This window comes from Legionella qingyii, assembly GCF_003184185.1.
Genome location: NZ_QHJG01000007.1, coordinates 3,708 through 61,378, shown reverse-complemented (window position 1 = coordinate 61,378; position 57,671 = coordinate 3,708). Strand labels below are relative to the sequence as shown.

Below are 57,671 nucleotides of genomic sequence, written 5' to 3'. Positions count from 1 at the left end.
TTCCTGTACGAGATAACTCATCAATAAACACTTCCATATCTTTCTTATAGATAGAATCACCTTTGTTATAGTTAAGCCAAGATGCGCCGACAATAATAGTGTCATATTGCGAGATTATACCCTGGATTACTTTATGATAATTTTCACAAGATGCTTGTAAAGCGGGATTAACGTATCTTCTCGTATTTACAAAAAATGGGATGCAGGAAGAACGAGTAAAGTTTCTAATCCCTACTCTATAATGTTCAGCAAGAATTTTTAAGTAGCCAACATAATGAGCAGCATGTGAATCACCCCATAATAATATGCGAGGTTCTACGTTTGTAGGTCCTAAAATACAATTTACATCTTTTAGTTTTTCTGGTTTATCCTGACAATTATAAGGGTATGTATATGCAGGAGCCTTGAGAGCATTTATTGCCCTTGCTTTCAATATAAACTTATTAGCTGCACTTTGACTTATAAAACCACCAGTTGAATTGAAATAACATCCGGGGACAATAATAAGAATAAGTAATGCAGCACTAAATCCTGCTGCAGGTAAAATAAATCCTCTTTGATTATATCGAAATTTTGTTTCAATAAAATAGTATGAAAATATACTAAATATAGTTATTAAACCCAAACATATAAAGTATCCAAGCAAATCTAACTCTACGTAGGCGTATCGATAAAATGCCAAGATCGGCCAATGCCATAGATATAAGGAAAAGGAGAGTAACCCTATTGCAACTATTGGCTTGAGAGATAACAATTTGGTAAGCAGATTACTTCCATTTCCAGATATAATTAATAGCATAGAACCTAAAGTTGGTACTATTGAAATAAGACCTGGGAATCCTGTTTTTTCATTTAAGAAACAAAGAGACCAGACTATTAGTAAAAGACCGGAAATTGCAGTGATTTGATATACCCAAGAAGGAATTTTTTTATTTTCTAGTAAAATAGAGGCGGTACACAGACTTCCTCCAGCTAAAAATTCCCCCATTCTTGAGGGAAGCATGTAAAAAGCAAAAACAGAATCATTCTTAAGAGCAATCGCACTAATTACAAATGAAATACTGGCTAAAATTAAAGTTCCAATTCCAAGTAATTTTCCCCCTGTTCTATGCAATAGTACTAAAGTCAAAGGCCATATTAAATAAAACTGCTCCTCTACCCCCAAAGACCATAGATGGAGTAAAGGCAAAAGTTCTGATGAAGGGGCAAAATAACTGGTATCAAGAAATTTCCAATAATAAATATTCGTACTTGATAAAGAAGCAGCTATTGCGGCTTGACACAACTTCTTTATATCAGAAGGTAATAAGAAAATTATACCTACAAACAAAGTAAATAAAACAAGAAATAATGTTGCAGGAAAAATTCGTCGGGCTCTACGTGCATAAAAAGACGCAAACGAAAATCTTCCGTCTATCATTTGATTCTGTATTATTTTAGTAATTAAAAATCCTGAGATTACAAAAAAAATATCTACTCCAACAAATCCTCCTGGCAACCAAGTCTTATTAAAATGAAAAACAACTATAGATATAATAGCCAATGCTCTTAGACCATCTATATCAGGACGATAGCTGTTAGATAATTGAGGTTTGTATGAGTTTTGCACGGATTCCTCTTGGAACTCACTAGGTCTATGAATGTTTTAGGATTCTTTGCAGGAAGGTACGAAATTTCCCAAGATACCCTTATAACCTTATCTGCCTATTCGCTGGCTAATAAATCGATTTTTTTATTATCTATGAATTTATTATAATTTCATATATTAATATTTTTTTCCGTTATAAAATTCAGATTCAATCATATCATTCGCTTACAACTTTAATAAGGTATAGAGCTTAACAATGCTTTTTAAAAGCTATACCAAATGAGCAAATAGAAAAGCGACAAAATCGCTTCTTAATCTGCTCCATTTCATAGAATAGCTAAAGCACTTAGCTTCAGTATCATATCGCCAATCTTTAGCATGGGAAATCAATGGATAATTCATATGGCATATGAAGGAAATAATATGTGCAAAACAAATTATCTTAGATATTTAATATTCCGGGCAAAATAAAAATTTAAAGCATAAAAGTGAAGTAACATATTGAAATATAATGCCAGTCTGCATATTATCTGTTTTAAGTGAGTAGATATTAAAAAATCGCGCTGTTCTCTTCAAAAAACAAGTTACCCGTATTGGAATTGGATAATAACAAGCAGAGAGATTTATTATAGTAATGGAGTATAGTGGGTAATATGAGGATCTTATATTTTCATCAGCATTTTTCTACACCCAAAGGAACAACTGGCATTCGTTCCTATGAAATGGCGAGGCAACTTATTAAGCGTGGACATCAGGTAACTATGGTATGTGGTAGTTATGGTGCCGCCCAAACAGGACTTTCACAACCTTTTGTTCGAGGTTGCCGCAAAGGAACCGTTGATGGAATTAAAATTATTGAGTTTGATTTAGCCTACTCAAACAAGGATCGTTTTCTTACTCGTACGGGAATATTCTTTAAATTTGCATTCAGAAGTACGAGTTTGGTTTTCACTGAAAAATATGATTTGCTTTTTGCCACAACTACGCCTTTAACAGTAGGTATCCCTGGTATTTTTGCACGCTGGTTTCGTCGTAAGCCATTTGTATTTGAAGTGCGTGACTTATGGCCAGAATTGCCTAGAGCAATGGGAGTTATTCGTAATCGTTTTGTTTTGGGAGCTATGTCTGTACTGGAGTGGGCCTCTTACCGCTCAGCACATCGATTAATTGGTTTATCACCAGGTATTGTACAAGGCATTACAAAACATCGAGTTTCCAATGACACGGTTAAATTGATACCGAATGGCTGTGACCTCCATATTTTTTCAGAGCCAGTCTTAGAATGGCAACCACCTGGGGTAAATTCAGAAGACTTTCTTGCGGTGTATTCTGGAACTCATGGCATAGCTAATGGGCTTGATGCGGTGTTGGATGCTGCCATGGAGCTTAAACAACGAGGGCGAAATGATATTAAATTGCTCTTAATTGGCGATGGGAAATTAAAAGCCGAATTACAAAAACGAGCCATTAGAGAAGCGCTTGATAATATAATTTTCCATGCGCCAGTGGACAAGATAAAACTAGCCGGCCTGATGAAACGTGCTGATTTGGGCTTGCAAATTCTTGCGAATGTACCTGCTTTTTATTATGGCACCTCACCTAACAAATTTTTTGATTATATTGCAGCAGGTCTGCCTGTATTAAATAATTATCCTGGCTGGCTTGCTGAGTTGATTTATGAAAAAGATTGCGGTTTTGTTGTACCCCCTGAAAACCCAGTTGCTTTTGCTGATGCTTTAGAGACTGCGGCAACGAATCGAGTCCAACTAAAAGAAAAGGGCGAACGAGCTCGCCTCTTGGGAGAAAGCAATTTTGATCGCTCGATTTTAGCAGAAGATTTTGTTTCTTGGATTGAAAAAGCTTATGGGGGTTAATCGTATCTTTAATCTAGTGCTTTCTGCTTCCTTTATTAAAGGACCTACTTCCAGAGACATGTTATCCAATATTAGTTTCGGATATGAGATAATGGAATATTATCCTTGGAGGTTTTGGATAAACGCCTCGTAGTACAATAATTAAACATACTAATGGCCCCAGCAACCGCTAAAAGCATCGGAATGAAAAAGCTAAAATTGATCCCTGTAAACTCAATGACCAGGACAATTGCAGTGATTGGCATCTTTTGAGCCGCAGCAAGAAATGCTGCGCCACCAACAACGGCAAAAGCAGATATTGAGATACCTGGCCACAAATGGCTCCAAAGAATGCCTAGAATGACGGCCATTAACGCACCATTTGCAAGGGAGGGAGTTAATATTCCACCTGCGGCACCCGCTTGTATACTGGTACAAACAATTAAAAGCCTAAGTATTAATACAACTGCTGCAATACCTAGTCCTAACATATTCCCATCAAATCCTAACTGGGCTGCAGAGCGACCATTCCCTAATATCTCCGGAAAATAAATAGCTAATAAGCCGATAATAAAGAAATTGAATAGGCACGAGATGATGATTTTCCAATTTCTTGGTGCTCGACTTTGAGCTCTATTTGTAATCTCTTTAAACCAATAAGCAGAAAAACCAAAAATGGGACCAGCGAGAATAGCCCAAATAACTATTGAAGAATCAAGTATCAAAACAGGTATATGATACAGCGACTGATTACCAAGACCAATCCAGGATATAACCACTGCAATCGCAGAAGTAGTTATTGCGGGAATCACTGCAAACCATCGAAAAGTACCAAGTAGGACTTCTAAAGTAAACAGCGCCCCACCAAAAGGAACATTATAGACGGCAGCTAGCCCTGCTCCCGCGGCACAGGCCACCAGTACTTGACTCTCTTTAGGGCGCAACTTCATTTTATTGGTCAACCAACACGCAAATGTTGCCCCTAATTCCCGTGGAGCCACTTCGCGTCCCATAGGAGACCCCAAAGCAACTGTAATTATTTGCAGTAATACGTGCGCTATAGTGGTTTTTATAGGCATATAGGGTCTGGGTGATTTAATTGCATTAGCAATACTCACCAAAGGCCTGCCATAACGAAAAACAGCCCACCACCCCCAACCTGCAATGAGACCACACAGTAGAAGCGTAATCACCCTTCTTGAGGAAGATGAACCACTAACAACATCAAGAAAACGCTCATTTTCAATAATAGGAAATACAGTATGTTCATAGGCTAAGTGCTGGAGAAAATGCAATAACAAGGCTAAAAACATCCCACCAAAACCAGCAACAATTCCGATAACGATTGTGGCAAAAAAAAGACGATGCCATCGGGATGTTAATTGTTTGGTCATGAACTACTCCTTAATTCATAACGGGATCTGATTGTTTAACGTTCCTGCAACCTGCAATTGATGAGCAACAATACGTGCCAGGTAGTCAAATTCTATATTAACTTCTTGGCCATTTTTTAAGAAGCCCAGTGTTGTATGAAGTAATGTGTGTGGAACAAGCATTAATTTAATGCGTTGATTTGTCACCTCATTTATCGTTAAGCTTACCCCTTCAACAGTGATACTACCTTTAGGGATTAAATACAACATTGCATTTGCATCAAATCCACTTAACTCCACCTCAATAAATTCATTAAGATGTTTAACGGAATGAATTTGAGCAATGGCATCTACATGCCCGCTTACGTAATGACCACCAAAACGTGTCGATGCAAGCATGGCTCGTTCTAAATTGACTTCATCACCTATTCTGAGTCCCCCTAAAGTCGTTCTATGCAAAGTTTCTGGGGAAACATCAAAACTCAAGTTGCTGTGTTCCATTGGCAATAAAGTTAGGCAGACCCCATTTACAGCAATGCTTTCACCTGTTTGCAATTGTTTGAAGACCGATGAAATAATCAATCGATTTGCACCATCATGCTCGGTATTGCTAATCACGGTACCTTTACTTTCAATAATTCCGGTAAACATAGATTTCTCTCATTCCTGACTCAAATGTGTTCGCCGCTCTTGCATGGTTTCTGCACTATTAATCACCGTTTGCCGACAAATTTCCTGCATCACGGGAATCTCTTTCAGAGGTTTTCCTTCATGAATGGTATAGGCAATCAAAAAACTATCGCGCCATAGTTTTTCATTTCGTTTTTCCTTGGATTTCATCCATAAAGCAATCCATAAAAAGTGAAACTGCCATTTGTCGCGATGCAATTCCATTTCTTCAGAAAATACAGCCTCCATAGCTTCTTCCATGCGACACACCCTAATCCCCTCAACAAAACTACTGTTATGGTTAACGATTTTATCAACCAAAGGATTTTCCAAATACCAGGATTCAGTAAATGATTTGGTTTTGAGCCATGACTTTGAACGTCGCAAAGATTCGGAAATAGCCTCTTGAGTAAAAGGTGTAATTTGGATACTCAATTGTTCAAACAGATAATCTAAATCCAACTTCACAGGACGTAAGCGTATCCCCAATTGCTCTTGGATTTCTAAAAATTGGACATTCGGAATCTCGCCTTTTTCGATTGTTATCGCTAAAAAATGTTCTACCATCATTGTGAAATAAGCTAAATCCACTTCCCGCAAAGTTATATTTTCATCAAAAGCCTGATGGTAGTAATCCTTTACATCCTTTGATGAAAGCGAAGGCGTTATCCATGCATCTTTTAGACCTAACTCATACTTTAATAACAAACCACAAAGTCGGTTTTTCCTATTTTTACGAACATGTAGAAAAACACCCTGCGAGCCAGAACCATCTACTTCAGTAGCTCTAACGGTCATCTTGGCCACCTCAGGTTCTGGTGCGAATACCACTCCTTTTTTGCGTTGAATTTTTATCCAGGAATCAAAGAGGGCATAATAACTCTCAGGATACCAATATTTGATCGTCTTTAAGCGTGAAAGAGATATTGATGATAGAGTAACCATCTCCATAATTTGACTCAGCGTGTTCACAGCAACTTCGCGAACATCCGCTTTAGGATGTAATAAAATAAGTAAGGCAATATCTGCGCCTTCTTCAATGTTATATAAGTCAACCATGAGGTCGACAAAAAAATCAGCCGGCATTGCATAGCTTTGGGCGAAAAAATTTTCGGCGATTTCAAAAACATTAAGATCCGCTAATTCATGAATCAAGTCACGAATTGCATCGAGATGCGATATGGGTTCACCTTCTTGAATAGATTCTTCCTCATCACTGGCAAGTTCATAATAGGCATCTTTTAAAGCCTCCGTCAATTCGACGTGTGACTCATAAAAAGAATTTAATACAGGCAACCAAAAACTCAGTGTATGTTTGCGTAAATTGATCATTTCGGCTAAGTGATCCATCAACTGAACCAAGGTTTTTGCAGTGATCTTATTGTTGGATTCTGCCGCACCTTGCAACTGAGCAACACAAATATCCAAAGCAAAAACACAGGCAGAATATACTGAAAGTCCTTCATCCAGTTTTTCTTCTAAATTACCAATGATATCTATTATCTTAAATGCAAGTTCGGGTTGTTGGAAAAATAAAATATATAATTGGGGATCTGGCTCCGCATTTTGTTCAATTAGGGTAGCCATTTCAGTAAGTAAATGATACAACTCTGTCGAATTATTGGTCATATTTTTTTAGGTACCTGTCTTGCTTTGCCCTTTTCATCTATGGCAACAAAAACAAAAACACCTTCGGTGACTTGATAGGTTTCATTTTGAGTGGCAGGATGTGCCCATACCTCAACCCGGAACGTCATAGAGGTATTACCTTGTTTTACCAAAGTTACGTAACAACTCACAAGATCCCCCACATGGACTGGTTTTAAAAAACTCATAGAATGAATGGCAACGGTAACAACACGCCCCAATGCTAATCGTTTTGCCAATATTCCTGCAGCCAAATCCATTTGTGACACAATCCAACCACCAAAGATATCGCCATTGGCATTAGTATCTGCTGGCATTGCCAAAGTCTGGATAGCAAGCTCTCCTTGTGGAGTATAAGTCATGATTCACCTATGTTATACATGATGTAACGCAGCAGTATTATCATTAAATTAGCTTCTCCCTAGGGGTACTGCGATGAAGCTAAGAGAAAAACTGTCGTTCCCGCGAAACCGGGAACCCATTTCTAACAAGATACAGTGCTACTTAAAGAATAGATTCCCGCCTTCGCGGGAATGACAAAAATCCTTAACTTAATGGTAGTAATCCTTAGGGGAAGAAGGTACCTACGCACGGATGAGGACATTGGTTTCGGCCAATGAAACCTTCACCCTTGTCCCCACTGCCATGAAGCCAAGAAAAAAACTGTCGTTCCCGCGAAGGCGGGAACCCATTTCTAACAAAATGCAGTGCTACTTAAAGAATAGATCCCAGCTGCTTGGTAATGACAAAAATCCATAATTTAATGGTAGTGTCCCCTGCCCCTCGCCCATTCTAGGGAGGGGCTATGAACTTAATTCATCCCATACTTTTTAATTACGTTTTAATTTTGCCAATGCATCTGCCATTGCTGTATTAAACACAGTTTTTTTGGCTGGCTCAACTTTTTTAACCTCGGATTTTTTCTTATGCTCAGCTTTTTTTACTTGAGGTGGTCTTTTCACTTCAGATGCTTTTGCAACTTTTTTAACGGGCTGATTTGCAGGCTCGTCTTCCAATTTCATACTTAAACCAATACGTTTTCTTTCTTTATCCACTTCAATAACCTTGACCGTCACAATATCACCGGCCTTCACTACAGTACGTGGATCAGAAATAAATTTGTTGGTCATCGCTGAAATATGTACCAATCCATCCTGGTGTACACCAATATCCACAAAGGCACCAAAATTAGTCACATTACTCACAACTCCTTCCAGGATCATTCCTTCATGTAAATGTTCGATGTCTTCGACACCTTCCTTGAATTGTGCCGTTTTAAATTCAGGTCTTGGATCGCGACCTGGTTTTTCCAGTTCACGCAACACATCTCTGATTGTAGGTAAACCAAATTGTTCATCAACAAACTGTTCAGCATTCACACTGTGTAATAGTTCTTTATTACCGATCAGCTTCTTAATATCAATGTTCCTATTCTCAATGATTTTTTCTACCAGAGGGTAAGCTTCCGGGTGCACACAAGAGGCATCGAGTGGATTATCACCATTCATGATGCGTAAAAAACCTGCTGCTTGTTGGAACGCTTTTTCGCCCATGCGATGTACACTTTTTAATTCCATGCGGTTTTTAAATGCACCATGTTCATCACGATAAAGCACAATATTTTTAGCCAAAGCCTCATTAAGACCTGAAACATGAGATAACAGCGCAGCTGAAGCCGTGTTTACATCAACACCTATGGCATTCACGCAATCCTCTACAACACCATCAAGACTCCGAGCCAGGCGAGTTTGATTCACATCATGTTGATATTGTCCCACTCCAATAGATTTAGCTTCGATTTTGACCAATTCCGCAAGCGGATCCTGGAGACGTCGCGCAATAGAAACAGCCCCTCTTAACGTAACATCCAAATCTGGGAATTCTTGTGAAGCAATTTCTGAAGCTGAATAAACAGACGCGCCCGCTTCACTTACAATAACTTTGGTCAGTTTTAAATCAGGGTACATTTTTATTAATTCAGTGACCAAGCGTTCTGTTTCACGAGATCCTGTACCATTACCGATACTTATCAGATTAACCTGATATTTTGCTGCCAATTTAGCTAAATCAGTAATTGCCTGATGCCATTCATTTTGTGGCGCTAATGGGAAAATAACGGTGTAATCCAGCAATTTACCAGTTGCATCAACCACAACCACTTTAACTCCGGTTCTGATTCCAGGGTCAAGTCCAATAGTAATTTGTGGACCTGCAGGTGCGGCGAGTAATAAGTCACGTAAATTTCTGGAAAATACTTTTATTGCTTCTTCATCTGCAATTTCTCGTAAGCGAGTCAGCAACTCCAACTCTAACTTGGTAAATAATTTTACCTTCCAGGTCAGACGGACTGTTTCAAGCAACCAACTGTCAGCTTTTCTTTGTTGATCAACAATATTGAAATGAGCTGCTAATTTATTTTCACCATACGATAAATCATGTTCAGGTAAAATAAGGCTCACTTGCAAAACACTTTCTCGTCGGCCGCGGAATAACGCCAAAGCACGATGTGACGGGATTTTTTTAATTGCTTCAGAATAATCAAAGTAATCTGAAAACTTATTGACGGTTTCTTTTTTCTTAGAGCTTCCTGTTGATTTGACGATGCCGTGCTGCCACAAGTATTCACGTAGCTCATTAATCAAATCAGCATCTTCAGCAAAATGCTCCATTAATATGTGGCGTGCACCTTCTAATGCTGCTTTTGCATCCTCAACGCCTGCCTCAGGATTGATAAATTGAACAGCTTCTTCTTCGGGATCCAACATAGGATTTTTCCAAAGTGCCTGCGCAAGAGGCTCCAAGCCTGCTTCGATGGCAATTTGCGCTTTTGTACGACGCTTTGGTCTGAATGGCAAATATAAATCTTCAAGACGAGTTTTAGTGTCTGCTGCCAAAATGCTTTTTTCAAGTTCAGGAGTGAGTTTCTCTTGTTCGCGGATAGACTGTAAAACTACGGCTCGACGCTCATCCAATTCACGCAGATAAAGTACACGTTCATCAATAAAGCGTAATTGCACATCATCTAGTCCTTCGGTAGCTTCCTTGCGATAACGAGCAATGAAAGGAACTGTTGCCCCTTCATTAAGCAGACGAATGGCTGCTTCTGCCTGCGCTGGTTTAACTTTGAGTTCTTGCGCAATAATCGCAGCTAATCTCAACATCTCTTGAGTCATTTACATCCCCGTAAAACATAAAAAATATAACAATTGATTACTTCACCTTAGAAATATAAGGAAAATGTAACCTGGGTGTCGCAAAGCGCAACCCAGATTCGGTAATCCTATTCTTGAGTTACGCGCTGCTTTTGCCTACTATAAACTATAAGTTCTTATCTTAAGTTCTCTCTATATACATAGAGAAGAATGTCAAGGGTGATTAGTTAAAAAAACGCCACATTATTACTCAACAGTCACAGATTTGGCAAGATTACGTGGCTGATCCACATCAGTCCCTTTTACAACAGCAACATGATAAGCCAACAGTTGTAAAGGAATTGTATAAATAATGGGAGCCACCCATAAACCACAGCAAGGGACCTTAATCAAACGAGCCCCATTTGCTCGCCAACTTTGGGAGTCATCAACAAAAACAAACAACTGGCCACCCCGAGCACTCACTTCATGTAAATTGGATTTTAATTTGTCCAACAACTCATCGTTAGGGGCAACCGCAACAACAGGCATGTTTTCATCAACCAAAGCCAAAGGACCGTGTTTCAACTCTCCGGAGGGGTATGCCTCAGCATGAATATAAGAAATTTCCTTTAATTTCAACGCACCCTCTAGGGCTACTGGGTATTGAACACCGCGACCTAAAAATAAAGCATGTGCTTTATGTACAAACAGTGATGCCAGGTCTTCAACCTCTTCATTCATCTTTAATACACGTTCGCAACATGCAGGCAGCTCCTGCAATTGTTTTAATACTTCGTTTGCGCGATTATCATGACACAACGCTGCCGCTAACATCAAAAAAGCAGCCAACTGAGTTGTAAATGCCTTAGTAGATGCCACACCAATCTCAATTCCGGCGCGTGTTAGAAAAACACAATCAGCTTCTCTGACTAAGGTGCTTGTTGCAACATTACAAATCGCCAAGCTGGCCAAATATCCCTTCTCTTTTGCTTTTTGTAGTGCAGCAAGAGTATCTGCAGTCTCGCCTGACTGGGAAACGGTAATGAATAAAGTATCTTTAGGAACTACCACGTCACGATAACGATATTCACTGGCAATTTCAACTTGGGTTGGCAACCCAGCCAATGACTCTAACCAATATTTGGCAACTAGCCCGGCGTGGTAACTGGTGCCACAAGCAACAATATGGATTTGTTTCACCATAGGAAATATATGAGAGGCGCGTTCCCCAAAACTGGATCTAAGTACCTCCACACTATTAACACGACCTTCTAAAGTATCATTCAGTACCTTAGATTGTTCGAAGATTTCCTTGAGCATAAAATGCCGATAAGGACCTTTACTTACTGTCTCGGAATCACTCGTTAAGGGATGAAGGGGGCGCTCGACAAATGATTTGGAGGCGTCATAAATCGCGATACTTTTTGAGGTAATAACAGCGCTGTCGCCTTCCTCCAAATAAATTACTGATTGTGCGAAAGATTTTAACGCCAATCCATCAGAAGCAATAAAATTCTCACCGATTCCTATGCCGACAACGAGAGGGCTACCTTTACGAATAGCAATAAGTTCTTTGGGATTTTGTTGGTGGATAACACCTAAAGCGAAAGCCCCTTCCATTTCTGCGGCGGCGGTTTGTACTGCCTGGAGCAAATTTTCACTCTGAAGGTAATAGTAATGAATTAAATGAGCCGCCACTTCGGTATCAGTTTCGGAAGTAAACTGATACCCTTTCATTGCTAATTCACGACGCAATTGTTCATGATTTTCAATAATCCCATTGTGTACCAATGCAAGTTGTCCGTGGGATATATGGGGATGTGCATTTTGTTCTGAAGGCTTACCGTGGGTGGCCCATCGTGTATGGGCAATACCTGTATTACCAGCAATAGCTGTTTCTTGCATCGCATCAGCTAAATTTTGTACCTTACCCTGGATCCTTACACGATTTAAACGTTTGTCATTATCAATTACTGCAATACCAGCAGAATCATAACCTCTATACTCTAGACGACGTAACCCTTCCAGTAAAATTTTACTGATGTCCCTTTCAGATACAGCTCCAATAATCCCACACATAACCTGCTCCTCGCTTCAACAACCGCACATGAACGACTTATCAATAAAAAAAGGGCAATTATGCCATAAACATTTATAAATCACTAACATGTTCCGTACAGAAAACTCACTCCAGAGGACGATGTTTCATAGTTAATCCTCTAAAGATTTAAAGATTAAAATTATAGGCTCAGTGAAATCACAGTCGCATCCGGGAATTCTACAAAAAGAAAACCCGGGTTAATGGCTGCGCCTTCACCCAGGCCACGCTAGAAAAAACGCTTAACGACTCACAACTTTTTTACTCTATAGGATTTTTACACGCTACATCATATCCGTGGTCCTTCATGGCCTTGCACACTTCAAAAGCAAGCAACCCATGAGCACGAGTACTTGGATGAATTTCATCCCAGAATAAATAACTTTCAGGAGTATCACATACTTGATAGTTTTTGTCTCCTGCAGCAAAGCTTGCGTCCCTATATTGGAGTACTTGCGCATAGCGTAATACGTAGTTATTAGCAAATGGCGAGCTGCGGAATGCATCATACATAGGAAGCTTCACATCAATACACGCTTCCGTAGTATTAGTAAATCCATAATTTTCCGGATTTTTTAAAGCACGTCCCAGGTAGTCGCCCATGTCGATGTAGAGGAAATTTGAATCGGGATAAATTTTTGCCCATTCTTGCATGCGATTTCGAAGTCGCTCATTGTGCATATCAATGGCGTTATTCAAAACTTCTCTATCGGTGGTTTGCACCATGCGGGGGGTATCGCCTATATGAGGCAGTCCCATAATAACAAAACGACGCGCACCGGCTTGCATTAATTTCATAACAGCAGAGCCCGCACCAGATAAGACGTTATCAACATAGGTACTCATTACTTCGGTGTTGTAATTGTCTTCAAAGAACAAGACATTGATGTAATCATTACTGCCTGAGAAAATAAAAAATACCGTTTCATCGCTTAAGGCTGGATGCTCCAGCAAATAAGCTTGGACAGTTAACCCAAGACTGGGTGGAACCAACTTGCCTACAATCAGATTTTTGATTGTTCCTAATGGATGACGTATCAAATTCCATACCGTTAACTGATAATCATAAGTTGCAGTCCAGCTCCCCCCAAATGCACGATTTAAGTAAACTTCTTCATCATCTGGAGAAATGGATATCATTTTTGCTAAATATTCATTCCATACTTGGCCATTGGAGAAGCGTGCATTCCAATAAGGTTTACCGGGTAATACAGGTACCAATTTGATTTTACTTACCAAATTAGCAACATAAGGTCCTAATTGATTATCAAAAAAATCAGTAACAATGGCGATCCCTGAATCCAAAACCATTTGTGGCACATAATATTCTTCAGCAAACTCAACCATCTTGTTGAGCACGAATGTTTTAAAAGGTGCTACTAAAAAAGCAGGATCTTCTTCCTGACGCAAACTTTTAAGTAAATGAGTAGTATTCCCTGTATCAGACAAACTGTCGCCAAAAACAACCATCGATTTTACTGGAGTAGCAGCGAAACTCATAAATGGAACAAATAAACAAGCGATTAGGAACCACCGCAACTTCCGAATGTAATAGGCCATATTATCTCCTTATAAAAAGCCAGCGGAATCAAAGCACAGATAGCTTTAGTATATAACAGTATGATCGCTGGTTAGTTTTTGTCAACGCATTTAGTTAATTTTGCTTAATATTTAAACGTAGACGGGGGTGCATTGAATTCAAGCCTATTGATTAAATTCTGTGTAAATGTTAATTTTTGCCAAATATTTTTGTTTATATTTCTAGGTAGTACAATGAAAAAAATCGTGATTGCTTCATTTTATAAATTTGTTCCCTTGGATAATTTTGAAATGATGCGACAGCCTTTGCTTACGCAAATGCATGAAATCAAAATCAAAGGAACTATTATATTAGCCGCTGAAGGAATTAATGGAAGTTTTGCTGGTACGCGTGAGCAAATGGATCTATTTTATCAATTCATCCGCCAAGATGAGCGGTTAGCTGACTTAAAATTTAAAGAAACTTTTGATGATGAAAACCCATTCGAAAAATCCAAGGTCAAACTTCGCAAAGAAATTGTCACTATGGGTATAAACAACGTTGACCCATTGAAAATAGTGGGAACTTATCTTAGTCCTCAAGAATGGAATGAATTAATTAAAGATCCTGACGTCGTGTTAATCGATACCCGTAATGATTATGAATTTGAACTGGGCACATTCAAAAATGCGATTAATCCCACTACAGAAAACTTTAGAGATTTTCCGCAATACGTGCACGAGCAGCTTCTCGATAAAAAAGATAAAAAAATTGCAATGTTTTGCACAGGCGGAATACGCTGTGAAAAATCGACCGCTTATTTAAAAGATTTAGGCTTTGAAAATGTTTATCATTTGCACGATGGCATTCTCAATTATATTGAACAAATGCCTAAGGAAGAATCGCTCTGGGAAGGACAATGCTTTGTTTTTGATAACCGCGTCGCGGTTGATGATCAATTAAATCGGGTTTATCCTCAATTACCACTGGATTACAAACACGATCGTAATAAAGAATAAATATGACAAATAAAAAACAATCCGATTCAACTATTGTGTTGAATCGAAAAGCCGGCTTTAATTATTTTATTGAGGATCAATATGAGGCCGGCCTGGTGCTTGAAGGCTGGGAAGTCAAAAGCTTGCGTGCGGGGAAAATAAATTTGTCGGATGCTCATATCATTATCAAAAACAGCGAAGCCTTTTTGCTTGGAGCCCAGATTCAACCACTCATAACCGCCTCGACCCATTCTATTCCTGACCCAATACGTACACGCAAGTTATTATTAAATAAAAAAGAACTCAATCAACTGATTGGGAGTGTTGAACGGCAAGGTTATACCATAGTGCCACTTTCTTTATATTGGAAAAAAAATAAGATAAAGATAAAAATAGCCTTAGCTAAAGGTAAAAAGGAACATGATAAGCGCGACACCATTAAGGATCGTGAATGGGAAAGAGACCGTTCCCGTATAATGAAAAAAGCAGGGAGAGATTAATGAATGTAGATGAATTGGTACCCGATTTTGCATTCGCAGCAACAAGTGGGCTCAATGCTCATCTAAGTGATTATCGAGGAACATATGTAATCCTTTATTTTTATCCTAAAGATGCAACCCCAGGATGTACTACAGAAGGACAAGATTTCCGCGATGCATATCCTCAGTTTCAGGCATTAAACGCCCAAATATTTGGAATTTCCCGGGACAGCTTGAAATCGCATGAGAATTTTAAAGCAAAACAAAATTTTCCTTTCGAACTCATTAGCGATCATGATGAACAATTATGCCAATTGTTTGATGTGATAAAAATGAAATCCATGTATGGTAAACAAGTCCGTGGTATTGAACGCAGTACATTTATCATTGATCCGCAGGGAAAACTAATCAAAGAATGGCGCAAAGTGAGCGTTAAAGGACATATAGCCGAAGTACTTAACGCACTAAAATAATTTAGTATCTATTCACCACATTTTGAATGCTTTAGAGGAAAAGTCAGATTTGAGTGTACGATGCACCAAAAATGGCTTTCCGATGAACATGATGAATAGTTACATCAATTTTATCCTTGACTGAATCTCATCCCCTAAGCAGAATGAAGGATGCAATCAAATAATTTTAGGGTTATGGCTTGTCTCATTACCATTAAGTTAAGAAGCGAAGAATCTTGTAGGATAAGGGCAAAGTTATTAACTTAATGACAGTGAAACTGCCTTCACCCAGGCTACACGTTTTAATCACAAGGTGAATTTATGGATAATAGCAATACCCATCGGAAGCTGTTTGTACTTGATACCAATATTTTAATGCATGATCCTACAGCCATCTATCATTTTGAAGAGCATGACATCTATTTGCCCATGGTCGTTCTGGAAGAATTAGACAGTCATAAAACCGGTACATCGGAAGTAGCACGCAACGTCCGCCAAACCAACCGTATGTTGGTAGAGCTCATGAGTAATGCATCACATGAACAAATCGTATCCGGATTGGCTATACCCAATTATCTTAATTCAAATAAGAAAAAGTGCAGCGGAAAGCTATTTTTCCAAACAGATGAATTCGACCAGGTAGTCCCATCTACACTTCCTGGGCATAAAGTTGATAATACAATTCTTGCAACCGCCCTAGGTCTACAAAAAAAGTATGCCGGAAAAACGCAGGTAATTATTGTGTCAAAGGACATTAACTTGCGTATCAAAGCAGGAATACTTGGCATTCTTGCTGAAGATTATTACAGCGATCAGGTACTTGATGATGTCAATCTCTTGCACAGAGGACTACATATTCTTGATAAGAATTTCTGGGATACGCATGCTAAAGATATGGGGTCATGGCAAGAAAGTGGCAAGACTTTTTATAAAGTAGCGGGGCCATTAATCAGTCAATGGAATCCTAATGATTGCATCAGTACAGAAGATGATCAATTTCAAGCTATCGTGAAAAAGCTTGAACGTGACCATGCGGTGATTCAGTTAATTCGTGATTACACCAAACATTCCGTATGGGGAATTCATGCTAAAAATCGCGAGCAAAACTTTACCCTGAACTTGCTCATGGATCCTGATATTGATTTTGTAAGCTTACAAGGCCCCGCCGGAACCGGAAAAACCTTACTCACCATTGCTGCAGGCCTAACTCAGGTACTCGATCAAAACCGTTACACCGAAATTCTTATGACGCGCGTGACCATTCCTGTAGGCGAGGATATAGGCTTCCTACCTGGAACCGAAGAAGAAAAAATGACACCGTGGATGGGCGCTTTAATGGATAACCTCGAAGTTCTGCACAGTTCACAGGTAGGTGGTAGTTTTGGACGTGGCGCAACTCAAGATTTATTACAAAACAAAATTAAAATTCGCTCCTTGAACTTCATGCGAGGCCGTACTTTTTTAAATCGCTACATTATCATTGATGAAGCACAGAACCTAACTCCTAAGCAAATAAAAACATTGGTCACACGTGCTGGTCCAGGATCGAAAATTATTTGTCTTGGGGATATTAAACAAATAGATACCCCCTATCTGAGTGAAACAACTTCCGGTCTAACTTTTGCGGTAGATCGATTTAAACACTGGGAACACAGTGCACACATGAGTTTAACTCGTGGGGAGCGCTCAAGACTTGCATTTTATGCTGCGGAGCATTTATAGTATGCACTTTAAGGATTTACCATGACTGACCATGCCATCACTTTTGATGACGTTCTGCTTGTTCCTTCATACAACCACCACGAATCCAGAAGAGTCGTGGAAACAACCAGTACTGACAGACTGGGCAAATTAACATTGGAGCTTCCCGTAATCAGCTCCAATATGGACACCATTACTGAAAGTTCTATGGCTAATTTCATGGGCTCTAAAGGTGCTATGGGTGCGTTACACCGTTTTATGACCATCGAAGAAAACATCGCAGAATTTAAAAAATGTCAAAGCAAGGTGTTTGTCTCGATTGGTTGTACTGCAGCTGAATTGGAGCGAGCAGAAGCATTACGCGATGCAGGGGCTGATTATTTCTGTGTGGATGTTGCCCATGCTCATGCCAAATATGTGGGAAAAACTCTAAAAAGTTTACGCCATTTGCTTGCGGATCGATGTATTATGGCTGGAAATGTCGCCACCTATGCTGGAGCTGATTATCTTGCTTCATGTGGCGCAGACATCATTAAGGCCGGTATTGGCGGTGGTTCAGTATGCAGTACTCGCATTAAAACGGGCTTTGGTGTCCCTATGTTAACCTGTATTCAAGATTGTTCACGCTCTGATCGCTCTATTGTAGCGGACGGCGGAATCAGAACATCAGGCGACATAGTCAAAGCGTTAGCATTCGGTGCTGATTTTGTCATGATAGGTGGCATGCTAGCAGGTACCGCGCCAACCCCTGGTGAGGTAATTGAAAAGCAAGATGGCACCAAAGTAAAACGTTACCGAGGCATGGCATCTAAAGAAGCGCAAGAAAACTTCTTAGGACAAATGCATGAGTGGAAAACTGCTGAGGGCGTTGCAACTGAAGTAGCGTATAAAGAAAATCCTGATGCGATTATTGCTGATATAGTGGGAGGATTAAGATCCGGTCTGACTTATGCTGGTGCTGATACAATTAGCGAACTACAACGTAAATTAAATTATGTCGTAGTAACCCAAGCAGGGCGTATTGAAAGTTTACCGCATAAATTAATGGGTTAAAAGTCAATCAATTATGAGTTGAAGCGTGGGTGAAGCGAAACCCAGGGAGTTTATAAGCAAAACCTGGGTTTTGCTTCATGTACCGATTACTATGGCCCTTTCATATCAAATGTTGATTCCTCGCTCTCGGTTGGTGCTGGAGTAGATTTCGAATTAGGTGATTTGTCGATAAGCGCATCAAAGTCCATTCCTTCAAATGCTTCATTAAATTCCGCCATTAAATTAGAAGAAGTACTATTATTTGGTTCACTTAGACTCATTTCGTCCTCGTTCTCATCCGCCAATTCCTCATCTTCATTTTCTCCTGATTCATAAACTTGCTCCTGGGAACTGGGATTTAATTCCTGAGTATCAGTGGAATTTAACTTGGCTGTAGCTCCTTTAATAGCATTAACAAGTCCGGAGTTAACTACGTCCTGGATAGAACTCACCATCTCTTTAAACTGAAGCGCAGCTTGTCCTGCTTTAGTATTTTTGAGATCATCGAGCTTTTCATCAGCCTTATCTAATAATTGATCTTTAATTTCTCCGGCCTTATCATTTAGTGCATCTTTCAACCCACCTAAAGCTTGTCCCAACTCGGTCTGTGAAAATTTATCTAAAGCCTTAGACCCGGCTGCTTTCAAGGCACTATTTATATCTCCATTAATCTCCGAAACCATCTGACTGAGCTGCTCATTCAACTCAAGATAAGGATTCTTTTCCTTACCCTCTCCCTTTTGTTGAGTAGGCTTTTTAGGTTGAGCTTCCTCTTGCTGTGGTTTCTTGTCCTCATCCTTTGCTGATTTTGGCGTAGGCCCTTCACTGATATCTGGAGTAATGACATCTGGCTTCGGGGGAGGAGGAGGACTTGCCTGGTTCTCTTGTGGAGTCGGCTTGTCTTTTTCAGTTTTTCCTGTACTCATAAATCTTAACCTCTGTAGTATCTACCCCTATTAAGTTAAAGATAGCACATCGTAAGAAACATTGCCTTTAAATAGATGGCGTAGATCGAATATTTTCAGATACACTAATCTTATCAAGATGTGTTCCTTGATGAATTGTATTTAACCATAATTTACAATAATTTTGCAAAACAAATGCAACCTATATGGAATGATATGTTACTATGAATCTTAACGATTTTCGCTACATGCGCCGTGGCAAACAACTGTTTGATTTAAGCAAGAAAGATTATACACTCCTTGAACCCATTAGACGGCGGGGAGCAGAAACAGATAGAGCCCTGCTCCTTTTACATGGATTTACTTCCTCGCCAGCGGTTTATCGCTATTTAATTCCTAAATTAAATCATTATGATGCTTTAGTTTGTCCTGCATTACCAGGACATGCAGATAGCATTGCGGCTTTTGCACAAGTAAAGGTCACAGATTGGCTTGAATGTGCAACACAAGAATGTGAGAAATTATTTAAAGAATACCAAAAAGTAGATGTACTGGGACTCTCCTTGGGTGGCATATTGGCATGCACGTTGAGTACAACTTTTGCATTCAATCATATGTTTCTCTTAGCCCCTGCCTTAAAATTACAGATGAATATTTATCGTAATCTGCAACTTCTAAATGTACTTAAAAAGCTAGGGTTTTGCGAACTGCGAGGCGTAGCGGGTAATCTTGCAACCAACCAACATGCTGAAATATCATATCGAAGGATTCCGATTCCAGCACTTATTGAACTGTTTACCATGATTTACGAATATCAGTGGATTACGCCAAAGTGCCCAATTGACCTCTTTTTTGGCGCTCACGATATTGTTGTTGCCTCCAAGGAGGTAGAAAAAATGTTCGCTCATTTACCGAATACAACCATACACTGGCTAGCAAACTCAGCCCATGTTTTGCCATTAGATAATGATTTGGATCAGATTGTTCAGTGTATTAACCAACGTATCGCATCTAATCTGAATGAAAAATCCTCTCTTGTGTTGATGGGAGAGAGTTAGAATAAAATTAAGCGTTGATCGCTACCCTCATCCGCCCCTTACGGGTACCCTCTCCCTTCCTGGGAGAAGGGAAAATTATCCTGATAAAACCTTCGCTTTGCCACACTATGGGAGAGGGGCAGGATGAGGGAAAATTGAAACATTACTTTAAGGGAGTTGCTTATTATAGCGATTGAAATCTTTCAATTCGGATTGATTCCACTCACGCATATCCAATACTGAGCCATCAAAAACCATGAAATCTGCTCGTGTTGAGGGCAAATTAAAATAATAAATGTCACTGGCATCCGTCGCTAAATTACTCTGATGTTTCGCTACTGAAATTTCTGCAACAGAGTGGTCATGCGTCTTCACAAAGCTGCGTTGTGCACGTAAGTAACGACCTTTAAATCGTGCATTACCCCAAAGTTCAACGTCGAGCCTATTTACTGCTCCAGCTAATTGAATGGTCGTTTTCTGCTTCGCACGCACAGTCAAAGTGTCCGTTTTAACCCAAAACAAACTAAGCCATGCATTTCCTTGCATGGTTAAATTTGCTAGATTTGCAACGCCTGAAAGTTGTACTTTTGGGCTTCCCTCTAAATGGAGCTGTAAGCCTGGACTGGATATTCCACCAATTTGAGTGAGCCCTTTACCCTTTATGTCCAGAACTCGTAAGCCGATGGATCCAGCTAATCTAACCTTTCCAGTATTTAGCAAATACACATCCAACAAGCGAGTACGAATCTGATCTCCAGTAATCATGGGTGTACCATTTGCCGTCAAACGGTTAAGGAATTGTCCCCTTATCTCCGCATAAATTGGGCCATTTAAATGACCTTTCCCTGCTATAGCCAAATACAATGTGTTTTGTACAACCTCTGCTTTTACGATCGCCAAATCACGAGCATCGCCAGATAAAATCACCTGGGGCTCTTTATAACCTGTATGCAGACTTACATTAAATGGCCCTTGCACATTAACCTGATTAAAAGCGGGTACTCGTCTTATTTGTTTTGTCTTATATACTTGTGTCGGAGCAGTTAGAGGCTGATTTTTTGGCGCATGATGCACACAAGCAGTTAATAAAAAGACAATTATAATCAATAAGTAACACCGCTTTTGCATAGACTTCATTCCCATATCAATAATTCCTCTACATTAGAGGAAGTTCTAACAATGTGCAAGGCCAAGTTAAAATGCATAAACTCTTTATCAGTTGCTTGGATGAAGCGAAGAAGCGGGAATATTGTTCCTGAAAACCCGGGCTTCGCTTAACCCAGGCTATTACAATTTAAAACCAAGAGCCTTTATTAAAATCTGAAAGTATGACCTTGGCAGGACAAGTATCATGAACTTGAGAGTCAGGAGCATTTTCGATTAATGATTCTAAAGACTCATCAAAAGGAATTAATGCCGGCAACTGAATATAAATATCAACCAATATACCATTCCTGCAACCTAAATAAACTTTTCCAGAATTATTTTTACCAAATGATTTGATTACCATCTCACGCAGGACCGTTAAGGGTACCTTTTGTCCTTGATGTTCCGCTAGATAATGTCCTAAGACAGAATTATCAACCGACTCAGTCAAACGCATCGCCAGTGAAAAATACTCATCTGCAGATAAAATTTGGCAACTGCCATGCTTATTCCATTCATGACGCTCCAAACAGCTCCCATAATTGTAACTCGGCATCAATTTTTTTAAATGTTCAGAAACTGGTGGTGATAAATTAAGCGGGGGATAAGCACAATGCCTGGATTTTTGCTCTACACCACAATACCCATAACTTTGGCCACAGGCATTTTGATTCGGCCATAAACCATGTAAGGTAAGATGCTTTGCTTGATAGGAATTTTTAGATAGATGCATGCATTCCGGCTTACCGGCTTCATATCCATACGTTTGACAAAACCCAGGCTGCGAGCTGAGCGCTAAAACATAAGAGTCGGACATCCCTGCCTGCGTATCGCAAGAATCACCGAACACAACAGAAGCAACAACATTGATAGAGAAAACCAGCAACAACAGAGTAGTGAGCTTTTTCATTAAGACACTCCGGCCAAGCTTCTTTCGAAACATTATACAGTAGAAGATAATGAAAGCCAGTTTTTTATTTCATGTAACTATATTGAATCTTAATGAAAAAATTTTAATTAGAATGCTTATTTCATAACACCAAATAAAACCAGGCGAATGTAACAGCTTAAATAAAAGCAAAGCCTCCACGAATCATTCCCAGACGCAAACATTTGAAGAACCCGCTCCATTGCGCAACAAAGACTCTGTTTCTTCTCCCGCATCCCCCTTCTTCACACCAAAAAAACCCTTGGGCACTTTAGGTTTCTCAAAGAGATTGTTACAAAACGTTTTATATTCTTCCTCATTAAACTCCAATGAGGTGTGACCTGTTTTTGATGTGCAGTCCAGAATGCTGTTTTTAAGTGCAAGATCATTAAGTCTATCGGCTAAATTGCTTAAATCAATTGTAGCGTCAAGTCTACCCCTCCGCACTGTTCCATTTTGGTCGCGAACAATATAGTCACCATTGTCAGATAGATAGATTTTACCAGCTAGTGCCAATTTGGAATCATTATCTGGTAATTCGGACATTAAAGCGAGTTCGTATATCTGTGAGGTCTCTTTTTCCTCTGGTTTAAATAGTGCCTCCACCAAACAATGAGTTGCAATTGCCAGTGCCACTGCAGCAATAATCATAGGCACACCGATCCCCAACGGTACGAATACTAAACTTGCAAACACAACTGCAGGAACTAAGGCATCAATCATAATACTGCGCACCAAACTCGCTGACTGATAACGCATCATCTGCTTTTGATATTCTGATTCTGCTTGGCATTGTTTAATTTCCAGGAAACTAAGTCGCTTTTCATCCTCGCTAAGCGTATTAAATCTTTCTTTTAAATCTTTAGTTAAAGCTTTCTCTTGATCTATTTGCTCTTGCCTTGTTTTGTAAGTTTTATACAGCTCGATGCCCCCTTTGATTGCATTGTTAATAACGGTAAATGCAAAACACAATACTGCACCAACAATAACCATAGTCGCCAAAACTGGGGCCCCTATAGGCATGAATGGCATGGTTAAAATAACAAAAGCCAGCATCAAACCAACAGCATAGGCAATATTATTGATTAAGGATATCTTATCAAGTTGCCAATCTCTTTCGCATCGCGATCTTTCTTGGCGCAATGTCCGTAGTTGTATTTCTACTTGGCGGATTTCATATTTCTCATCTTCACTCAGCTGTTGTTTTTCTATTGCTTGCAATGCCGCGAGTCGTTTTACTAATTGCTCTATATCCTCATCATATTGCTTCATTGCCTTATTATGCTTTATTCTTTGTTCCTCAAAGTCCCATACAGCCATAGCAATATCAAAAGCTAAAAGCACAATAGTAACCACATCTCCCGCAGCACCCAATGCACCTTTTCCAGTAAGCCAGAAAAAGCAAACTAAGTTAGCGGTTCCCCAAATGGAATCATTCAATAAGGTAAATTTCCTTTGTGACCATTGGGTTTGAAATCGCTCTTGCCAAGGTGTTTTTGCTTCCTCATCACTCATCCAGGGATGCTTAATGGTATGCTTAAGTAATAAATACAAATTCAGTCCAAAACGAGCATAATATAAAGCCCAGCTTAGGGTACCCGTATAAGGATCCGGCGCTTTTATCGCTTCAGCCGCTTGTCCTGCATAAAAACGATCTTCTGGAACCAAACCAATTACCGTTTTTAGTAAAGATGAATCCCATACCCAAGACAATCTCTTCTCATTCAATTTCCCCATGTACTCTTTAATTGTCTTGGTGGTACCGCCGGATAAATCAGCAATGCCTTGTCCTAATAATTGCCCCACAGGAATACCCAGATATTTTATCGGTTGCGCATCGGATGACGCTAGTTTTGCCTGGAATAAAAATTGGTTAACTCGTTTATTATATTCCGAATCAAGTAGATTAAGAAAATCGGAGCATCTTTTAATATGTTGATTATATGCTTTTACGTTTTCAGTTTTTTGATACTCTATTTCATGATTTTGTTGTGCCAACAAAAGCAACAGCGTAATTTTTAGATTAAATGCTAACGCTTTCTTTTTATCCTCGTCCATATATCTGAACATAACGGCATCAGTTTTAGCTAATAGGCCTAAATAAAAATTTAATGAAGGAAGAAAATCATCACTACGATGTTCGGTATACGCGCGACCTGTTAGAGACCGAATCCATTCCAGCTCTTCTCCGCTTGCCCGCTTATAGGTTTGAGAACATGATTGTTTGAGGCCATCATATTTGCTTTTATATATAATGTATTGTGTGTATTTTTTTCTATACTGAATAAGTTCCTTGATGTACTCATTGTACTCAGGATCCCCTATCTCTTTCTTAGCTTTGAGATCCTTAGTCGCTACAGGTTTCTTAGGTTTCGTGGGTTTTTCCAGCTTACGAATTTCATCTTTTTGATTTGTATTTTTTTCTGCATAATAAAGCGTGCCTTCATACAAAAAAATTGCATTATTACTTCCTGTTAACAGAGCAATGTCAGAAAATTTTTTTGGTAGAGAATTAATCTCAATGAGACCGCATTCGGCTCGATTGTAATTCAGCAACTCTTCGAAGCTCAAATCAGCAAGTTCCTTTTTTTCTTTTAGTGCATCTCGGAGAAATGATTGAAGAATTGCGCTACTCGTTGCCATAGTGTCACCTCTGTGTTCATGAATTTTGGCGACTAATTCATTGGATCACAGTAAAAAAAAATTATATGTTCTTTTTTATAACATAATATTGATTTTAAAAACAAGATGTGCATTGATTGATTTACACTATTGAAACCAAAATTTTCATAAAAAGGATGAATTTTAGTAAAAAATTAAACGCTTAGGGTAATCTTAGGCGCCGTAAGGCCTAAGCTGGACAATTGTACTGGAAAAACCCGGGTAACGCTTTGCATCACCCAAGTTATTATTTTTTAGGACAACAATTATTCGGAGAGATCGCGCGCATAGATGTCATCAAAACGTTTAATATCATCCTCCCCCAAATATGCACCACTTTGGACCTCAATAACATACAGTGGTTCATTACCCGGATTACTTAAACGATGAAGCGTATTTTGCGCTATATAAGTCGATTGATTTACTGATAAATAAATCGTTTGCGAGTCATTGATTACTTCTGCTTTTCCGGAAACAACAACCCAATGTTCCGCACGATGCTGATGCATTTGCAAAGATAAACGAGCGCCAGGTTTTACCATCAGTCGTTTTACTTTAAAAGAAGCGCCTTCAGCCAAAATTTCATAATATCCCCAAGGACGAGATACACGCTGGTGATCTTGAGTTAATTGATGGTGATCTTTACTTAAAGAAGTTACTAAATCTTTAACTTGCTGTGAATATTGCTTATCAGCGACCAAAACAGCATCTTGCGTAGCAACAATAATTTGATCTTGCACGCCAATAGCAGTGACGAGAATATCTGTACTATGAATCAGGCAATTCGTGCTCTTTTGTGCAATCACTTTACCAGTAACAGTATTTCCATCTTGATCGGCTGTATTAGCATCTGCCACCGCAGACCAACACCCCAAATCACTCCATTGCATGGACACAGGAATAACAGCTGCTTTATTCGTTTTTTCCATAATCGCATAATCAATGGATTCCGCCTCGCAACGAGAAAACGATTCTAAATCGAGACGTAAAAAATCATGATGATTCTTTGCTTTTAATACGGCTTGTTGACTAAAATAATGAATATCGGGGTGGTATTCTGCTAACTCCTCTAGATATACATCCGCACGACAAACAAACATGCCGCTATTCCAAAAATAATTTCCATCGGCAATAAATTCTTTTGCCAGCTCAAGTTCCGGTTTTTCTCTGAAACTTAAAACTTTTTGTACCTTATCCGCGATCGGCAACCCTGCCTCAATATAGCCATAACCCGTTTTAGGACTATCTGGCTGAATACCAAAAGTAACCAACGCGTGGTGTTCTGCAGCAAACTGTGCTCCTGTTAACATCGCTTCTTGCCATGCTTGATCATCAGCGATCCAGTGATCTGAAGGAAGTACCAACATTATCGCATCAGGGCCAGCGATTTGGGATAAATAATGAGCAGCACAGGCAATTGCCGGGGCAGTATTTCGTGCACAAGGCTCCAGCAAATAAGTCATTGACTGTGTAAAATGATTTAATTGATCCTGGCAAAGAAAATAATGAGCATCATTACTTACAATAAGGGAATGAGTACTTATTAAGCTCTGTGCCCTTTTTACAGTTTGTTGCAGAAGGGATAACTCACCGTTTAAGGCCAGAAATTGTTTTGGATAATTTTTACGAGATAAAGGCCATAAACGAGTTCCAGAACCTCCTGCAAGAATAACGGGATAAAGAGTAGTCGTCATAAAGTTCCATGTTATGGCATAATCAGTGCATTCTAACAGCATTTTTAAGCTAAAAAAAGGTAACTTTTCAATCAAACTTGGAACACTTCAATCTTCCACATAAAATAAGTAATTCTATGGAGACATATCTATTATGAAAAAAAATGCAGTAGTTCTATTATCTGGCGGGTTAGATTCAACAACTTGCCTGGCTTTAGCTGCATCAAAAGGTTTTTCCTGTTATGCGATGAGTTTTTCTTACGGGCAAAGACACTCTGCTGAATTGCTCGCCGCCCAACGTATCGCGCAACATTTTAATGTAGTAAAACATCAGATTGTCACCTTAGATACAGAATTATTCCGTAATTCAGCTTTGACCGATTCTACTTTGGAAGTACCGGCTTTTCAGGGTGGCGCTGATATTCCAGTTACCTATGTCCCTGCGCGTAATACCATTTTCCTGGCCATGGCCTTGGGTTTTGCAGAATCAATTGGGGCGAGAGATATCTTTATTGGAGCAAGTTCTGTTGACTATTCCCATTATCCAGATTGCCGCCCGGAATTTATTGAGGCATTTCAAACTTTAGCCAATTTAGCTACCAAAGCAGGAGTAACAGGTGAGCGATTTACGATTCATGCGCCATTACAACATTTAAGCAAGGTACAAACCATTCAGCTTGGAGTAGGTCTGGGTGTAGACTACAGCTTAACCATTTCGTGCTATCAGGCCAATGATGCTGGCGAAGCATGCGGCCAATGCGATAGTTGTACGTTTAGACGACGCGGCTTTATTGGAGCAGGGGTTGATGATCCTACGCTGTATCGCTCTTCCGAGCCTAAATAACCATTGCAATTAAGGGAAATCGATTCGTTTGGCAGGTTTTCGAAGATTAAATACCCAACTGAACAATATTTAACCTTAAGGATTTATTAATAATAAACATGTTCATTTATTATACTGTTAACACAAAAAAAGCAAATTACTTTACACTTTTGTTACAACAATCTGAGCATTTTTGATTCACATATTGCAAAATCATTGCTATTATTCGCCCTGATTTATAACCTTGGAGTAACATATGACATTTAAAGAATTTATTCAGGGCGTTGGTTATTTACCAGCTAATGCTTTTACTGGTCTGGTTAAATTAGTATTGGGCTCTACAGAAAAAGTTGAGCACGTTAACGAGCAGAGCGGTAAAGTTGAGTTTGTAGAAGACAAAGTAAATCCTGGTTTATTAGGTTTGGCAGTTGATGGCATTAAGTTTGTTGGCCGTTCAATCGCTGATTTCTTGTCTGAACATAAAAAGGCAATTGCTACTGCTGCATGGCTTTCTTTAGTTACCGCTGGTGCTGTTGCATTGACCTTATTCTTGTGGCCTGCTGCTTTAACTGCAGTTGCTTCGTTCTCAATCTACGGTGTTTCTATTGCAGGTATCGCTGGCGCTAATGCTCTTGCACAAATCGGTCTTGCATCTGTATTAGCTGCTGCTGCTGTTTCTGCTGTTACCTACGTAGGTGCTGGTTTTGGTAATTTCGTTAAATGGTTGGCTGATTGCTGCAAAGGTCTTAAAAGCAAAGCTCCTGAAGGAAATCCCGCTTTTGAAGATGACGATGAAGAAAAAGAAGAAGAGCAAAAAGACCTCAAGACTACAGAAGATCGCGGTGTTACACACGATCATACTTCATCTAGCGAAGTAGAGTTTGATTTCGACGCGGAACAGACCCAAGGAAACCTTTATGCTCGTAAAGACTTACGTTCTAAAGGATCTCAAGAACGTGATACAGCTACAATTCATCATTTCGATGTAGATCATCATGCTTCTCCGTTCCAAACTACTGTAGTTGAGAGAAGAAGAAGCGCTGAAGAAGAGACTGTGGTTCTAGATAAATCTGTTAAACTTGGCAGCAGTAATTAAACTCTGCTTGAGTAAAGTAAAAATTTAAGACGCGGCCCAGGCCGCGTTTTTCATTTCTCATGTTAATGAATTTCTTTATAAGGCAGATAAAGAAATCCAACCCACCCTAAAATTTAGAAATAGTTCCCTAAACTAATTATCATTCCCTAGACTCCATCACTCAAAACTCGCATACCTACAGCATTTATTATTCATATGCGTTATAATCAGTCATTTTCAGATAAGCAGGTATCTAATTGATGGCAAAACAACGTAAAATGCTGGTTACCAGCGCCTTGCCTTATGCAAATGGACATTTACATCTTGGACATTTAGTAGAGCATATTCAAACAGATATTTGGGTGCGCACTCATAAGATGTCTGGGGTCAATTGCATCAGTATCTGTGGTGATGATGCACATGGCACCCCGATTATGTTGAAAGCAGAACAAATGGGGATTACTCCAGAAGCGTTAACTGCGCAAATTAAGCTAAGCCATGAACGTGACTTCAAGGCTTTTGCGATTGCTTATGATTGTTATCATACTACCCACTCCCCAGAAAACCAGGCTCTGGCTGCGGCGATTTATGAAGCCTTACAGGAAAACGGTTCGATTATTAAACGCACCATACGTCAGGCTTATGATCCGGTAAAACAAATGTTTTTACCCGATCGCTATGTTAAGGGAACATGCCCCAAATGCGGTGCCAAAGATCAATATGGCGATAACTGCGAAGTTTGTGGCGCAACCTACTCGCCAACGGATCTACTCGATGCGGTATCTGCTATTTCTGGAGCCAAACCCATAGAAAAAGATTCGGAGCATTACTTCTTTGACTTACCTCGTTATGAACATCTATTAAAGGAATGGACTCGAAGCGGCCATCTGCAAGCTGAAGTAGCCAACAAACTAGATGAATGGTTTGCTGCCGGTTTAAAGCAATGGGATATTTCACGTGATGCACCCTATTTCGGATTTCCAATTCCTGGAACCACCGATAAGTATTTTTATGTCTGGCTTGATGCGCCCATTGGGTACATGGCCAGTTTTAAAAAATACTGTGATGAGCATGGAGCCTCTTTTGCGGAATTTTGGGAAAAGGACTCTACCACCGAGTTGTATCATTTCGTTGGCAAAGACATCGTTTATTTTCATGCTCTATTTTGGCCGGCCATGCTTGCTGCCAGTGGCCATCGCATGCCTACAGCAGTCTATACCCATGGCTTTTTGACTGTTGATGGCCAAAAAATGTCAAAATCGCGCGGAACTTTTCTTGAAGCACGTACCTATCTGGAGCATTTGCATCCGGAATACCTACGGTATTACTTTGCAGCCAAACTGAATGGTCGTGTTGATGATCTCGATTTAAACTTTGAGGATTTCATCAATAGAATCAATGCAGATCTTGTCGGCAAAGTAGTCAATATTGCCAGTCGTTGCGCCGGTTTTATCAATAAACGCTTTGCGAATCAATTAAGTAGCAGCTTAAGTGATCCACAATTGTATGCAGAACTGCTTGAACTGCGCACCGAAGTCATTGAATCCTTTATTGCTCGCGATTATGCACGTGCTATTCGCCACATTATGGATTGTGCCGATAAAGTGAATCAATACATCGATACCCATAAACCCTGGGTATTGGCAAAGGAAGAAGAACGGTTACCTGAAGTCCAAGCCATCTGCACCATGGGGATTAATTTATTCCGGATCTTAATCACCTACTTAAAACCCGTATTGCCCTTAATGGCAGAAGCCGCGGAAGAGTTTTTAAATTGTGCCCCCCTGACTTGGGAATCAATTGATAATCCTTTATTAGATCATTGCCTCAACCCCTTCAAACCCTTAATGGTTCGTGTTGAAAGAGATAAAATACAAGCCATGCTGGAGCAATCCAAACAGGTGAACAATGGCCTCAGTTAAAGAAATTGACGCACTTTTGCCACAAACCCAATGTGGCGAGTGCGATTATCCTGGCTGCTTGCCCTATGCCGAAGCCCTGGCTCAAGGGACAGATACCATTAATAAATGCCCTCCTGGTGGAGTTGACACAGTCAAAGCACTCGGTGCTTTGCTGAATGTTGATCCTACTCCTTATTTGGAAGAAGCGGTTACAAATACCCGGGCGCCATCGGTTGCGGTCATTCGTGAAGCAGAATGTATCGGTTGTACTAAATGCATCAAAGCATGTCCGGTCGATGCAATTATTGGCAGTGGCAAATTAATGCATGCGGTAATCAACCATGAATGTACAGGCTGTGGATTATGTGTAGCCCCATGTCCCGTAGATTGTATTGAGATGGTTAATTTACCTAATGTAAACTACGATAAGGACTTGGCACGTAAACGTTATAATGCCAAACAAACACGTTTGTTACGTGAAGAACATAAACAGCAGCAAGCATATCGAGAAAAGCGACAGCTTGCATTAAAAGCGGATAAAACCCAAGACATGCAAGCCAAGCAGGACTATATTCAACAAGCGCTGGCACGTGTGAAAGCGAAAAGGAACCATGAATAAACAACAACGCCATGAAATTTTTGTGCGTTTTCATGAACAAAATCCACATCCAACTACGGAGTTGGCTTATCACTCTCCTTTTGAATTATTAATTGCTGTCATTCTCTCAGCACAAGCAACCGATGTTGGAGTGAATAAGGCAACAGCCAAATTATTTCCAGTAGCAAACACCCCCCAAGGCATTCTTGACTTAGGACTGGATAAGCTTAAAGAGCATATAAAATCTATAGGCCTTTATAACAGCAAAGCACAAAATATTATGAAAACCTGTGACCTACTGATCAAACATTATGATGGTGAAGTCCCCAATAAACGTGAGGAATTGGAGTCTTTGCCTGGAGTAGGTCGCAAAACGGCTAATGTGATCCTTAATACAGCATTTGGTGAGTCCACTGTAGCTGTAGACACCCACATATTTCGGGTAGCTAATCGTACGGGTCTTGCCAAAGGCAAAACACCTTTAGAGGTTGAAAAGAAGCTCCTAAACAACATCGAACCCCAATTTTTAAAGGACGCTCATCATTGGCTTGTTCTGCATGGACGTTATGTATGTACCGCACGACGTCCTCAATGTAAAAGCTGCATCATTCAGGATCTTTGTGAATACCCTGATAAGAATTTGTCCTAAGAAATAGATTTCGGTAAGCCTGCAACAATCAATTTATTAGTGATGACATCGGGATAGTTGAACTGAAAGAATATAAATAAGCCACATTGTCTTCTGTAAGATAAAAGGTTTAATAGAATCGTAGCAAGATGCAATATTCCTGCACTTCATGAGAAAAAGACTGGCATTTCCGAAATTTTACTCATACAATAAAATTTCGTTGTTGCAGGGAGGGCAATACTATGAACTGGTGGACTTCAGTAGTTGATGGAACCAAGTCAGTTGGTGATGGGGCAACATGGGTTTGGAATAACGCCATAAAGCAAACCGTAGGTTATGCTGCAAATACTGCATTTTATGTAGCCGAACAAGTCTTAGCCTTGCGCGAGGCAATTCCTGCAGTGGTCACTCCCCCCGTCATGAAAATCGTCAAGGGCGGAGGGAATATACTCGTGCATGATGTCCTGCCTGTGGTGGGGGCACACTATGCAAATAATAGCATTCAAAATTATTTACGCCCAGAAGACCCAACGGGAATGTTGGCATCTTATATGGTTGCACCTACTTTAACTTTAATAAATTATGCGGTATGGGGATTTACTTATAGACAAGCATCAAAAGTAGTTGTCCATACTTTAGCTCTTGATGCATTAGGTTCATCTGCTTTTAACGAGCATAAAGGAAAACTCAATCCAGCACCACCAACACTCTGTAGCGAAAAAGAGGAAGATTGTAACTTCAAACGCAAATTTAAAGGTTCACTACGCGAACCTATTGTATTGGCTGTTAATGATCTTGTGCTTCTGGGGATTAGTAAATTTGTTCCCTATGGAGAGCAAGTTGCATGGATATTAGGTATCTTTTTTTATGGTGAATACATCACACGCATGGCAACACCAGAACGCTGTGAGCGACATAAGGCGATGAAATCTGAATCCATACTGTCATTAGGGTTAGCTTATACAGGAACCTCGGCTTTGATGGATTATGCACTTGAGTCTACCGTAGGTATGCCTCCATATCTTTACCTCAGGACATTGCGCCATTTATTACTCTTAGCACATATTAATGTGGCATCGCATATGACTTTGCCTTTGGTACGTTCAACAAAAGATACAATTCCGATTGATCCTTTAGTAATTTATGATCGTACCAAGCGATTCGCAGTTGATGTTCTATTTGCAGGATTGATGCAACGAATACCTATTGATTTTAAACCGCCTCCAGGCGCCAAACCCTTTATTCCTTTATCAACCGTTTTCAAATTCCTAACCAAGGTACTTGAAAGTGATTTAGAGCAAGTTAAACCTGCGCCACCTGGATTTTTTAAGAAAACAACAAATTATCTCCTACCCAGTATGTTTCATGGCCCCAAAAATGCAGTCAATGATCCCGTGATCAAGGAATTTTGGCCTGATATACGCAGTGATTTACTCTATATTATAGAAATCGTGGAAGCTACAAAACCGGTTAAATCGTTAACTACAGCACCCACAGCAATCGCGTCTACCGTTAAATATACACTCCCAGTCGTATTAAACTACCGCTTTGGTTTACCTATAAAACTGTCTGAGTTCTTATTATCTTTGAGTAAAAAAGAAGATTTTTGGGATTTTGTTACCGCACTAAAATTATGGCTTGAACGCAATAATGTATCTTATGCGGTAAATTTGGCAAAAGGAACTCGCAGTGCAGGCTTACATGAATCGAACAGGATTATTGAGCTTCCAGAAGAGCCTAAAACCCAAGTTGTACCTTCAGCAAATGAATTAAAAACACCAAGAACGCCAACAGTGACTGAGGCCAGGCAATTAATTCCCTCAAAAACTTTGACCGGAGTAACCGCAAATAGTTTATTTTCTACCAAACAGCGATCTAGGCCGATGAGCAATCAGCCACCACAAAGAGCGGATCTCCCTTCGTCATCCCAAGATGAACTTTCTGCAGCGGTTGTACACAATTAACAACTTGAGGAGTCGAAAGAATGCCTGTAGCGATTTGGATTCTTTCGATCACCTTGGTGGGAATTGCTTTTCGCCGAATGACCCCAGTCTTTATTCCAATCTGGCTTATTACAACTGCGGGCGCTACTGCTGCACTATTATTGAACCAAATCTCCCCCCTGCACGCCATTGCAGCAATTGAACCAGACGTGATGCTTTATTTGTTTGGCGTTCTTCTCATCGCACAAGCAGCAGAAGACAGTGGCTATCTGGAACAATTAACTGATAAATTGTTCTATCATGCACATACAGGAAAACAAGCCTTATTCATAATTCTATTTGTTCTTGGATTAAGTTCTTCCTTGTTGATGAATGATACCATTGCAATCATAGGCACACCCATTATCATCCAATTGTGCCAATCCCATAAAAAGCTAATCAAACCCTTGCTTTTTTGCATTGGCATTTTCTATCACCATCGGCAGTACACTAAGTCCAATTGGCAATCCGCAAAATTTATTAATTGCGGTAAAAGGTGAGATGCCATCACCTTTTTTCCAATTTGTTAAACTACTGGCGCTCCCCACATTAATAAATCTTGGAGTTACTTATTTATTCATCTGCTTTTTTTATGGAACTATCTTAGACGAGCCCATTGAGAAACCAATTCCTTCTCCTGTCAGTGACTCTCATACCGTCATGCTGGTCAAACTGAGCTTAATCATTTTATTGTTATTAATAATTGTTAAAATCATGTTGGATTGCTTACAATCATCCATCCACTTAAATTTCAGTCATATGGCAATTGTCTCATCCTTGCCACTTTTACTGAGTTCATATCGAAAAAAATTCATCACCCGCCTGGACTGGGGTTCTTTGGCTTTTTTTGCAAGTACTTTTGTATTAATGCAAAGTGTTTGGGATAGTGGATTTTTTCAAACCAGCATCAATCATTTTCATCTTACGATTACCCAGATTCCAGTTATTTTGATTATCAGCATCATTCTTAGTCAATTTATATCGAATGTACCTATGGTCGCTTTATATTTACCGCTTCTTATGCAACATCCAGTTTCTGACACCAGTTTATTAGCTTTAGCAGCAGGAAGTACGATTGCGGGTAATTTATCAATTTTGGGGGCAGCGAGTAACATCATCATTATTCAAAATTGCGAAAAACGAGGCATAAGAGGTTTTGATTTTCTTGAATTTATAAAAAAAGGGGCTCCTCTTACTCTCGCTAATATTTTGATTTATGCCTATTTTCTTTAAAACAAGGTACGGCTCCCTCAATAGCATCAACTTAAGCGTATAGCCAGGATGGAGTAATGTGGAATCCGCGTTTCTTGGCAAAGAGCTCCCGGGTTATGAGTTATGTCTACGTCTGGGCGAACATCGTCAGCCTAAACGAAGTGAGGGATCTCAACTAGATGGTCCGACATTATGATAATACCCAATTAGAGATCCTTGGTCATAAGCTCCTCAGGCTGACGTCGTTGTCTGCGTAGAGCCCCCCTGTTCTCACTTCGTTCCACCGCGCTACAAACGTTCGCCAAGTTGGATTGCACAACTACTTGCCATATTAAATACAATGGTGTTATATTTGCGCGCGAATTAGTTTATTACAAAGCAAATTTCAATAAAAACCAAGGCAAAGTTATGGAAATCCTAAACAAATGAATCAATCATTGCCTTCCCAGCGCTCTCGCTGTTTCTTACTTCTGACTGTAAGTGTTATTACCTCTCTTATCCTATTAATCAATGTATCGTTTAAAATCGTTCTCATCGATGGATTAATATTCTCTGTGAACTGCTTAATCGCTCCATTAATAGCCGGTTTATATTTATTAGCATTAAGAAATTGTACGATTAAAGAACATAGACATTTGCTAAATATTTCGTTAATGACTTTATATGTTTTTTGCATAGGGGTTTATGTACTGATACATTTACCCGCAGCTGAATACATGCATGACAACCCCGTTTATCAAATTATTTTTGAAGACCTCCCCAGGAAATTCTTTGCAACTACCATTTCATTTGCTCTTAGTTTCTACCTACCGCATCTTTTGTTTTATCCTAAGTCCAGTAAAATGTTACCTTCCCCAAAACAATGTATGCTCCTTGCGGTATTAGGCGGTATTAGTTTTTTTGGACTCGATTTCTTCCTCTTGTTTTCAGGAGTTCATCTTCAAAGTTTCAAACAAATTTTTATTGACTCCTTCATGATTGCCTCACTCATACTGCTTCTAATTGGTTTGTTTTATCTAACTTTTTTGCTCAAATATCAGAGTTCTTTTTTCAATCCAGAACATGGCAGAGAAGGATTACCCTTATATCATTACTTTATTTGTGTTGCGATCGTCATCATGCTTATTTGCCTGGCTTGTGAATATAGAATCGTAACTATTATCAATAAATATATGGTTTTATCAGCCAGCTCTATATTTTTTCCCTTTACTCTGATGATTAGCACAATCCTCGGTGAACTTTGGGGCTATCGAGTTAACCTAAAATTATGCCTGATACTCATTGCAACCCAATTTACATTTGACGTTTTGCTTATAGGACTCGTTGCTTTGCCATCTCCAACGTTCTTTAATTTGAATCCTTTTTACAATTACATCATGCTAAAAAGACTGCCTACGGCTTCGGTAGCGTTGTTTGTTGCCTTTATTAGTAATGCCTTGCTGCTCCACTATTTAAAATGCTGCAAGTGGAATTTGCATCGTCCATTACGTATCTTGATTGCTAATTTTTGTTCGAATTCTTTATTATGCTTAATTGACTACAGCTTATTATTCGGTGGCATTTATCCTTATGATCAAGTTATTGATTTGGTAGTTAATGTTTGGCATTACAAATTATTAATGACGCTAATTCTCCTACCTTTTATTCTATGGTTTTGTACTCATATGGAGAAAAATAAAGCGTTGACTCTGCAGTATGACTGATGGGCTAAATGTGCCTGGGAAAATCCAACATACAACCCTGATTCCGCTGCGTTTCATCCTGGCTACAAAGAACTTTCCGGGCAGATCTTCTCTATCCCATGGACAAGCCGTGGGATAGAGATGGACTAGTTGTTCAGCGATGCATTGAGGATTCAGAAAGAACGTACCAAGCAAAAGTTTTCAGGTCATTCCTTTTTCAAGGGCCTTTTCCAGCCATAGACTGTTTTTTGTTTTGATTCAGTTAGCGTTAACTCACCGGGAGGAACATTCTTCCGGATGGTACTACCTGCACCTATCGTTGCATTTGCACCTATTATCACTGGAGCAACCAACTGGGTATCTGAACCAATAAAAACTCCATCTTCAATAACGGTTTTGTGTTTGTTAACCCCATCGTAATTGCACGTAATCGTACCTGCTCCTACATTAACTTTTTTCCCCAGGCTGACATCCCCCAAATAACTTAAATGACTTGCTTTGGCTCCTTCATCAAATACAGCTTTTTTGGTTTCCACAAAATTACCTATTTTGCAGTTTGCAGCTAATTCAGTGCCGGCTCTTAAACGGGCAAAAGGACCAATGGCACAATCATTTGCTATGTTACAACCTTCCAATACGCTATTAGCATAAATTTCACAGCCAGCACCCAAGCTCACATCAGTAAGGATGCAATTAGGTCCAATAGAGCAACCATCGCCAATAACCACTTTACCTTTGAACACACAATTGACATCTATGTATACATCTTTGCCACAGACTAACTCACCACGGAGATCAAAGCGATGTGCATCAGCAAGGGTTACTCCTTGCAGCAACAATTGTTCAGCGTGTCTTAGTTGCCAGATTCGCTCTAATTGTTGGAGTTGCAGGCGGTTATTTACACCCTGGATTTCTGCGCTATCTTTTACACTCAGTGTTCGAATTGGGGTTTGACTGGCAACAGCTAAAGCAATGATTTCTGTTAAATAGTATTCAGATTGAGCGTTATCATTATTCAACATGGGCAACCATCTTCCTAAATCATCAGACATTGCACAACAAATACCTGAATAAATTTCTTTTATATTCTTTTCTTGCTCATTTGCATCTTTTTCTTCTACAATGATGGAAACTTCACCTTGGTTGTCTCTAATAATACGCCCAAGTCCGCTAGGATCTTCGAGATGAGCAACCAATAGTGTCAAAACGGATTTATAAGAATTTGCTGAAGTGTTGCACTCAATTAAAGTTCGCAGCGTGCTTGCTTGAATAAGCGGTACATCAGCAGATAAAACAAGAACTTGTGTTTGTGGTGGAATAAAAGGTAATGCCTGCATAACAGCATGACCTGTACCTAATTGTTCTGCCTGATATACCCAATGCACAGGTAAGTCAGGGAGTGAGTTCTTAAGTTGTTCACCACCATGACCATATATAACATGGATTACATCAGGATTTAGTTGCTGTGCTGTTTCCACTACCCGAGTCAACATAGGCTTCCCAGCAATTTGGTGAAGTACTTTAGGAGTACTGGAATACATTCGTTTACCCTGGCCTGCAGCTAAAATAATAATTTGTAAGTTCATGTAGTTATGAGTTCCTAAGTTAAAAACAATAACAGGTTTGCAATGAGATAATCTGCTTAATATAAAAATTAGTAAATGATAACTAAATTAAAGTTCAAGGAGTAGAGCAATGACTATTTTTCTAATGGTTCTGAAAAAATTAATCAAAGAACAATTGAGCCCTCTCAGTGCAAGCTTAGATAGTAAATCTAAAACTTATGGACATAATAAAATACTATCCAAAGAACAAAAAGACCTTATAGATGAATTATCAGATAAAGTAGTCCAATATTTAAGCAGCGGCACAGATGAAGAAAATGTTAAAGAGATTACTCAATTGATTACAGATTATCGTTCAAGTGTCCAAATAAAAAGAGAATCGCATGGAGAACCCAAAGATAAAGGCGAAACCATCGGGTGCCTCAATGACCTGGTTTTTCATATCAGCGGCTTTCATGACAAATTGAAAGCGTTCAAAGAGTCAGGTCCATATGATTTTAATTTAATTGATAAAGAATTTAAGAATAATCCTGAACATATTGTTTATTATCATGCTGTTTATTATTTCGGTGAAGAAATATTTTGCCCCAAATCAGGTATTGATGTGAAACTCCGAGCGGAAAAAGAAAAAAAATTGGGCGACAGACTTCAGTCCTTATTTGAATTAATTAAACCTTCTCATAACCTCGAAGAACAAAAAAAACGAACCCTTCAGGTTTTAGGCGACTTGGCAGAAGACAATAAAAGAACGTTAAAAAAAGATAAAAGCTCTTATACACTGCCTTACTTCTCATTCTATGGAGTAGCACTAACATTACCAACAGATTGGTTTTCTCCCAGCGAAGGGCGTTTAGGCGAACAATTGAATTTGGCCATTAGAAAAATTAATGAGATAACTCTCGAGAAATTTGAAGCATCACCTGAAAATTCAGTTTCAAAACAAAAAGAGCTAAATTAATATTTGTGCTGCACTAGATGATACCAATTGCCATGAGTATAACCCGGGAAACCATACCTGGGTTTTACAGGCATAGCCCTTAAGTTGCTGACAATTATATTATAAAGTCTGCCTCTAAATTTAAATGCCTATCATAGACGAAGAAAAAACATGAACGCTTGCCTATGAAGTCAATTCACCACATAGATCTGTTTCCATCAACTTCTTTATTTCTACAATTTCTAATCGTTTACTCAGCAAATACAATAATTTGCAATGTGCTGCCTCAGGAGTCATATCATGACCACTAACTAACCCCGCATTTTTTAAGGAATGTCCTGTAGCATATTGACTCATTTCTACTCCACCTTGTTGGCATTGAGTACAATTAATAATGATCACTCCTCGCGCACAAGCATCTTGGAGCAATTTTAAAAAACGAGGATCGTTATTTTGAGCGTTACCCGCACCATAGGTTTCCAAAATCAAACCGCATAGGGGCTGATTTAAAATATAAGCCAAAACATCGGTGGCAAATCCCGGGAATAATCTGAAGTTAGCTATAAATTGGGGTTCAATCGTTTGTAAATGAAATGACTGCTGCGGTTTTTTGAGCAAAAGGTTTTTATGTACCTTGATATCTATTCCTATAGCCGCTAGATGAGGATAATTCGGTGAATCAAACGCTTTAAATCCCTGTGAACTAATTTTTTGGGTTCGATTCCCACGTAATAAATGCTGATTAAAGTAAATGCATACTTCATGTATGGGTTGATTGGCACAAAGCCATAATGAAGTAACCACATTATCTATTGCGTCATTACGAACTTCTGATAAAGGAATTTGGGATCCTGTGATAATCACTGGTTTACTTAAATTCTCCAACATAAAAGATAAAGCTGATGCAGTATAAGCCATGGTATCCGTACCGTGGAATACGACAAAACCATCAAAATGCGCATAATCATCGGCAATATCTCGGGCAATTCGATTCCAGTCATGCACCGTCATATTGGATGAATCAAGCAAAGGATGATATTCCTTTATCGAATACTCAGGCATGTCTTGATGCATCAACAAAGGAATTTGTTGCAATGCAGCTTCCACATATCCCGGAGCAGGCTCATATCCATTTTTTGTTTTAATGCTGCTAATCGTGCCGCCCGTATTAATAATTAAGATTCTCTTTTTCATATGATTGTAAATTGAAATACTTGTTCCAATTATATAACTAAAAAATTGCAAATAGTGTATAATTTTTATTAAATGCGATATGGTGCCAGGTATCCGGGTTAATCTGATCTCAAATTTCTCTGGTTGCTTCGCTGTGCTTTCTTAAGTTAAGGATCTTGACATTCCGTCAGTTGAGAATTTTTGTCATTCCTAAGCGCGCAGGTAGGATTCTATTTCGACTTAGAGCACTAAGCCAATCTAAAAATGGATCTTTGCCTTCGCGGAGATGACCAAGATTACAGCTTAAATCGATCAGCTTAATGGCAATAGCGCCAATATTCAGAAATAGAACATGATAGTTTTTATTGAGTAGTTACCTTTTTTCAATAATAATTACAGATTTAATTGCCAAGGTCTTGCAGTTTATGGAAAAATCGAGCTATTAGCGGTTTAATCTAAACAGTGACATCATGGTGATTGATCGTGCCGGTTATCGGTTGAATGTAGGTATTATCCTTGTCAACGCACAGAATAGGGTTTTTTGGGGTAGAAGAACTGGTCATGATGCTTGGCAATTTCCGCAAGGCGGCTTGGCCGCAGGCGAAACATCATTAGAAGCAATGTTCCGGGAATTGCATGAGGAAGTAGGTTTGGATAAGGAAGATGTTGAAGTCATTGGCTCGACCAAGCGTTGGCTTAAGTACAGACTTCCAAAACAATATCTACGTCATGGCAGCGAGCCTTTAGTAATAGGGCAAAAACAGAAATGGTACTTGTTAAAGCTCATTGCCAGTGAGCAAAAAGTCAAACTGGATCTCAGTGACTCACCAGAATTTGACAGCTGGCGTTGGGTTGATTTTCACGAGCCAGAAGGACAGGTTATCTTTTTTAAACGCCAAGTTTACATGCAAGCGTTAAAAGAGCTTGAACCTTTATTAAAAAAGAATCGCCGTACACCTTACGGCATGAAACGAAAGAAAGGCCATAGGTCACGCGAGATATAATGATCTTACAATTCCGATGACCATTTACAAAAAGAGGTAATCATAGGCATAGATGCTCAAAGTACTTAAGCGGATAGTTCAAGAAGTCACTGCTGCCAAGCAGCTCTCAGAGGCCCTTGGCATTTTGGTGCAACAAATTAATAAAGCCATTAATGTAGAGGCCGCTTCCGTTTACCTCATCGATACCAAACATGCCGAATACGTTCTTATTGCAACCGAAGGTTTAAACAAGCAAGCTCAATTCCGAGTTCGCATTGCATTTGATAGTGGCCTGGTAGGTCTTGTCGGACGACGCGAAGAACCGATTAATCTCGAAGATGCACCCTCTCATCCTGATTTCTATCATAATACCTTATTGGGAGAAGAACACCTTAAGGCATTTTTAGGCGTGCCGATTATTCAACATAGAAAGCTCTATGGTGTGCTCATTGTTCAACAAACAGAACAACGTTACTTCGATGATACGGAAGAATCTTTTTTAATTACCCTGGCAGCCCAACTTGGTGGAATTATCGCTCATGCCGAAGCAACAGGCGAATTGGCTGAGTTAACTCAACCCAAGCCTATGGGGGTTACTAAAAAAGTCGACTTAAGCCCTGCAGCACTGGCAGGAATTGGTTCTGTTCCAGGTATCGGGATAGGTACTGCAGTGGTTGTATACCCACAAGCAGATATCGATGCAGTTCCACAAAATCCTGTCGAGACTTTGGATGAGGAAATTAATGCGTTTTATGAAGCACTGGAATCCACTAGAGAGGACATGCATCGCTTAAGCAAACGCATGAAATCCGTTGTTGCAGAAGATGAGCATGCTCTATTCGATGTCTACTTGCGTATTCTTGATAAAGACAGCTTGGGCATTGAAGTAGAACATGTGATTCGTAGCGAGAAAATTGGGGCTCAGGCAGCCTTGGCGACTGTGATTAAAAAGCACATCGCCCAATTTGAAAGCATGGAAGATTCATACCTTCGTGAACGGGCTAGTGATTTTCGTGATTTGGGACGGCGCGTTTTAGCCGCATTACAATGGTCACAACAAGAAGAAATTGTTTACCCCAAAAGAACGGTCCTGGTCGGAGAGGAAGTAACCGCCGCAGCATTAGCAGAAGTCCCTGAAGGATATCTGGCGGGAGTGGTATCGGCCAAGGGCTCTAATAACTCTCATGTCGCTATTTTAGCCCGCGCGCTTGGCATACCCACAGTGATGGGTGTTCGTGGTTTAAAATTAGATTTGATCTCTCGCCGTGCCATTGTTGTTGATGGATATTATGGACAAGTTTATATTTCACCATCGAAATCAGTGCTCGCAGAATTCAAACTCCTCGAGCAAGAAGAGCAGGCATTAACTCAGAGCCTGGTAAGTTTACGAGATAAACCTGCAGAAACGATTGATAACTATAAAGTATCGTTGCAAGTAAACACGGGTTTAGCCATGGACGCCGGTTTATCCATGAGTGTCGGCGCAGAAGGAGTTGGTCTATATCGTTCAGAAGTTCCGTTTATGAGCCGCGATCATTTCCCTTCAGAAGATGAGCAAACTATTATTTATCGACAAACCCTGAAAGCTTTTGCCCCCCGTCCGGTGACCATGCGGACGCTGGATATTGGCGGTGATAAAGTATTGCCCTACTTTCCTGTGGCAGAAGATAACCCCTACTTAGGATGGCGAGGGATTCGCGTCACTCTGGATCATCCTGATGTCTTCTTGATGCAAATTCGTGCGATGATGCGTGCGAGTGAAGAGTTAAATAATTTGCGTATCATGCTACCTATGGTCACTAATTTAAGTGAAGTTGAGGAAGCTTCTTATCTTATTGATCAAGCATTTACTGAATTATTAGAAGAAGGGTGTGTCATTGAAAAGCCCAAATTAGGCGTCATGATCGAAGTCCCTGCTGCCGCCTATTTAGCGCGCGAAATTGCCAAGAGAGTTGATTTTATCTCCGTGGGCAGTAATGACTTGACGCAATATTTTCTGGCTGTAGATAGAAACAATGCCCGAGTTGCAGGCCTTTATGACTCGATGCATCCAGCCATGCTGCGTGTTTTGCTAAAGGTTGTTGAAGGCGGTCATGCAGCAGGAGTAGAGGTCAGTATTTGTGGCGAAATGGCCAGCGATCCTTTAGCAGTTATTTTGCTAATTGCTATGGGCTTTGATACTTTAAGTATGAACTCTTCGAGCTTACCGCGAGTAAAATGGGTTATTCGTAATTTCGCCATTGCAAATGCCCGTAAGATTCTTGCTGAAGTACTGGAATTTGAACATCCTGCACAAATACGCTTTCATTTACAAAAAGCCCTGGAAGATGAAGGATTGGGTGGTCTCATCAGAGCCGGAAAGTCTTTATGAATAGAAACCTGATTGAACAATATAGCTTGGGTGCACTCTCTTCATTTTTATGTGCATGTAAATAAAAAAGGAACTTAAAAAGATATGTTCACTTTTCCTTATATAAATCCTGTAGCATTCTCAATAGGTCCGTTACAAGTGCATTGGTACGGATTAATGTATTTGATTGGCTTTGTTAGTGGCTGGTTACTTGCTCACTGGCGTGCAAAGCACTATCAACTGGATTGGACCTCGGAACAAATCAGTGATTTGATCTTTTACGCAGCCCTTGGTGTCATTATTGGCGGACGCATCGGCTATATGCTTTTTTATAATTTCACGGAATTGGTACATGATCCATTGGCATTATTTAAAATCTGGCAAGGAGGAATGTCTTTTCATGGTGGCCTGCTGGGTGTTGCGGTTGCACTCTGGTACTTTTCTCGAAAAAGTGGCAAATCATTCCTGGATGTAGGGGATTTTATTGCCCCACTGGTTCCCATAGGTTTAGGCGCTGGGCGAATTGGTAACTTTATTAACGGTGAATTATGGGGACGGGTTACTGACATGCCTTGGGGTATGGTATATAGCCATGTTGATAATCAACCCCGCCATCCTTCGGAGTTATATGAATTTGGCCTGGAAGGCATTGGCTTGTTCCTTCTCGTTTGGATTTATGCGCGTATACCCCGCCCTACGGGCCGAGTATCCGCTGTTTTTTTAATAGGGTACGCGATTTGTCGTATCATTGCTGAGTTTTTCCGACAACCTGATCCACAACTCGGCTATATTGCCTTTGGATGGTTGACTATGGGACAAATCTTATCTATTCCCATGTTATTACTGGGATTTTGGTTATGGTGGGTTAAACGATGAAAACTTATTTAAACTTGTTAGAACATATTTTACAGCACGGCAACCAAAAAGCAGATCGCACCGGCACAGGAACTTTATCGGTTTTTGGTTATCAAATGCGATTTGATTTACGCCAAGGGTTTCCTTTAGTCACTACCAAAAAATTACATATGCGAAGTATTGTGCATGAATTACTCTGGTTTTTAAAAGGAGATACTAACATCTCCTATTTAAATGAAAACGGGGTTACTATTTGGGACGAATGGGCTGATAGCAATGGGGAGTTGGGGCCTATTTATGGCAAGCAGTGGCGAAATTGGCCAATACCCGATGGCCGCACCATTGATCAACTCAGTGACGTCATACAACAAATAAAAACCAATCCTGATTCACGCCGCTTGTTGGTCAGTGCGTGGAACGTTGGGGAACTGGATCAAATGGCTTTAATGCCCTGTCATGCCCTATTCCAATTTTATGTAGCAAATAAAACCCTTTCTTGTCAGTTATATCAACGCTCTGCTGATGTATTTTTGGGTGTACCTTTTAATATTGCATCTTATTCATTGCTCACTCACATGGTTGCTCAGCAATGCAATCTTAATGTAGGTGATTTTATATGGACCGGTGGCGATTGCCATTTGTATCTCAATCATTTGGAACAGGCGCGCACTCAATTAGCCAGGGAGCCATTACCATTGCCCACCCTGAATATCAAACGCAAGCCGCAATCGTTATTTGAATATGTTTATGATGATTTCGAGTTCGTAAATTATCAATCCCATCCTGCAATCAAAGCGCCTATTGCGGTTTAAATGTATTGTAAGCTGAATCAGCGAAGCGGAACCCAGGAAATCTCAGGTTCAGTTAAACCCAGACTTCGCGCTCCGTTCCCACTTCCCTTAAAAAAAACTGTCGTTCCCGCGAAGGCGGGAACCCATCTCCAGAAAAGCATGGTGCTACTATAAGAATAGATTCCCGCCTTCGCGGGAATGACAAAAATCCCTACTTTTATTGCCAGGCTCCCTTTCCTCCGCTTACTTGCTTTCAAAAAAGTCTACGGATCTCATCAGGTAAAGGCACAGATTTGTTTTGCGTATAATCCACCCATACAATTTTGCAGCTGCCTTGCGCCATGATGACATCATCCTGATACAGATCATGATCCATCATCATGCTTGAATTCCCAAGGCTATGTATTCGCGAGCGCAAAGTTACTATTGCAGGATAAATCACTGGTTTTAAAAAGGTACACGCAACGTGAATTACTACGGGACCAGTTTTTTCAGTCATACTAATATTCAACTGTCTTAACCATTCAATGCGTGCTTCTTGAAAATAATCAAAATAGCGGGCGTTATTTACATGGCCTAGTGCATCCATATCGCCCCAAGCAACGGAAAAAACTTTTTTATGTATTTCAATATTCAAATCAGTCATTTTATCTCCATCATGATAAATCCATAGGGTCGACATCCACATTCCAACGCACACCATTACCTAATTTATTACCTGTTAACCATTCACGCAATTGCGTTAAAGAGTTTTTCAGTATTTTCCTGGAAGAAGATTTAAGTAATAACTGCATGCGGTATTGATTGGCCTTTCGAGGCATAGGGGCAGGCGCTGGTCCCATTACAGTAATGGATGGGGTCAGGATATGCTCTTTAGCTGCATGCAAAAATTTTAATACGCTGCCCGCTACTTTTCCTTGCGCCCTAATTACAGCCAAATAGTGAAAAGGAGGCAGTTGTGCTTTTTGGCGTGTAGCTAATAATGCATCTGCAAATGGATCATATCCTTGTTGAATCAATAAATTAAGTAGGGGATGATTGGGTAAGTGGGTTTGAATCAAAACTTGGCCAGCGAGTTCCTCTCGACCGGCCCGTCCCGAAACTTGCATTAACAATTGCCCCAAATGCTCCAGGGCCCGAAAATCTTGATTATAAAGTCCCGCATCAGCATCGAGCACCACAACCAGAGAAAGGCGCGGAAAATGGTGACCTTTAGCTAACATTTGCGTGCCAACAATTAACTGTGCCTCACCAGTATGAATTTTGTCCAAATGCTCATCAAGAGAATTTTTTTTGCGAACTGCATCACGATCAATTCGCACAACCTCCGTATTTGGAAAATATGTGCTTAAAAACTCATGTATACGTTGCGTACCGGCTCCAACCGGAATTAATTCCTTACTGTGGCAATTATGACATCGTTCCGGAGTTTTTTGGGTCAATCCACAATGATGACAAATCATCTGTCCTAACTGTTTATGCAGAGTCAGATGACTGTCACAAGCACGACAATCAACCATCCAACCACATTGATGACATAAAAGAACAGGAGAGAAACCTCGGCGATTAATAAATACCAAAACCTGATTTTGTTTGAGTAAATGCTCTTTGATAATATGTAAGGTTGGAGTTGCCAAACCATGTTGAAGTGTTTGTGAGCGCAGATCGATCAGTTGATAATGTAATGGAGTTGTCGACAGTGCCTTATGAGTCAAGCGCAACAAAGTGTATTTTTTTTGCGCCACATTATACATACTCTCCAAACTGGGAGTCGCGGAGCCCAAAATGATGGGTATGTTCATTAAATGTGCCCGCATTAACGCCGTATCACGCGCTGAGTAGCGCACCCCCTCCATTTGTTTTAATGATGCATCATGCTCTTCATCAATTACAATTAACCCTAAATCAGGCATAGGTGTAAAAATTGCCGCTCGAGTTCCTATCACTATTTTAACCTTGCCTTCTTTTGCTAATTGCCAAGCAATTTGTCTTTCTGATTCGTTCAGGCTGGAGTGAATCACTGCAACAGACTGTTTAAAGCGTGAGGTAAATCGCGTCACCAATTGTGGAGTTAACCCAATCTCGGGTACCAGGACTAACACTTGCTTTTGTTGCTCAAGTACCTGAGCGATAACATGTAAATAAACTTCTGTTTTGCCGCTTCCTGTAACTCCTTGTAATAAAAAACACTGATATTGATGGAGTGCTTCCTTAATTGCAGCAACAGCTTCAGCTTGTTCAGCATTAAGTATTAATGGAGAAGATGGGGAAGCATTAGCTTGTTCTGGCAGTATAATTTGCTGAGATAAAGAAAGAACCTGAGCCGCAAGCAAGCTACAGAGTTGGGTGGAATTAAATCCTTTTTCTGTCAAACAATATTTGGCAACGGGTTCTTTTTGGGTACTCAGAAATTCAATCAGCTCCTGTTGTTTGCGAGCTCGAGCCGGAATAAGCTTTTTGGCCTCTTCCAGAGGTAATGCCAGTTGATAAAAATCGCTCATAGGTAATTGGCAAGGCAGTCCTAATCGATATTTTTTAGGTATGGCGAGTGGCAATACTTCAGACAAAGGGGACTGATAATAATTGGCAATCCAGGAGCATAACGTCAACATTGCTTTATCAATTAATGGCTGGTCATCAATAATTGTGCTGATGCTTTTTAATGAGGCAACATCGTATGAGGATTTATTTTTGCCGACTACTAAACCTAAACGTATTTGTTTGCGAAATGGAACCCAGACGCGCGTGCCAATGCGAGGAGTAAGTCTTTCACCAACATAATCAAAATAATCTCTATGGGTATGGGGAATACAAACTTGATACACAGTATTCCCATTTTGCTCAATGTGTTGTGTCGTAGGCTCCCCATCATCATGGTGCTCCATCATATCCAGGGAGACTTCAGTAGGCATTGATGAGTGAGGATGGTCTATAGAAGGGTCTTGCTCGCTTTTATTCATGCGCTCTGTGCCATTGATGATTGGCTGATTGTCCTGGAGCTGAAAAAACTTTGACCACCACATGCTCTATACGGTGCCGATCCAATTCGGCTTTATCTTTAATCAGCTCTTGCACAAACCAACGCGATAATTCCTCTACCGTAATATTTGTCACTGGTAATAAAGTCACATCCTCTTTAAGAAAGGGAATCTTTTTATGATTAAAGGTAAAGTAATAGTATTCCTCATCCTCTGCATATTCCAAAAAGGGAGAAAATTGCGGCATCAGAAAAGTTTGATTCAAATAACGACATAACTTATGGACGCGCTCCTTATAATAGCGATAGTCAAAGGTCATCCCATTTTCTTCAACCCAAGTTGTGAGTGCCAAATAAACTCCATACATATGGCCGTGTAATGGTTCTCTTTCCGTTGCAGAAAAAATAGTAGTATGACCAGCAGAAAATTTCATGGATTCTTTTTGTAATTCCACGGTTGTCAGGTATCTTTTTATGTTCATAAACTCACTCGTTTATCATTTAATAGAAATCCATTTAAGGAAATTTCCACATTTTTACTTAAGGCGATTACTTTAAATAACTCCCCCATTTCACTAGGAAGGGTGAGTTGCTTTATCGCTTGTTTTGCCCGTACTTGTTCCAATTCATTATCCAGTGTATTGATTAAGCTTAGCAAACCGTTGGCCAGCAAAAAAGAGGCTTGATTTGTAAAACCTGCAATGTGAAAACCGGCTTGTTGCCCAGCTTCTGCTACATGCGTAAAATCCACATGTGCGGTAATGTCTTGCTCTCCTGGATGCAAAAACGGATCCGGATGACTTTGGTGTTGATAATGACACATTAAAGTGCCCTGATTACGATCAGGATGATAGTACTCATGACGAGGAAATCCATAATCAATCAAAAACACCACGCCTTGTTTTAACATCTGATAATTATTTAAGATCCAGTCATCGATAAAAAGATTCACTTCAGAAAGATAAGGGGTATTTTGTAGCGATAATCGATTATCAATGTAATCCAGCAAACGTTGATTTTGACAGGGTTTAAATAGTTCTGTTAATTGTTGCTGTTCGTTCAAAGCGACATAACTTTCCATAATGCCCTGCTCGGTTTTCATGAATCGATGTACCGGCATAGCATCCAGGACTTCGTTTGCCAAAACCACTCCATTAAAAGGAACTTCGGGCCAGCTATTGAGCCAGGTAACTAAATGAGCCAGATGAGGAATTTTTTGTGCTATGAGCTCGCGTTGACGATGTTGTAAGTTAGCGCTGACCTCCAAAATGCAATAGGTTTCTGGCAACGCGTTATGTTCCGCCAAATGTTCTAATATAGCAACACAAAGAGCGCCCGAACCTGCACCAAACTCGAATAACATCGGCGACTCAAGTTCCATTAATACTTGCTGGCATTGATTCGCTAGCGCTTTACCAAATAAAGGAGTCAATTCAGGAGCGGTAATAAAATCACCATGCTTCCCTAATTTTTGCAACCCGGAACTATAATATCCTTCTCCAGGAGCGTACAATGCAAGTTGCATGAATTCTACGAAGGGAATAGCCTGGCGTTCGGCCAGTAGCGCGTGTAAGGTTTGTATTATACTCATAGTCATACTTTAAAAACTTTAGTCGGGTAAAAAACCGAAGCAACATATCTTGGTTCTAGGTCCCGCGGCTTGTCCGCGGGATGTAAGCCCCAAAGCACGGACTTCGTTTCACCCAGAATAATCGAGAATAGGAACCATACATTGAATCCGACAAACAAACAAGAAGCGAAAGTTGCTTTAGTCACCGGTGGGGCGCGCCGCATCGGCGCCGCGGTTGTCAAAAAACTACATGTAGCAGGATATAAAGTAGTGATTCATTGCCATCAATCATTGCCAGAGGCTCATGCCCTTGCCGTAGGCTTAAATGAACAACGGCCTAATAGTGCCTTTGTTTTACAGAGAGAATTATCTGAACCAGGCGCAGCAGATGAAATGATGATTACAATTCAGGATTGGGTCGGGCGTTTGGATTTATTAGTCAATAATGCTTCTGTATTCATCCGCACTGAATTCACTACATTTGCTGAAACAGATTGGCGTGCTCTTTTTGACATTCATGTTAAAGCACCGTTCTTACTGAGTCTCGCAGCACGCCCTTTATTGGCAAAGCAATCCGGGGTCATTATAAATATAAGCGACATCCATGCAGAAAAACCATTGAAAGGATACTCTGTTTATTGCCAAAGTAAAGCCGCTTTGGAAATGCAGACCCAAAGCCTGGCACGCGAATTTGCTCCTGAAATCAGGGTCAATGCGGTCGCTCCAGGCGCCATTATTTGGCCTGAACATTCCAATACGTTGACTCCAGAAATTCAAGAACAAATTATCGAGAAAACACCGCTAAAAAAACATGGGGATCCAGAATATATTGCCCAGGCGATTTTAGCCTTAGCCGAAAACCCCTACATTACCGGACAAATACTCAAAGTGGACGGGGGCAGAAGCTTGCTTGGCTAATTTATTCATACCTACAGGATTTATAATCGAGATTATAGTGATTTAATTTAATTTTTTATTTAATCACGCGAATTCTGGATGAGAATGGCCTTGAACCAAAGATCGCAGAAAAGATTGAATCGCCTCCAAAGAATCCAATAGGTAAAAACGATTTAATGACGACTCATCAAGTAATTTGCCAAAATAATAACGAACCAAGGACTTACTTTGTAAAACCGCCTTATACTCATCTTCCAGTGCAGCCAACCCTTGTAAATGCGTCATAAACAGATTGATTTTTTCTGCCAGGGTTATCGTAATACTTTGCTGTTCCAATAACTCTTGATAGAGCCAGGGTTTACCACTACCAGCACGCGAGATCATATAAGCATCGCAATCACTTAACTCTATTGCCCTATGCAAGCTGTGGATATTGTTAATATCTCCATTAGCAATCACCGGAATAGAAATGCTTTGTTTTATTTTTGCGATTTGTTGCAAGTCAGAAGCAACATCATAATCATCAATCCAACGCCGACCGTGTACAATCAGCGCATCAGCTCCTGCTTCTTCAATTTTTTTCGCCAGCAGAACATCCTTTGCATCACCTTGAATGCGAACTTTTATAGTTAAGGGAATAAAAATCGCTGCGCGCACTTCTTTAACAATTCGCACTAGGTGATCTGGCTCTTCTAGCAAAGCACTTCCTGCACCTTTTTTACGAATTTTAGGTTTTGGACAGCCACAATTAATGTCGATAATATCCGCGCCATTTTGCTGTAATCGGTGCGCTGCTTGCGCCAAAATAGCTGGTTCTGTACCTGCAATCTGATACGCAAGAATCTGCTCCTGTGGTGCCCGATAAATATAACGTGAATTTGCGGTATGCTTATAAAGAATATCCGTTGCGGAACTCATCTCCGTTACACAATACGCTGGTGCCCGATAATGATTAAATAATGTTCTGAATGGTGCACAGCTATAACCCGCTAAAGGGCCTTGGATTAACCGATTGGACAATGTCAAAGAGCCTATTTGCAAAGAACTGTTAATAAAAGCGTGCATCAATTTAATTCATAGATATAATGAGGGCCAATTTTAACATACTTTAAACCAGAAAAAGCAGTTGAGCTCGACTGTGCACGCTAAAAGACACTGAATCAAATAGGAAAAATCCTTTATGGACAAACGTTATTTATCCCCATTGGAAATGCTTAATATTGCGACACAACATGCCTATGCTGCCGATTATCTATTGCAGCAAATCACCGACTGGACATTCAGGCAAACTGATCCACTTGCAGTATTGACTCCTGTTACTTCATTGATGTATCAAGCTTTTCTATTGACCTTAAAAGCTTATTGTTTGCATGAACACCGCCCAATCAAAGAACACAAAAAACTCATGGAGCTGGTTGAATTAAATAGTCACTTGGGATTTTCACGTCAGGAGCTCGTTTTATTAAAGACGCTGGCAAAGCAACAGGTTTTCCTTAAAGGAGCTGATTATGATTTATGGGAAAACCAACAGCAATTCCAGGTATTTTGTGAAGAGATTCTATCGCTTTATCAAAAGCTACAAACGATGATGCCCCTGGAGCTCCATCCGGATTATCAACAATAAGTGTAGTCTGGGTGAAACACAATGGAACCCGTGTTACGACTTCGCCCATGCTCGAATTCTTGGGTTACTTCACCTCTGAAAATGATTAATTATTGCACAAAAATACACTTGAGCACTTGGCAGCGAATACAATTCACGCTAGGATAAGTTTTTTTATTTAACTCTGTTTGATGTTATTTAGATTAAGGTAGAAATTATGGAGCAAGTAGAAGACAGTAAGACTGGAAATGCTGTGCAACGCCAAATATTACAATTAAGTCATCGCTTAAATTCGCAAATTTTGGGTCAGGATGGATTAATTTCACGTTTACTCATTGCCTTACTTGCAGATGGCCATTTATTAGTTGAAGGAGCACCTGGATTAGCAAAAACACGAGCAGTTAAAGAACTGTCAGATGGTGTTGAAGGTAATTTTCATCGCATCCAGTTTACACCTGATTTATTGCCTGGTGATTTAACCGGTACCGATGTATACCATCCACAAAATGGTTCCTTTGTGTTTCAACCAGGCCCTATATTCCATCACTTGCTTTTGGCAGATGAAATTAACCGTGCCCCAGCAAAAGTACAATCTGCACTTCTTGAGGCAATGGCTGAAAGACAAGTTACCATAGGAGGTAAAACCTATCCTCTACCTGAATTATTTCTAGTCATGGCAACACAAAACCCAATTGAGCAGGAAGGAACGTATCCTTTACCGGAAGCACAATTGGATCGATTTTTGATGTATGTAAAAATTAGTTATCCTGATGCCAAAATAGAGCATGATATTTTAGCCCTGTCGCGCAAAGAAGCTTTAGGCGCGGCTATGGCTACTAAACCTGCTAGCACGGAAAAACTTTCACAAAAAACATTATTTGAAGCGCGTAAACAAGTGCTGAATGTTCATACGAGCGATGCATTGGAAAATTATCTAGTGCAATTAGTAGTAGCAACTCGGAATCCTGGCGTATACAGTGAAGAATTGGGTCGTTGGTTGCGTTTTGGTGCAAGTCCCCGTGCTACGATTGCTTTAGATCGTTGCTCCAAAGCTCATGCATGGCTTTGTGGGAGAGACTATGTTACTCCGGATGACATTCATGTGATTGCCCATGATGTATTACGGCATCGAATTTTATTAAGCTTTGAAGCTGAAGCAGAAGGAATCAATAGCGACGATTTTATTGACTCCTTATTGCGTTTAGTTGCTGTTCCGTAGAAAACAGGCAGGTTGGGCCTTGGACCCAACAAATAATAGCCTTGAATCTGATGAATTTAGCCCCAATCTTCAGAGACATATGAGGTGCACGAGGTTTTTATGGCTAATGGCGTTATTGCAGAATTAAATGAATTGATTGACTTAAGACGTTATGTGCAATCCATTCATTATCGGCCCGAAGGTAAAGCAATACGATCAGGAAATCATTTATCCCAATTACGTGGTCGAGGAATGGATTTTGCCGAAGTAAGAAATTATCAGGCAGGCGATGAAATACGCCATATGGAGTGGCGCGTTACTGCGCGTACCGGCAAGCCACACGTCAAAATTTATCAGGAAGAACGAGAAAGACCGGTGGTAATTCTCACGGATTTCAACCCCTCGATGATTTTCGGTACGCGCATTGCATTTAAATCAGTCATTGCTGCCCGACTCGCAGCGCTTCTTGCCTGGACTGTAATAAAAGAAGGCGATAGAGTAGGAGGAGTATTCTTCTCGGCTACGGATCACAGTGAATTTACTCCACGCAGTCGTGACATGGGCGTACTTCCCTTATTAGCGTCTTTAAGTCGCTATACCGATCAAACTGATGAACAACGCGAAGCGCAACCAAGGCGACTTAGTGATGCATTGGTACGCTTACATCGCGTAGTTAGGCCAGGAAGTATCCTGGTTTTGATCAGTGATTTCTATTCTATGGATAGTGAGTGTGAAAAACATTTAAATCGATTACGCTATCATAATGACATCCTGGCTTATCATATTTGTGACCGCGTGGAGCTTTCTCCGCCTAAACCACAACAATATGCCATAACTAATGGACAGCAAGAGATAATACTTGATACCAGCTTACGATCCGTGAGCACAGCATATGAACAGTATTGTCAGCAACGTATAGAGCTCTTGCAAGCTCAATTGCGACGCTTATACATTCAGTATGTTCAGGTTACAGCCGATGTCGATTTGGCTCCTTTAGTGCGCCAGACGTTTCCCAGGAGGTCTCGTGGCTAATACTGATCCTCTGACGCAGTTAAAAGACATTCATCTACCCACCCCAATTGGTTGGTGGCCGGTTGCTCCTGGGTGGTATATTTTGATTGGCCTTATCTTATTTTTAGCAATGACATTCGCTTATGGTATTTATAAAAAACATCGAAATGCTCTCGCTAAAAAGCAAGCCCTGCTTTTATTAGATAACTATCAAAGCCAATATGAGAAAGAACAAAATGGCGCCCTGACCAGTGCACATATCTCAGAATTATTACGCCGAGTCGCCCTTGTCTATTATCCAAGAGAACAAGTTGCGAGTTTACATGGGGAAGAATGGCTTAAATTTTTAAATGAAACCAGTAAAAATATTGATTTCAATTTGGTAAAGGACTTACTACTCGATGCCCCTTTTAAAACAAGAGAAATCATGGATCTCAAACCATTATTCCATGCGGCGCAACTTTGGATTAAACAAAGAGGGGTGCCATGTTCGAATTAGTTAACCCTTGGGTTTTAATACTCATTCCTTTACCTTTAATCTTCTGGTTTTTGATGCCAAGAGCCAAAGTACAATCGCCTGCTGCGTTGAAAGTACCTTTCTTTGCTGCCATGATTCACATCGCAGATCAAGAAAAGCGTTCTGTTTCTGCCCAATATTCATTGCTCATCCCAGCCATAATATGGTTATTATTGGTCGTTGCTTTAGCAGGCCCTCGCTGGATTGGCGCTCCCAAACCCATCTCTCGTGAGGGTTTTAACATTATGATGGCTTTAGATTTATCTGGCAGTATGGAAATTCCCGATATGCTCTTACATGGACGCCCCGTAAGCCGTTTAAGTGTTGTAAAAAATGCTGCTGAACAATTTGTACAAGAACGAACTGGGGACAAAATTGGGTTAATTCTCTTTGGTACTCGTGCTTATTTACAGACCCCTCTTACCTATGATCGACATAGCATTCTCTTACGACTTGAAGATGCTACTGCAGGGCTTGCTGGTAAAACAACCTCGATTGGTGATGCCGTTGGCCTTGCTGTAAAACGGTTAAATCATGTACCCAAAAAAGGAAGAATTCTTATTTTATTGACCGATGGAGCAAATAACTCTGGTGTACTTGCTCCGTTAAAAGCGGCTGAATTGGCCAAAGAAGAAGGAATCAAAATCTATACAATAGGTTTAGGATCCGAAGCCGATTCAAGAGCCTTAGTCGGTGATTTTATAATGCAAAATGCTTCAGCAGATTTGGATGAAGAAACCCTAAGAAAAATGTCTGACATGACTGAGGGGCGCTATTTCCGCGCTACAGATACTGAAACATTAAATTCAATTTATAAAACAATTAATCAGTTGGAAACTATAAATCAAGAACAGGCTACAGTGCGTCCCCAAAAGGAATATTACCCTTGGTTTGTCGGCTTTGCATTATTGCTGTGTTTCTCTTGGCTGTTGAGAAAAGCAGATTTGAGATTAAACATACGAGCTACGATGACAGATCGGGAGGCCTTAAAGCCATGATTGCAACTTTTCATTTTTTAAGGCCCTGGTGGCTGTTAATGATTTTACCTTTGATAGGATTAGTTTTGGTTTTATGGCGGCAAAAACCTAAATTACATGCTTGGTCGGAAGTGTGCGATCAACATTTGCTTCATCATCTACTACAAAAAAAAGGGCAAGGACAACGTGTGGGCTCCCTGCTTTGTTTGTTTTTAAGTATTCTGTTTATGATTTTTAGTATTGCCGGTCCGGTCTGGTATAAGCTGCCTGTAGCAACCTATAAACCAATACAACCTAGAGTTCTAGTTTTGGATATGTCTGACAATATGATGGCTAATGACTTAACACCCAATCGTCTAAGTCGTGCCAAATTTAAATTGCATGATTTATTTGCCCACAAAGATGTTGGTCAATTTGGCCTTGTTGTCTTTACTAGTGAGCCCTTTGTTGTCTCTCCGCTGACTGATGATGGGCATACTATTTCCTCCTTACTTTCGTCATTAACTCCAGATATCATGCCAGTAGCTGGACAAAACCTTGATAGCGCCTTGAATGAAGCCAGTAATTTAATCAAACAAGCGGGTTATAACCAGGGTCAAATTTTAGTATTAACGGCTGATGCCCCTTCCAGTGCATCAATCGCCCTAGCGAAAAAATTAGCTGACTCAGGTATTTACTCATCTATTATGCCAGTCAAAGCAGATAAGAATTTGAATCCTCTTTTTTCGCGTTTTGCTGATGCAGGTAATGGACAATTGGTAAAATACTCTTCTGATTCTAGTGACTTGGATCAGTGGCTTAAATCCAGTGATAACAATGAATATGCCCTAAGTAAAAATGAAGATATTCCCCTTTGGCGTGATGAAGGACGTTGGTTTTTAATACCTGCGCTGCTGTTACTTTTGCCTGTGTTTCGACGTGGTTGGATACAGAGGATCGCTGTATGATACGTTTTATTATTCTTTTATTCACCTCATTTTTGTCTTTAGCTACCCATGCCTTTAGTTGGCAAGACTTATGGTCTACCTCGGATCAACAAGGGCAAGCGTTGATGGAAAAAAATCAATTTAAACAAGCCAAGGAAACCTTTACACGTAGCGATTGGGCTGCAGCCGCAGCCTATCGTGCAGGCGATTATCAAAAAGCTGCCGAGTTATATCGGGATTTAAAAAATGAACAAGGCTATTATAACCAAGGCAACGCACTGGCTCATATGGGACAATATGAAGAAGCAATTAAAGCCTATGACAAGGCATTGGCAATCAATTCAGCAAATCAGGATGCCATTTATAATCGTAAGTTAGTTGAAGATCTTTTGAAAAAAGATAAAGATAAAAACCAAAACAAAGATCAACAAAACAAAGATCAGCAAAACAAAGATCAACAAAACAAAGATCAGCAAAACAAAGATCAACAAAACAAAGATCAACAAAACAAAGATCAACAAAACAAAGATCAGCAAAACAAAGATCA

Annotated in this window: 49 protein-coding genes (1 of these 49 only partly in view); 29 read left to right on the top strand and 20 right to left on the bottom strand. The window is 40.0% G+C overall.

Features of this window, described 5'->3' with window-relative positions; all coding sequences use genetic code 11:
- Positions 1-1,609 carry the 5' portion of an acyltransferase family protein gene (locus tag DGG96_RS05570; RefSeq protein WP_158618869.1) on the bottom strand. It extends 356 nt beyond the left edge of the window, so the window shows 1,609 of its 1,965 coding nt (coding positions 1-1,609); its start codon is at positions 1,607-1,609; its stop codon lies beyond the left edge, outside the window.
- 632 nt (positions 1,610-2,241) lie between these two features.
- Between DGG96_RS05570 and DGG96_RS05565 the strand changes: the two genes are divergently transcribed.
- Entirely contained in the window at positions 2,242-3,462 is a 1,221-nt protein-coding gene (locus DGG96_RS05565; RefSeq protein ID WP_110141970.1) for a glycosyltransferase family 4 protein, read from the top strand.
- A gap of 71 nt (positions 3,463-3,533) precedes the next feature.
- Here DGG96_RS05565 and DGG96_RS05560 read toward each other — a convergent pair whose 3' ends face one another.
- The 7 genes from DGG96_RS05560 to plaC form a co-directional block, all read right to left on the bottom strand.
- Positions 3,534-4,835, bottom strand: a complete 1,302-nt coding sequence (locus DGG96_RS05560) for a chloride channel protein (protein WP_110141969.1) — start codon at positions 4,833-4,835, stop codon at positions 3,534-3,536.
- Between the two features lie 15 nt (positions 4,836-4,850).
- A complete protein-coding gene (locus DGG96_RS05555; RefSeq protein ID WP_110141968.1) occupies positions 4,851-5,465 on the bottom strand; it encodes a riboflavin synthase in 615 nt (204 codons plus the stop codon).
- Between the two features lie 9 nt (positions 5,466-5,474).
- Positions 5,475-7,112, bottom strand: coding sequence for a hypothetical protein (locus tag DGG96_RS05550; protein ID WP_110141967.1), 1,638 nt, complete (start codon positions 7,110-7,112; stop codon positions 5,475-5,477).
- Positions 7,109-7,492: an acyl-CoA thioester hydrolase YciA gene (gene yciA / locus DGG96_RS05545; protein WP_110141966.1), complete on the bottom strand. Its 384-nt coding sequence runs from the start codon at positions 7,490-7,492 to the stop codon at positions 7,109-7,111. Before yciA ends, DGG96_RS05550 begins: the two co-directional genes overlap by 4 nt.
- Before the next feature lie 468 nt (positions 7,493-7,960).
- The gene (locus DGG96_RS05540) at positions 7,961-10,303 is read right to left on the bottom strand and encodes a Tex family protein (RefSeq protein ID WP_110141965.1); all 2,343 of its coding nucleotides are present in this window, start codon (positions 10,301-10,303) and stop codon (positions 7,961-7,963) included.
- Between the two features lie 225 nt (positions 10,304-10,528).
- On the bottom strand, positions 10,529-12,343 hold the full coding sequence (glmS, locus tag DGG96_RS05535) for a glutamine--fructose-6-phosphate transaminase (isomerizing) (protein WP_110141964.1): 1,815 nt from the start codon (positions 12,341-12,343) through the stop codon (positions 10,529-10,531).
- Between the two features lie 280 nt (positions 12,344-12,623).
- Entirely contained in the window at positions 12,624-13,922 is a 1,299-nt protein-coding gene (gene plaC, locus DGG96_RS05530) for a lysophospholipase/glycerophospholipid:cholesterol acyltransferase PlaC (RefSeq protein WP_110141963.1), read from the bottom strand.
- A gap of 213 nt (positions 13,923-14,135) precedes the next feature.
- Between plaC and trhO the strand changes: the two genes are divergently transcribed.
- The 5 genes from trhO (at position 14,136) to DGG96_RS05505 (ending at position 18,564) form a co-directional block, all read left to right on the top strand.
- Entirely contained in the window at positions 14,136-14,900 is a 765-nt protein-coding gene (trhO, locus tag DGG96_RS05525) for an oxygen-dependent tRNA uridine(34) hydroxylase TrhO (RefSeq protein WP_110141962.1), read from the top strand.
- 2 nt (positions 14,901-14,902) lie between these two features.
- Positions 14,903-15,379: an SsrA-binding protein SmpB gene (smpB, locus tag DGG96_RS05520; RefSeq protein ID WP_110141961.1), complete on the top strand. Its 477-nt coding sequence runs from the start codon at positions 14,903-14,905 to the stop codon at positions 15,377-15,379.
- The gene (locus DGG96_RS05515) at positions 15,379-15,831 is read left to right on the top strand and encodes a peroxiredoxin (RefSeq protein WP_110141960.1); all 453 of its coding nucleotides are present in this window, start codon (positions 15,379-15,381) and stop codon (positions 15,829-15,831) included. Before smpB ends, DGG96_RS05515 begins: the two co-directional genes overlap by 1 nt.
- 300 nt (positions 15,832-16,131) lie before the next feature.
- Entirely contained in the window at positions 16,132-17,532 is a 1,401-nt protein-coding gene (locus DGG96_RS05510) for a PhoH family protein (protein WP_110141959.1), read from the top strand.
- A 21-nt stretch (positions 17,533-17,553) separates the two neighbouring features.
- Positions 17,554-18,564 carry a guanosine monophosphate reductase gene (locus DGG96_RS05505; RefSeq protein ID WP_110141958.1) on the top strand — a complete coding sequence of 337 codons (1,011 nt, stop codon included), beginning with the start codon at positions 17,554-17,556 and terminating at the stop codon, positions 18,562-18,564.
- A gap of 89 nt (positions 18,565-18,653) precedes the next feature.
- On the opposite strand, the gene DGG96_RS05500 is transcribed toward DGG96_RS05505, so the two are convergent.
- Positions 18,654-19,469 carry a hypothetical protein gene (locus DGG96_RS05500; protein WP_110141957.1) on the bottom strand — a complete coding sequence of 272 codons (816 nt, stop codon included), beginning with the start codon at positions 19,467-19,469 and terminating at the stop codon, positions 18,654-18,656.
- A gap of 203 nt (positions 19,470-19,672) precedes the next feature.
- Here DGG96_RS05500 and DGG96_RS05495 point away from each other — a divergent pair, with 203 nt between their 5' ends.
- A complete protein-coding gene (locus tag DGG96_RS05495; RefSeq protein WP_110141956.1) occupies positions 19,673-20,506 on the top strand; it encodes an alpha/beta hydrolase in 834 nt (277 codons plus the stop codon).
- Positions 20,507-20,653: 147 nt separating this feature from the next.
- On the opposite strand, the gene DGG96_RS05490 is transcribed toward DGG96_RS05495, so the two are convergent.
- The 4 genes from DGG96_RS05490 to DGG96_RS05475 form a co-directional block, all read right to left on the bottom strand.
- Complete coding sequence (locus tag DGG96_RS05490) at positions 20,654-21,613, bottom strand: GIN domain-containing protein (RefSeq protein WP_110142055.1); 960 nt, start codon at positions 21,611-21,613, stop codon at positions 20,654-20,656.
- Between the two features lie 166 nt (positions 21,614-21,779).
- Positions 21,780-22,541 carry a ribonuclease T2 family protein gene (locus DGG96_RS05485; protein WP_110141955.1) on the bottom strand — a complete coding sequence of 254 codons (762 nt, stop codon included), beginning with the start codon at positions 22,539-22,541 and terminating at the stop codon, positions 21,780-21,782.
- Between the two features lie 183 nt (positions 22,542-22,724).
- A complete protein-coding gene (locus DGG96_RS05480) occupies positions 22,725-25,202 on the bottom strand; it encodes a hypothetical protein (protein WP_110141954.1) in 2,478 nt (825 codons plus the stop codon).
- A 284-nt stretch (positions 25,203-25,486) separates the two neighbouring features.
- Positions 25,487-26,914 (bottom strand): mannose-1-phosphate guanylyltransferase/mannose-6-phosphate isomerase, encoded by a 1,428-nt coding sequence (locus DGG96_RS05475; RefSeq protein WP_110141953.1) that lies wholly within the window; start codon positions 26,912-26,914, stop codon positions 25,487-25,489.
- A 133-nt stretch (positions 26,915-27,047) separates the two neighbouring features.
- Between DGG96_RS05475 and queC the strand changes: the two genes are divergently transcribed.
- From queC to DGG96_RS05435, 9 genes are all read left to right on the top strand, one after another.
- Positions 27,048-27,737, top strand: coding sequence for a 7-cyano-7-deazaguanine synthase QueC (gene queC / locus DGG96_RS05470; RefSeq protein WP_110141952.1), 690 nt, complete (start codon positions 27,048-27,050; stop codon positions 27,735-27,737).
- Positions 27,738-27,972: 235 nt separating this feature from the next.
- Complete coding sequence (locus DGG96_RS05465; RefSeq protein WP_110141951.1) at positions 27,973-28,812, top strand: hypothetical protein; 840 nt, start codon at positions 27,973-27,975, stop codon at positions 28,810-28,812.
- A 239-nt stretch (positions 28,813-29,051) separates the two neighbouring features.
- Positions 29,052-30,713, top strand: coding sequence for a methionine--tRNA ligase (gene metG / locus DGG96_RS05460; RefSeq protein ID WP_110141950.1), 1,662 nt, complete (start codon positions 29,052-29,054; stop codon positions 30,711-30,713).
- Positions 30,700-31,311: an RnfABCDGE type electron transport complex subunit B gene (locus DGG96_RS05455; RefSeq protein WP_110141949.1), complete on the top strand. Its 612-nt coding sequence runs from the start codon at positions 30,700-30,702 to the stop codon at positions 31,309-31,311. The genes metG and DGG96_RS05455 overlap by 14 nt, the downstream gene beginning before the upstream one ends.
- The gene (gene nth, locus DGG96_RS05450; RefSeq protein ID WP_110141948.1) at positions 31,304-31,939 is read left to right on the top strand and encodes an endonuclease III; all 636 of its coding nucleotides are present in this window, start codon (positions 31,304-31,306) and stop codon (positions 31,937-31,939) included. The genes DGG96_RS05455 and nth overlap by 8 nt, the downstream gene beginning before the upstream one ends.
- A gap of 221 nt (positions 31,940-32,160) precedes the next feature.
- Positions 32,161-33,882: a hypothetical protein gene (locus tag DGG96_RS05445; RefSeq protein WP_110141947.1), complete on the top strand. Its 1,722-nt coding sequence runs from the start codon at positions 32,161-32,163 to the stop codon at positions 33,880-33,882.
- Positions 33,883-33,902: 20 nt separating this feature from the next.
- Positions 33,903-34,400 (top strand): SLC13 family permease, encoded by a 498-nt coding sequence (locus tag DGG96_RS21160; protein WP_233590520.1) that lies wholly within the window; start codon positions 33,903-33,905, stop codon positions 34,398-34,400.
- Entirely contained in the window at positions 34,321-35,133 is an 813-nt protein-coding gene (locus tag DGG96_RS05440) for an SLC13 family permease (RefSeq protein WP_233590519.1), read from the top strand. Before DGG96_RS21160 ends, DGG96_RS05440 begins: the two co-directional genes overlap by 80 nt.
- A gap of 404 nt (positions 35,134-35,537) precedes the next feature.
- Positions 35,538-36,815, top strand: a complete 1,278-nt coding sequence (locus DGG96_RS05435) for a VUT family protein (protein WP_110141946.1) — start codon at positions 35,538-35,540, stop codon at positions 36,813-36,815.
- A gap of 185 nt (positions 36,816-37,000) precedes the next feature.
- On the opposite strand, the gene glmU is transcribed toward DGG96_RS05435, so the two are convergent.
- Entirely contained in the window at positions 37,001-38,380 is a 1,380-nt protein-coding gene (glmU, locus tag DGG96_RS05430) for a bifunctional UDP-N-acetylglucosamine diphosphorylase/glucosamine-1-phosphate N-acetyltransferase GlmU (RefSeq protein WP_110141945.1), read from the bottom strand.
- A gap of 109 nt (positions 38,381-38,489) precedes the next feature.
- On the opposite strand from glmU, the gene DGG96_RS05425 reads away from it, so the two are divergent.
- The gene (locus DGG96_RS05425; protein ID WP_110141944.1) at positions 38,490-39,317 is read left to right on the top strand and encodes a hypothetical protein; all 828 of its coding nucleotides are present in this window, start codon (positions 38,490-38,492) and stop codon (positions 39,315-39,317) included.
- 162 nt (positions 39,318-39,479) lie between these two features.
- Here DGG96_RS05425 and ansA read toward each other — a convergent pair whose 3' ends face one another.
- Entirely contained in the window at positions 39,480-40,490 is a 1,011-nt protein-coding gene (ansA, locus tag DGG96_RS05420) for an asparaginase (RefSeq protein ID WP_110141943.1), read from the bottom strand.
- A gap of 449 nt (positions 40,491-40,939) precedes the next feature.
- Here ansA and DGG96_RS05415 point away from each other — a divergent pair, with 449 nt between their 5' ends.
- The 4 genes from DGG96_RS05415 to thyA all read left to right on the top strand — a co-directional run bounded on the left by DGG96_RS05415 (position 40,940) and on the right by thyA (position 45,469).
- Positions 40,940-41,473, top strand: coding sequence for an RNA pyrophosphohydrolase (locus DGG96_RS05415; protein ID WP_110141942.1), 534 nt, complete (start codon positions 40,940-40,942; stop codon positions 41,471-41,473).
- Positions 41,474-41,525: 52 nt separating this feature from the next.
- Positions 41,526-43,823, top strand: a complete 2,298-nt coding sequence (ptsP, locus tag DGG96_RS05410; protein ID WP_110141941.1) for a phosphoenolpyruvate--protein phosphotransferase — start codon at positions 41,526-41,528, stop codon at positions 43,821-43,823.
- Between the two features lie 84 nt (positions 43,824-43,907).
- A complete protein-coding gene (gene lgt / locus DGG96_RS05405; RefSeq protein ID WP_110141940.1) occupies positions 43,908-44,678 on the top strand; it encodes a prolipoprotein diacylglyceryl transferase in 771 nt (256 codons plus the stop codon).
- Positions 44,675-45,469 carry a thymidylate synthase gene (gene thyA, locus DGG96_RS05400; RefSeq protein WP_110141939.1) on the top strand — a complete coding sequence of 265 codons (795 nt, stop codon included), beginning with the start codon at positions 44,675-44,677 and terminating at the stop codon, positions 45,467-45,469. The genes lgt and thyA overlap by 4 nt, the downstream gene beginning before the upstream one ends.
- 232 nt (positions 45,470-45,701) lie before the next feature.
- Here thyA and DGG96_RS05390 read toward each other — a convergent pair whose 3' ends face one another.
- The 4 genes from DGG96_RS05390 to DGG96_RS05375 all read right to left on the bottom strand — a co-directional run bounded on the left by DGG96_RS05390 (position 45,702) and on the right by DGG96_RS05375 (position 50,016).
- The gene (locus DGG96_RS05390; RefSeq protein WP_110142054.1) at positions 45,702-46,094 is read right to left on the bottom strand and encodes an acyl-CoA thioesterase; all 393 of its coding nucleotides are present in this window, start codon (positions 46,092-46,094) and stop codon (positions 45,702-45,704) included.
- 10 nt (positions 46,095-46,104) lie between these two features.
- Positions 46,105-48,333 carry a primosomal protein N' gene (locus tag DGG96_RS05385; protein WP_233590521.1) on the bottom strand — a complete coding sequence of 743 codons (2,229 nt, stop codon included), beginning with the start codon at positions 48,331-48,333 and terminating at the stop codon, positions 46,105-46,107.
- 67 nt (positions 48,334-48,400) lie between these two features.
- Positions 48,401-48,907 carry a 6-pyruvoyl trahydropterin synthase family protein gene (locus DGG96_RS05380; protein ID WP_165831581.1) on the bottom strand — a complete coding sequence of 169 codons (507 nt, stop codon included), beginning with the start codon at positions 48,905-48,907 and terminating at the stop codon, positions 48,401-48,403.
- Positions 48,904-50,016, bottom strand: a complete 1,113-nt coding sequence (locus tag DGG96_RS05375; RefSeq protein ID WP_110141936.1) for a class I SAM-dependent methyltransferase — start codon at positions 50,014-50,016, stop codon at positions 48,904-48,906. Before DGG96_RS05375 ends, DGG96_RS05380 begins: the two co-directional genes overlap by 4 nt.
- A 141-nt stretch (positions 50,017-50,157) precedes the next feature.
- Between DGG96_RS05375 and DGG96_RS05370 the strand changes: the two genes are divergently transcribed.
- Entirely contained in the window at positions 50,158-50,913 is a 756-nt protein-coding gene (locus tag DGG96_RS05370; protein WP_110141935.1) for a pteridine reductase, read from the top strand.
- Between the two features lie 63 nt (positions 50,914-50,976).
- Here the strand turns inward: DGG96_RS05370 and DGG96_RS05365 are convergent, their stop codons facing one another.
- The gene (locus tag DGG96_RS05365; RefSeq protein ID WP_110141934.1) at positions 50,977-51,957 is read right to left on the bottom strand and encodes a tRNA dihydrouridine synthase; all 981 of its coding nucleotides are present in this window, start codon (positions 51,955-51,957) and stop codon (positions 50,977-50,979) included.
- A gap of 115 nt (positions 51,958-52,072) precedes the next feature.
- On the opposite strand from DGG96_RS05365, the gene DGG96_RS05360 reads away from it, so the two are divergent.
- The 7 genes from DGG96_RS05360 to DGG96_RS05330 all read left to right on the top strand — a co-directional run.
- Positions 52,073-52,516, top strand: coding sequence for a hypothetical protein (locus DGG96_RS05360; protein ID WP_110141933.1), 444 nt, complete (start codon positions 52,073-52,075; stop codon positions 52,514-52,516).
- A gap of 196 nt (positions 52,517-52,712) precedes the next feature.
- Positions 52,713-53,714 (top strand): AAA family ATPase, encoded by a 1,002-nt coding sequence (locus tag DGG96_RS05355; RefSeq protein ID WP_110141932.1) that lies wholly within the window; start codon positions 52,713-52,715, stop codon positions 53,712-53,714.
- Between the two features lie 99 nt (positions 53,715-53,813).
- Positions 53,814-54,725, top strand: coding sequence for a DUF58 domain-containing protein (locus DGG96_RS05350; protein ID WP_110141931.1), 912 nt, complete (start codon positions 53,814-53,816; stop codon positions 54,723-54,725).
- Positions 54,718-55,203 (top strand): DUF4381 domain-containing protein, encoded by a 486-nt coding sequence (locus DGG96_RS05345; protein WP_110141930.1) that lies wholly within the window; start codon positions 54,718-54,720, stop codon positions 55,201-55,203. The genes DGG96_RS05350 and DGG96_RS05345 overlap by 8 nt, the downstream gene beginning before the upstream one ends.
- On the top strand, positions 55,191-56,219 hold the full coding sequence (locus tag DGG96_RS05340) for a vWA domain-containing protein (protein WP_110141929.1): 1,029 nt from the start codon (positions 55,191-55,193) through the stop codon (positions 56,217-56,219). Before DGG96_RS05345 ends, DGG96_RS05340 begins: the two co-directional genes overlap by 13 nt.
- Positions 56,216-57,145, top strand: coding sequence for a vWA domain-containing protein (locus DGG96_RS05335; RefSeq protein WP_110141928.1), 930 nt, complete (start codon positions 56,216-56,218; stop codon positions 57,143-57,145). The genes DGG96_RS05340 and DGG96_RS05335 overlap by 4 nt, the downstream gene beginning before the upstream one ends.
- Positions 57,142-57,671, top strand: a 530-nt coding sequence (locus DGG96_RS05330) for a tetratricopeptide repeat protein (RefSeq protein ID WP_115504292.1), incomplete at its 3' end; no start/stop codon positions are given. The genes DGG96_RS05335 and DGG96_RS05330, both read left to right, overlap by 4 nt.

Coding starts and splice junctions, on each gene's coding strand:
- DGG96_RS05510 (WP_110141959.1), top strand. CDS start 16,132: ATGGATAATAGCAATACCCATCGGAAGCTGTTTGTACTTGATACCAAT.
- DGG96_RS05505 (WP_110141958.1), top strand. CDS start 17,554: ATGACTGACCATGCCATCACTTTTGATGACGTTCTGCTTGTTCCTTCA.
- DGG96_RS05425 (WP_110141944.1), top strand. CDS start 38,490: ATGACTATTTTTCTAATGGTTCTGAAAAAATTAATCAAAGAACAATTG.
- DGG96_RS05490 (WP_110142055.1), bottom strand. CDS start 21,613: ATGCAAAAGCGGTGTTACTTATTGATTATAATTGTCTTTTTATTAACT.
- DGG96_RS05540 (WP_110141965.1), bottom strand. CDS start 10,303: ATGACTCAAGAGATGTTGAGATTAGCTGCGATTATTGCGCAAGAACTC.
- DGG96_RS05445 (WP_110141947.1), top strand. CDS start 32,161: ATGAACTGGTGGACTTCAGTAGTTGATGGAACCAAGTCAGTTGGTGAT.
- nth (WP_110141948.1), top strand. CDS start 31,304: ATGAATAAACAACAACGCCATGAAATTTTTGTGCGTTTTCATGAACAA.
- DGG96_RS05350 (WP_110141931.1), top strand. CDS start 53,814: ATGGCTAATGGCGTTATTGCAGAATTAAATGAATTGATTGACTTAAGA.
- DGG96_RS05340 (WP_110141929.1), top strand. CDS start 55,191: ATGTTCGAATTAGTTAACCCTTGGGTTTTAATACTCATTCCTTTACCT.
- DGG96_RS05385 (WP_233590521.1), bottom strand. CDS start 48,333: ATGGAGCACCATGATGATGGGGAGCCTACGACACAACACATTGAGCAA.
- DGG96_RS05550 (WP_110141967.1), bottom strand. CDS start 7,112: ATGACCAATAATTCGACAGAGTTGTATCATTTACTTACTGAAATGGCT.
- DGG96_RS05465 (WP_110141951.1), top strand. CDS start 27,973: ATGACATTTAAAGAATTTATTCAGGGCGTTGGTTATTTACCAGCTAAT.
- DGG96_RS05380 (WP_165831581.1), bottom strand. CDS start 48,907: ATGAACATAAAAAGATACCTGACAACCGTGGAATTACAAAAAGAATCC.
- plaC (WP_110141963.1), bottom strand. CDS start 13,922: ATGGCCTATTACATTCGGAAGTTGCGGTGGTTCCTAATCGCTTGTTTA.
- DGG96_RS05455 (WP_110141949.1), top strand. CDS start 30,700: ATGGCCTCAGTTAAAGAAATTGACGCACTTTTGCCACAAACCCAATGT.
- smpB (WP_110141961.1), top strand. CDS start 14,903: ATGACAAATAAAAAACAATCCGATTCAACTATTGTGTTGAATCGAAAA.
- DGG96_RS05415 (WP_110141942.1), top strand. CDS start 40,940: ATGGTGATTGATCGTGCCGGTTATCGGTTGAATGTAGGTATTATCCTT.
- DGG96_RS05390 (WP_110142054.1), bottom strand. CDS start 46,094: ATGACTGATTTGAATATTGAAATACATAAAAAAGTTTTTTCCGTTGCT.
- DGG96_RS05515 (WP_110141960.1), top strand. CDS start 15,379: ATGAATGTAGATGAATTGGTACCCGATTTTGCATTCGCAGCAACAAGT.
- yciA (WP_110141966.1), bottom strand. CDS start 7,492: ATGACTTATACTCCACAAGGAGAGCTTGCTATCCAGACTTTGGCAATG.
- ptsP (WP_110141941.1), top strand. CDS start 41,526: ATGCTCAAAGTACTTAAGCGGATAGTTCAAGAAGTCACTGCTGCCAAG.
- DGG96_RS05555 (WP_110141968.1), bottom strand. CDS start 5,465: ATGTTTACCGGAATTATTGAAAGTAAAGGTACCGTGATTAGCAATACC.
- DGG96_RS05435 (WP_110141946.1), top strand. CDS start 35,538: ATGAATCAATCATTGCCTTCCCAGCGCTCTCGCTGTTTCTTACTTCTG.
- DGG96_RS05475 (WP_110141953.1), bottom strand. CDS start 26,914: ATGACGACTACTCTTTATCCCGTTATTCTTGCAGGAGGTTCTGGAACT.
- DGG96_RS05500 (WP_110141957.1), bottom strand. CDS start 19,469: ATGAGTACAGGAAAAACTGAAAAAGACAAGCCGACTCCACAAGAGAAC.
- DGG96_RS05480 (WP_110141954.1), bottom strand. CDS start 25,202: ATGGCAACGAGTAGCGCAATTCTTCAATCATTTCTCCGAGATGCACTA.
- DGG96_RS05560 (WP_110141969.1), bottom strand. CDS start 4,835: ATGACCAAACAATTAACATCCCGATGGCATCGTCTTTTTTTTGCCACA.
- trhO (WP_110141962.1), top strand. CDS start 14,136: ATGAAAAAAATCGTGATTGCTTCATTTTATAAATTTGTTCCCTTGGAT.
- DGG96_RS05375 (WP_110141936.1), bottom strand. CDS start 50,016: ATGAGTATAATACAAACCTTACACGCGCTACTGGCCGAACGCCAGGCT.
- ansA (WP_110141943.1), bottom strand. CDS start 40,490: ATGAAAAAGAGAATCTTAATTATTAATACGGGCGGCACGATTAGCAGC.
- DGG96_RS21160 (WP_233590520.1), top strand. CDS start 33,903: ATGCCTGTAGCGATTTGGATTCTTTCGATCACCTTGGTGGGAATTGCT.
- DGG96_RS05355 (WP_110141932.1), top strand. CDS start 52,713: ATGGAGCAAGTAGAAGACAGTAAGACTGGAAATGCTGTGCAACGCCAA.
- queC (WP_110141952.1), top strand. CDS start 27,048: ATGAAAAAAAATGCAGTAGTTCTATTATCTGGCGGGTTAGATTCAACA.
- DGG96_RS05335 (WP_110141928.1), top strand. CDS start 56,216: ATGATTGCAACTTTTCATTTTTTAAGGCCCTGGTGGCTGTTAATGATT.
- metG (WP_110141950.1), top strand. CDS start 29,052: ATGGCAAAACAACGTAAAATGCTGGTTACCAGCGCCTTGCCTTATGCA.
- thyA (WP_110141939.1), top strand. CDS start 44,675: ATGAAAACTTATTTAAACTTGTTAGAACATATTTTACAGCACGGCAAC.
- DGG96_RS05365 (WP_110141934.1), bottom strand. CDS start 51,957: ATGCACGCTTTTATTAACAGTTCTTTGCAAATAGGCTCTTTGACATTG.
- glmS (WP_110141964.1), bottom strand. CDS start 12,343: ATGTGTGGGATTATTGGAGCTGTATCTGAAAGGGACATCAGTAAAATT.
- DGG96_RS05495 (WP_110141956.1), top strand. CDS start 19,673: ATGAATCTTAACGATTTTCGCTACATGCGCCGTGGCAAACAACTGTTT.
- lgt (WP_110141940.1), top strand. CDS start 43,908: ATGTTCACTTTTCCTTATATAAATCCTGTAGCATTCTCAATAGGTCCG.
- DGG96_RS05485 (WP_110141955.1), bottom strand. CDS start 22,541: ATGAAAAAGCTCACTACTCTGTTGTTGCTGGTTTTCTCTATCAATGTT.
- DGG96_RS05360 (WP_110141933.1), top strand. CDS start 52,073: ATGGACAAACGTTATTTATCCCCATTGGAAATGCTTAATATTGCGACA.
- glmU (WP_110141945.1), bottom strand. CDS start 38,380: ATGAACTTACAAATTATTATTTTAGCTGCAGGCCAGGGTAAACGAATG.
- DGG96_RS05565 (WP_110141970.1), top strand. CDS start 2,242: ATGAGGATCTTATATTTTCATCAGCATTTTTCTACACCCAAAGGAACA.